At 72.8% G+C, this 51,723-nt stretch carries 53 protein-coding genes and 1 pseudogene; 26 read left to right on the top strand and 28 right to left on the bottom strand.

What is annotated here, in order from left to right:
- A partial coding sequence (locus tag BZL64_RS39710; protein ID WP_086765786.1) for a hypothetical protein occupies positions 1-903 on the top strand: 903 nt, incomplete at its 5' end.
- A 10-nt stretch (positions 904-913) separates the two neighbouring features.
- Here the strand turns inward: BZL64_RS39710 and BZL64_RS02850 are convergent.
- From BZL64_RS02850 to BZL64_RS02840, 3 genes are all read right to left on the bottom strand, one after another.
- Positions 914-1,936 (bottom strand): hypothetical protein, encoded by a 1,023-nt coding sequence (locus BZL64_RS02850; protein ID WP_143662959.1) that lies wholly within the window; start codon positions 1,934-1,936, stop codon positions 914-916.
- A 130-nt stretch (positions 1,937-2,066) separates the two neighbouring features.
- Entirely contained in the window at positions 2,067-2,795 is a 729-nt protein-coding gene (locus tag BZL64_RS02845; protein ID WP_086765783.1) for a lysophospholipid acyltransferase family protein, read from the bottom strand.
- 192 nt (positions 2,796-2,987) lie between these two features.
- A complete protein-coding gene (locus tag BZL64_RS02840) occupies positions 2,988-3,401 on the bottom strand; it encodes a DUF4395 domain-containing protein (protein ID WP_086765781.1) in 414 nt (137 codons plus the stop codon).
- 75 nt (positions 3,402-3,476) lie between these two features.
- On the opposite strand from BZL64_RS02840, the gene BZL64_RS02835 reads away from it, so the two are divergent.
- The 4 genes from BZL64_RS02835 (at position 3,477) to BZL64_RS02820 (ending at position 6,633) form a co-directional block, all read left to right on the top strand.
- Positions 3,477-3,890 carry a TlpA family protein disulfide reductase gene (locus BZL64_RS02835; protein ID WP_086765794.1) on the top strand — a complete coding sequence of 138 codons (414 nt, stop codon included), beginning with the start codon at positions 3,477-3,479 and terminating at the stop codon, positions 3,888-3,890.
- Between the two features lie 213 nt (positions 3,891-4,103).
- Entirely contained in the window at positions 4,104-4,613 is a 510-nt protein-coding gene (locus BZL64_RS02830) for a flavin reductase family protein (RefSeq protein ID WP_086765779.1), read from the top strand.
- Positions 4,614-4,831: 218 nt separating this feature from the next.
- A complete protein-coding gene (locus BZL64_RS02825) occupies positions 4,832-5,620 on the top strand; it encodes an electron transfer flavoprotein subunit beta/FixA family protein (protein WP_086765777.1) in 789 nt (262 codons plus the stop codon).
- Positions 5,621-5,670: 50 nt separating this feature from the next.
- The gene (locus tag BZL64_RS02820; RefSeq protein WP_086765775.1) at positions 5,671-6,633 is read left to right on the top strand and encodes an electron transfer flavoprotein subunit alpha/FixB family protein; all 963 of its coding nucleotides are present in this window, start codon (positions 5,671-5,673) and stop codon (positions 6,631-6,633) included.
- A 73-nt stretch (positions 6,634-6,706) separates the two neighbouring features.
- Here the strand turns inward: BZL64_RS02820 and BZL64_RS02815 are convergent, their stop codons facing one another.
- A complete protein-coding gene (locus BZL64_RS02815; protein ID WP_086765773.1) occupies positions 6,707-7,636 on the bottom strand; it encodes an endonuclease/exonuclease/phosphatase family protein in 930 nt (309 codons plus the stop codon).
- A 205-nt stretch (positions 7,637-7,841) separates the two neighbouring features.
- On the opposite strand from BZL64_RS02815, the gene BZL64_RS02810 reads away from it, so the two are divergent.
- Positions 7,842-9,146 (top strand): DUF6986 family protein, encoded by a 1,305-nt coding sequence (locus BZL64_RS02810; RefSeq protein WP_086765771.1) that lies wholly within the window; start codon positions 7,842-7,844, stop codon positions 9,144-9,146.
- A gap of 67 nt (positions 9,147-9,213) precedes the next feature.
- On the opposite strand, the gene BZL64_RS02805 is transcribed toward BZL64_RS02810, so the two are convergent.
- The 3 genes from BZL64_RS02805 to BZL64_RS02795 all read right to left on the bottom strand — a co-directional run bounded on the left by BZL64_RS02805 (position 9,214) and on the right by BZL64_RS02795 (position 11,484).
- A complete protein-coding gene (locus BZL64_RS02805) occupies positions 9,214-9,603 on the bottom strand; it encodes a VOC family protein (protein WP_086765769.1) in 390 nt (129 codons plus the stop codon).
- An 86-nt stretch (positions 9,604-9,689) separates the two neighbouring features.
- Positions 9,690-10,355 carry a hypothetical protein gene (locus BZL64_RS02800; protein WP_425276009.1) on the bottom strand — a complete coding sequence of 222 codons (666 nt, stop codon included), beginning with the start codon at positions 10,353-10,355 and terminating at the stop codon, positions 9,690-9,692.
- A 79-nt stretch (positions 10,356-10,434) separates the two neighbouring features.
- Positions 10,435-11,484 (bottom strand): LacI family DNA-binding transcriptional regulator, encoded by a 1,050-nt coding sequence (locus BZL64_RS02795; RefSeq protein WP_086765765.1) that lies wholly within the window; start codon positions 11,482-11,484, stop codon positions 10,435-10,437.
- 201 nt (positions 11,485-11,685) lie between these two features.
- Here BZL64_RS02795 and BZL64_RS02790 point away from each other — a divergent pair, with 201 nt between their 5' ends.
- The 3 genes from BZL64_RS02790 (at position 11,686) to BZL64_RS02780 (ending at position 14,151) form a co-directional block, all read left to right on the top strand.
- Complete coding sequence (locus tag BZL64_RS02790) at positions 11,686-12,639, top strand: ROK family protein (protein ID WP_086765763.1); 954 nt, start codon at positions 11,686-11,688, stop codon at positions 12,637-12,639.
- 116 nt (positions 12,640-12,755) lie between these two features.
- Complete coding sequence (locus BZL64_RS02785; protein ID WP_086765761.1) at positions 12,756-12,950, top strand: hypothetical protein; 195 nt, start codon at positions 12,756-12,758, stop codon at positions 12,948-12,950.
- A 157-nt stretch (positions 12,951-13,107) separates the two neighbouring features.
- Positions 13,108-14,151 (top strand): NUDIX hydrolase, encoded by a 1,044-nt coding sequence (locus BZL64_RS02780; protein ID WP_086765759.1) that lies wholly within the window; start codon positions 13,108-13,110, stop codon positions 14,149-14,151.
- A gap of 61 nt (positions 14,152-14,212) precedes the next feature.
- Here BZL64_RS02780 and BZL64_RS02775 read toward each other — a convergent pair.
- Both BZL64_RS02775 and BZL64_RS02770 read right to left on the bottom strand, forming a co-directional pair.
- A pseudogene (locus BZL64_RS02775) lies at positions 14,213-14,928 on the bottom strand (MBL fold metallo-hydrolase).
- 65 nt (positions 14,929-14,993) lie between these two features.
- Positions 14,994-16,349 carry a dipeptidase gene (locus BZL64_RS02770; protein WP_086765757.1) on the bottom strand — a complete coding sequence of 452 codons (1,356 nt, stop codon included), beginning with the start codon at positions 16,347-16,349 and terminating at the stop codon, positions 14,994-14,996.
- 134 nt (positions 16,350-16,483) lie between these two features.
- On the opposite strand from BZL64_RS02770, the gene BZL64_RS02765 reads away from it, so the two are divergent.
- Positions 16,484-17,788 carry a geranylgeranyl reductase family protein gene (locus BZL64_RS02765; protein ID WP_086765755.1) on the top strand — a complete coding sequence of 435 codons (1,305 nt, stop codon included), beginning with the start codon at positions 16,484-16,486 and terminating at the stop codon, positions 17,786-17,788.
- 103 nt (positions 17,789-17,891) lie between these two features.
- On the opposite strand, the gene BZL64_RS02760 is transcribed toward BZL64_RS02765, so the two are convergent.
- A complete protein-coding gene (locus BZL64_RS02760) occupies positions 17,892-18,350 on the bottom strand; it encodes a nitroreductase family deazaflavin-dependent oxidoreductase (protein WP_086765753.1) in 459 nt (152 codons plus the stop codon).
- Between the two features lie 150 nt (positions 18,351-18,500).
- On the opposite strand from BZL64_RS02760, the gene BZL64_RS02755 reads away from it, so the two are divergent.
- From BZL64_RS02755 to BZL64_RS02745, 3 genes are all read left to right on the top strand, one after another.
- A complete protein-coding gene (locus tag BZL64_RS02755) occupies positions 18,501-19,190 on the top strand; it encodes a TetR/AcrR family transcriptional regulator (RefSeq protein WP_086765751.1) in 690 nt (229 codons plus the stop codon).
- A gap of 128 nt (positions 19,191-19,318) precedes the next feature.
- The gene (locus tag BZL64_RS02750) at positions 19,319-20,548 is read left to right on the top strand and encodes a sensor histidine kinase (protein ID WP_086765792.1); all 1,230 of its coding nucleotides are present in this window, start codon (positions 19,319-19,321) and stop codon (positions 20,546-20,548) included.
- Between the two features lie 41 nt (positions 20,549-20,589).
- Positions 20,590-21,255 (top strand): response regulator, encoded by a 666-nt coding sequence (locus tag BZL64_RS02745; RefSeq protein ID WP_086765790.1) that lies wholly within the window; start codon positions 20,590-20,592, stop codon positions 21,253-21,255.
- Here the strand turns inward: BZL64_RS02745 and BZL64_RS02740 are convergent.
- Complete coding sequence (locus tag BZL64_RS02740) at positions 21,216-21,557, bottom strand: DUF6332 family protein (RefSeq protein WP_086765749.1); 342 nt, start codon at positions 21,555-21,557, stop codon at positions 21,216-21,218. The genes BZL64_RS02745 and BZL64_RS02740 overlap by 40 nt on opposite strands.
- Positions 21,558-21,625: 68 nt before the next feature.
- Positions 21,626-23,116, bottom strand: a complete 1,491-nt coding sequence (locus BZL64_RS02735; protein ID WP_086765746.1) for an MFS transporter — start codon at positions 23,114-23,116, stop codon at positions 21,626-21,628.
- Positions 23,117-23,201: 85 nt separating this feature from the next.
- On the opposite strand from BZL64_RS02735, the gene BZL64_RS41880 reads away from it, so the two are divergent.
- Positions 23,202-23,609, top strand: coding sequence for a MarR family winged helix-turn-helix transcriptional regulator (locus BZL64_RS41880; RefSeq protein WP_086765745.1), 408 nt, complete (start codon positions 23,202-23,204; stop codon positions 23,607-23,609).
- A gap of 37 nt (positions 23,610-23,646) precedes the next feature.
- Here the strand turns inward: BZL64_RS41880 and BZL64_RS02725 are convergent, their stop codons facing one another.
- Positions 23,647-24,399: a maleylpyruvate isomerase family mycothiol-dependent enzyme gene (locus BZL64_RS02725; protein WP_086765742.1), complete on the bottom strand. Its 753-nt coding sequence runs from the start codon at positions 24,397-24,399 to the stop codon at positions 23,647-23,649.
- A 296-nt stretch (positions 24,400-24,695) separates the two neighbouring features.
- Between BZL64_RS02725 and BZL64_RS02720 the strand changes: the two genes are divergently transcribed.
- A complete protein-coding gene (locus BZL64_RS02720) occupies positions 24,696-24,980 on the top strand; it encodes a DUF2568 domain-containing protein (RefSeq protein ID WP_244205152.1) in 285 nt (94 codons plus the stop codon).
- Positions 24,981-25,226: 246 nt separating this feature from the next.
- Here the strand turns inward: BZL64_RS02720 and BZL64_RS02715 are convergent, their stop codons facing one another.
- Positions 25,227-26,717: an FAD-binding protein gene (locus BZL64_RS02715; protein WP_086765740.1), complete on the bottom strand. Its 1,491-nt coding sequence runs from the start codon at positions 26,715-26,717 to the stop codon at positions 25,227-25,229.
- 141 nt (positions 26,718-26,858) lie between these two features.
- Entirely contained in the window at positions 26,859-27,638 is a 780-nt protein-coding gene (locus BZL64_RS02710; protein WP_086765738.1) for a DeoR/GlpR family DNA-binding transcription regulator, read from the bottom strand.
- An 80-nt stretch (positions 27,639-27,718) separates the two neighbouring features.
- On the opposite strand from BZL64_RS02710, the gene BZL64_RS02705 reads away from it, so the two are divergent.
- Entirely contained in the window at positions 27,719-28,600 is an 882-nt protein-coding gene (locus BZL64_RS02705; protein WP_086765736.1) for an SIS domain-containing protein, read from the top strand.
- Between the two features lie 35 nt (positions 28,601-28,635).
- Positions 28,636-29,490, top strand: a complete 855-nt coding sequence (locus BZL64_RS02700; RefSeq protein WP_086765735.1) for a class II fructose-bisphosphate aldolase — start codon at positions 28,636-28,638, stop codon at positions 29,488-29,490.
- Here BZL64_RS02700 and BZL64_RS02695 read toward each other — a convergent pair.
- Positions 29,477-30,613, bottom strand: a complete 1,137-nt coding sequence (locus BZL64_RS02695) for a methyltransferase (protein ID WP_086765733.1) — start codon at positions 30,611-30,613, stop codon at positions 29,477-29,479. The two genes, BZL64_RS02700 and BZL64_RS02695, sit on opposite strands and share 14 nt — an antisense overlap.
- Positions 30,614-30,680: 67 nt before the next feature.
- Here BZL64_RS02695 and BZL64_RS02690 point away from each other — a divergent pair, with 67 nt between their 5' ends.
- Together BZL64_RS02690 and BZL64_RS02685 are read left to right on the top strand one after the other, a co-directional pair.
- On the top strand, positions 30,681-31,343 hold the full coding sequence (locus BZL64_RS02690) for an alpha-ketoglutarate-dependent dioxygenase AlkB family protein (protein WP_086765731.1): 663 nt from the start codon (positions 30,681-30,683) through the stop codon (positions 31,341-31,343).
- 67 nt (positions 31,344-31,410) lie between these two features.
- The gene (locus BZL64_RS02685; protein ID WP_086765729.1) at positions 31,411-32,655 is read left to right on the top strand and encodes an ROK family protein; all 1,245 of its coding nucleotides are present in this window, start codon (positions 31,411-31,413) and stop codon (positions 32,653-32,655) included.
- A 21-nt stretch (positions 32,656-32,676) separates the two neighbouring features.
- On the opposite strand, the gene BZL64_RS02680 is transcribed toward BZL64_RS02685, so the two are convergent.
- On the bottom strand, positions 32,677-33,165 hold the full coding sequence (locus tag BZL64_RS02680) for a hypothetical protein (protein ID WP_244205151.1): 489 nt from the start codon (positions 33,163-33,165) through the stop codon (positions 32,677-32,679).
- Between the two features lie 237 nt (positions 33,166-33,402).
- Between BZL64_RS02680 and BZL64_RS02675 the strand changes: the two genes are divergently transcribed.
- The gene (locus BZL64_RS02675; RefSeq protein ID WP_397687035.1) at positions 33,403-34,314 is read left to right on the top strand and encodes an NAD(P)-dependent oxidoreductase; all 912 of its coding nucleotides are present in this window, start codon (positions 33,403-33,405) and stop codon (positions 34,312-34,314) included.
- 106 nt (positions 34,315-34,420) lie between these two features.
- On the opposite strand, the gene BZL64_RS02670 is transcribed toward BZL64_RS02675, so the two are convergent.
- From BZL64_RS02670 to BZL64_RS02660, 3 genes are all read right to left on the bottom strand, one after another.
- Positions 34,421-34,606: a DUF1272 domain-containing protein gene (locus BZL64_RS02670; RefSeq protein ID WP_086765723.1), complete on the bottom strand. Its 186-nt coding sequence runs from the start codon at positions 34,604-34,606 to the stop codon at positions 34,421-34,423.
- A 155-nt stretch (positions 34,607-34,761) separates the two neighbouring features.
- A complete protein-coding gene (locus BZL64_RS02665) occupies positions 34,762-35,346 on the bottom strand; it encodes a DUF4865 family protein (protein ID WP_086765721.1) in 585 nt (194 codons plus the stop codon).
- Positions 35,347-35,355: 9 nt separating this feature from the next.
- On the bottom strand, positions 35,356-35,943 hold the full coding sequence (locus tag BZL64_RS02660) for a TetR/AcrR family transcriptional regulator (RefSeq protein WP_167396080.1): 588 nt from the start codon (positions 35,941-35,943) through the stop codon (positions 35,356-35,358).
- Positions 35,944-36,118: 175 nt separating this feature from the next.
- On the opposite strand from BZL64_RS02660, the gene BZL64_RS02655 reads away from it, so the two are divergent.
- The 3 genes from BZL64_RS02655 to BZL64_RS02645 are packed head-to-tail and all read left to right on the top strand — an operon-like array spanning position 36,119 to position 39,737.
- Entirely contained in the window at positions 36,119-36,394 is a 276-nt protein-coding gene (locus tag BZL64_RS02655) for an SHOCT domain-containing protein (RefSeq protein WP_086765717.1), read from the top strand.
- Complete coding sequence (locus BZL64_RS02650) at positions 36,394-37,143, top strand: ABC transporter ATP-binding protein (protein WP_086765715.1); 750 nt, start codon at positions 36,394-36,396, stop codon at positions 37,141-37,143. The genes BZL64_RS02655 and BZL64_RS02650 overlap by 1 nt, the downstream gene beginning before the upstream one ends.
- The gene (locus BZL64_RS02645; RefSeq protein ID WP_086765713.1) at positions 37,140-39,737 is read left to right on the top strand and encodes an ABC transporter permease; all 2,598 of its coding nucleotides are present in this window, start codon (positions 37,140-37,142) and stop codon (positions 39,735-39,737) included. Before BZL64_RS02650 ends, BZL64_RS02645 begins: the two co-directional genes overlap by 4 nt.
- 110 nt (positions 39,738-39,847) lie before the next feature.
- Here BZL64_RS02645 and BZL64_RS02640 read toward each other — a convergent pair whose 3' ends face one another.
- Together BZL64_RS02640 and BZL64_RS02635 are read right to left on the bottom strand one after the other, a co-directional pair.
- Positions 39,848-40,378, bottom strand: a complete 531-nt coding sequence (locus tag BZL64_RS02640; protein ID WP_086765711.1) for an ATP-binding protein — start codon at positions 40,376-40,378, stop codon at positions 39,848-39,850.
- Positions 40,379-40,681: 303 nt separating this feature from the next.
- Positions 40,682-41,005, bottom strand: a complete 324-nt coding sequence (locus tag BZL64_RS02635; RefSeq protein ID WP_086765709.1) for a hypothetical protein — start codon at positions 41,003-41,005, stop codon at positions 40,682-40,684.
- A gap of 374 nt (positions 41,006-41,379) precedes the next feature.
- On the opposite strand from BZL64_RS02635, the gene cds1 reads away from it, so the two are divergent.
- Positions 41,380-42,504 (top strand): L-cysteine desulfhydrase Cds1, encoded by a 1,125-nt coding sequence (gene cds1, locus BZL64_RS02630; protein ID WP_086765707.1) that lies wholly within the window; start codon positions 41,380-41,382, stop codon positions 42,502-42,504.
- A 34-nt stretch (positions 42,505-42,538) separates the two neighbouring features.
- Here the strand turns inward: cds1 and BZL64_RS02625 are convergent, their stop codons facing one another.
- Positions 42,539-43,015, bottom strand: coding sequence for an SRPBCC family protein (locus tag BZL64_RS02625; RefSeq protein WP_086765705.1), 477 nt, complete (start codon positions 43,013-43,015; stop codon positions 42,539-42,541).
- Positions 43,016-43,081: 66 nt separating this feature from the next.
- Complete coding sequence (locus BZL64_RS02620; RefSeq protein ID WP_086765703.1) at positions 43,082-43,912, bottom strand: DeoR/GlpR family DNA-binding transcription regulator; 831 nt, start codon at positions 43,910-43,912, stop codon at positions 43,082-43,084.
- Positions 43,913-44,215: 303 nt separating this feature from the next.
- Between BZL64_RS02620 and BZL64_RS02615 the strand changes: the two genes are divergently transcribed.
- The gene (locus tag BZL64_RS02615; RefSeq protein ID WP_086765701.1) at positions 44,216-46,543 is read left to right on the top strand and encodes a hypothetical protein; all 2,328 of its coding nucleotides are present in this window, start codon (positions 44,216-44,218) and stop codon (positions 46,541-46,543) included.
- Between the two features lie 20 nt (positions 46,544-46,563).
- Here the strand turns inward: BZL64_RS02615 and BZL64_RS02610 are convergent, their stop codons facing one another.
- The 4 genes from BZL64_RS02610 to BZL64_RS02595 all read right to left on the bottom strand — a co-directional run bounded on the left by BZL64_RS02610 (position 46,564) and on the right by BZL64_RS02595 (position 51,273).
- A complete protein-coding gene (locus tag BZL64_RS02610; RefSeq protein ID WP_086765700.1) occupies positions 46,564-49,005 on the bottom strand; it encodes a right-handed parallel beta-helix repeat-containing protein in 2,442 nt (813 codons plus the stop codon).
- A 169-nt stretch (positions 49,006-49,174) separates the two neighbouring features.
- A complete protein-coding gene (locus BZL64_RS02605; RefSeq protein WP_086765788.1) occupies positions 49,175-49,777 on the bottom strand; it encodes an Rv1733c family protein in 603 nt (200 codons plus the stop codon).
- 203 nt (positions 49,778-49,980) lie between these two features.
- Positions 49,981-50,805, bottom strand: coding sequence for an MOSC domain-containing protein (locus BZL64_RS02600; RefSeq protein WP_086765698.1), 825 nt, complete (start codon positions 50,803-50,805; stop codon positions 49,981-49,983).
- A gap of 42 nt (positions 50,806-50,847) precedes the next feature.
- The gene (locus BZL64_RS02595) at positions 50,848-51,273 is read right to left on the bottom strand and encodes a DUF6643 family protein (protein WP_086765696.1); all 426 of its coding nucleotides are present in this window, start codon (positions 51,271-51,273) and stop codon (positions 50,848-50,850) included.
- A 277-nt stretch (positions 51,274-51,550) separates the two neighbouring features.
- On the opposite strand from BZL64_RS02595, the gene BZL64_RS40790 reads away from it, so the two are divergent.
- The coding region (locus BZL64_RS40790) for a TerD family protein (protein WP_143662957.1) at positions 51,551-51,723 on the top strand (173 nt) is incomplete at its 3' end.

Genomic DNA, 51,723 nt, shown 5'->3' with positions numbered 1-51,723 from the left:
GCACACGAACACCCCTGCCCGGACGGCGGGCAGGCACTCGGCGCGGTCGTGGACGCGGCCACCCGCGCCACCGGCCCGGACACACCGCACACCCTCGCCCAGGCGCGCGCCGCCTTCGGGGTGGTCGCCGCTCTGAACGACGTCGAACTTCCCGACGGCATGGCACCCGGTGTGGCCCGCATGCTCGCGCAGTACGTCGTCGACCAGCACCGGTACCTCGGCTCCGACGACGAGGCCGTCCTTCCCGCCGTTCCCGCCGAGTCGACCCGGCCGAACGAGAAGGGCTGGACGACCTACGGTCGATTCCTCGCCCCCGGCGAGGCGCATGCCGACTTCGAGCACGCCCGGCCCTACACGCGGGACAAGGCCGACCCGAGGGGTCTCATCGCCGAACTCGCCAAGGATCCCCAGGCGTTCGCGATCCTGTACGCCGCCGAGCGCGCATGGTTCGCCTACTACCTGGAACGGCTCGACGGGCAGGGCACCGACCCCGCATACCAACCGAAGCCGACCAAGTACTACCCCTCGCCTCGGACGACCTGGATCCACTACGACCTGGAGCACATGGCGGACCGGATCGGCGTCCTGATGGGCTACCGGTCCCTGTATGCCCGCAACGGCACCATCCCCGACCTCACCGCTTTCGACGCGGCCGTACGCCGTCACACCCCCGGCGTCTACCTGGCGGATGAGCGGCAGCTGACCAGCCGGCCGCCGATGGCCTCCATCGCCGCGCGCAAGCCCTCGGGCCGGGGGGACGAGAACCTCATGGACGCCCGGCACCAGCTCGACACCGTGCTGGACGCCTGGGCGGCGGCCCGTCGGATTCCGGCGGCACGCGCCGCCTCCCTGCGGCAGATCATCGACAACCGCTACGTGTGGGTGCTCCAGACGACCAGATGACGTCGGGCCGTCAGCCGACGGCCTTCACCTCTGTGCAGCCCCGCTGCTCCGCCTGAGCCCGGACGAACGCGTCCAGCAGCGCTCGCTGCTTCGCCGCGTCGACGCCGGGGATGCCGTCGGAGGAGTCGAACGCGAAGTGGGCGGCTTCACCACCGCAGCGGGCACTCGCCGCCAGCGTCGGGGCGAAGGATGCGTTCTCGGTCACGAGGCGATCGCTCCAGTCACCGAACCAGGCGACGAAGTTCATCCTTTTGGTGTCGCCGTCGGTGAGGTCGTCCCCCAGACTGACGTCGCAACGGCCGGTCGGCGCCCCGTCGTTGAGCTGGGCGTCGAGCCTCCAGCGCGTCGGATCCGGCAGCCCGGCGTCGGCCAGCCAGCCACAGGGAGTGTCACGGGCGGCTGAGAGCGGAACCCTCTTCGGCTTGTCCTTCTCGGGGTCGACCGGGCTGACCCCCTTCGGCGCCTTCAGCGGCCGCGCACCGCATCTCAGTTGCTCCGAGGCGGAGTTGACGAAGGCGACGGCCACCTCGTAGGAGGCGGGCCGGCGCCAGGAGGCGCGCTGGCCGATCCGGGCACTGACCAGCATCTTGCGCTGCCGACCGTCCGCGTCCTTCCCCAGAGTGGGGCAGGGCAGCAGGAAATCCAGCTCGCCATAGCGGCCGATGAACCCGGGCAGCCCCTCGGGCATCGCCATCTGCGGGCCGAACCCGCTCTTCGGGAAGAGCCACAGGAACTCGCGGTCCTGGTCGTCTCGCAACGTGTAGGCACGGAGGTTGAGCAGCGGCCAGTCGTTACGGCCGTCCTCCGAGACGGTGACCTCGCACCGGTAGTCGCCCAGCTCCTCCACCCCGCCCGAGGCGGTGTCCGTCACCCCCGCGTCCTCGGGAAGCAGGTCGCGTACGGCGTCGCCGGGCAGCGCCCCGTCGCAGGCCGTGCGGATCGTCCACCATTCGTCGACGTACGGCCGGGCGATCCAGCCGGCCAGGCCGAGTACCAGCACGGCCGTTATCGACACCTTGATCCAGCGCCGCATCCTCGCCCCCGTAGCGCGTCGGCAGACGAAGCCCGGCCGGCGGCCGCACCGGGCCGCGGGCTCCGGGCTTCCGGTTCCTGGCCGGGACCTTATCGGCTGCCGCGCCGGTCCCCGGGGGCGGGGGCGGAGGTCAGCGGGCCTCGGCCGCGCGCACCTGCTCCGGCGTCGGGGCCGTACCGCCGAGATGGGCCGGCATCCACCAGGTGTCGTTCGCGTCCTTGGGGCGGACCGGGTAGGCGCGCTGGGCGGCCTCCAGCAGCTCCTGGACCCGCTCGCGCACCTGACGGGTGATCGCGCCCGCGTACTTGTCGCGGGACGCTTCGAGCGCCTCGCCGACCCGCATGGTGATCGGGGTGTGGCTGCGCTTGAAGTTGCGCGGGTGGCCCTTGGTCCACAGCCGCTGTGTCCCCCACACGGCCATCGGCACGAGCGGCACGCCCGCCTCCTGGGCCAGGCGCGCGGCGCCGGACTTGAAGGTCTTCAGCGTGAACGACTCCGAGATGGTGGCCTCGGGGAAGACGCCGACGATTTCACCGGAGCGCAGCGAGTCCAGGGCGTGGGCGTAGGCGGCCTCGCCCTGCTTGCGGTCCACCGGGATGTGCTTCATGCCGCGCATCAGCGGGCCGGAGACCTTGTGGCGGAAGACGGACTCCTTCGCCATGAAACGAACGAGACGTTTCTGCGGGAGCGCCGCGAGGCCGTTGAAGATGAAGTCGAGGTAGCTGATGTGGTTGCTCACCAGCACGGCTCCACCCGAGCGCGGGATGTTCTCCGACCCCTGGCAGTCGATCTTGAGGTCCCACACCTTGAACAGTGTCTGTGCGAGGCCGACGACGGGGCGGTAGACAAGCTCTGCCATGGGCGAGGCGAACCCTTCCTGATCTCTGCCCGGGAGCGGCTCCCCGGCGGCAAAGTTACGCAGCCGTAGGTTTACGGCATCTCGCAGATCGTGCCCGAAGAACGGCCGGGTAGCCAGTCTTCGCGCCCGTCAACCGCGAGATTCTCGTCACGTCCGCTCCCTTGATCCACCTGGGGCTTTAGCTCGCCTTTACTACGCTCGTACCGTCACCCGTCGTACGAGCAGGTACATCTCGCAGCCCAGGCAGTACCCGAAAGCGGCATTGAGGAACGCCGCCGCGAGCGCCGCCCCGGTCGCCGCCAGCCCCAACCAGTCGGCGCCCAGGGCGAAACCGAGCAGACCCACACCCGCGAAGGCCAGCCCCACCGCCTGCGCGAACCGCGGCGGCTGCGGCGCCTCGAACGCGGTGGGCGGCCCGAGCCTCGGGCGGACGGCCACCCGGAACGCCCAGCCGTAGGGCGAGCGGCCGACCCCGCCGGCCGCGCCGAGCGCGAACGCCAGCGTCTGCCACGCCAGCAGCCACGGGTTCCCGGTGATCAGCACGACCGCCAGTACGACGGTCGTGACGGCCGCCCCGAACCGCGGCCCTCTCGCATCAATGTCCATGAATCAAGCATTCCGTATGGGAGACGCCAGGGGGAGCCGGGAATCTTTGCAGTCTGGTGAATGCTTGTGCGGATGATGAACGGACTCATGGTGTGCGTGGCGGTGCTCGCGATGGCGAGCGCCTACGGAGTGGTGCACCGACGGCGGAGCGGGAGGGTGCGCGTGCGCGGGCGCGACGACGGACAGCGGCTCGGGGCCGACCGGCTGGGTGGTGAACTGGGCGAGCGGGCGACGCTCGTGCAGTTCTCCAGCGCCTTCTGCGCGCCCTGCCGGGCGACCCGCCGGATACTCGGCGAGGTGGCGGACCTGGTCCCCGGTGTCACCCACATCGAGATCGACGCGGAGGCGCGCCTCGACCTCGTCCGGGAACTCGCCGTCCTCAAGACCCCGACCGTGCTGGTCCTGGACGCCGACGGCCACGTCGTGCGCCGGGCCAGCGGACAGCCCCGCAAGGCCGATGTGATCGCGGCCCTGGGTGAGGCGGTGTGAGTCCGTGCCGCCGACGGTGAGCCGGCTCCCGGATACCGGAACGCGCTTGACTGCACGCGCCACCTATCGTCAGCCTGACTGTATGCCTGAGGAACTCCTTCTCCACGGACGGGCGCACGTCGACCTCGTCCGTACCGCGAGCGCGCGCTGTCCGGGCCGTTGAGCAGCCACGCATCCGCTTCTCACCCCCGGCAGAAGGACCAGGACGACCTCATGACGGCCACGCCCGATCTCGGTACCCCTCAGCTCGCCTCCCCCGACCTGCTGCGCTCGGTCTTCCGCCGCCACGCGGCCGGCGTGGCCGTGATCACGGCTCCCGGCGACGGCGGGCCGGTCGGTTTCACCGCCACGTCCCTCACCTCCGTCTCCGCCGAGCCGCCGATGCTGTCCTTCGGCATCGGCACCGGCGCCTCCAGCTGGCCTGCGGTCTCCGCGGCCGGCCATGTCGGCGTGCACATACTCGGCGACCACCAGCGGGAGCTGGCCGCGACCTTCGCGCGCAGCGGCGCCGACCGGTTCGGCGCGCCGACGTCCTGGCGTGCGGGCCCCGAGGGCGTTCCGGTGCTGGACGACGTGCTGGCCTGGCTGGTGTGCCGGGTCGTCGCGCGCGTGCCCGCGGGCGACCATCGGATCGTGCTGGCCGAGGTCGTCCTGGGCGACCCCGCGGGCACCGGCCGGCCGCTGCTCTACCACCAGGGGCGTTTCACCGCTCTGCGGGATTGATCACTGTCCGGCGCTCCTGCGGGGGCCCGCGCATTCCGATTACGCTGCGTTGCGGAGGTCACAGTTCAAAGCGCTTGCTTAGCGGGCAGGAACTGGGTGTACTGACGAGTAATATTTCGTTCGGGGCGCAGGCCGCCCCGATCGGGATCGGCCGCTTGTGGCGCCTATGCTGCCTGAAAGAAGGCAGCCAGAACTGACGATGCAGTAGGAGAGCCGGCGTGAGCTTGAGGATCGTTGTCACTGTGAAGTACGTGCCCGACGCCACTGGCGACCGGCACTTCGCCGATGACCTGACCGTCGACCGGGACGACGTGGACGGTCTGCTCTCCGAGCTCGACGAGTACGCGGTCGAGCAGGCGCTGCAGATCTCCGAGAACTCCGACGACGACGTGGAGATCACCGTCCTGACGGTGGGCCCCGAGGACGCCAAGGACGCGCTCCGCAAGGCCCTGTCCATGGGCGCCGACAAGGCGATCCACGTCGAGGACGACGATCTGCACGGCACCGACGCCATCGGCACCTCGCTGGTGCTGGCCAAGGCGATCGAGAAGGCCGGCTACGACCTGGTCATCTCCGGCATGGCCTCCACCGACGGCACCGCCGGTGTGGTTCCGGCCCTGGTCGCCGAGCGCCTGGGCGTCCCGCAGGTCACCCTGCTCTCCGAGGTCTCCGTCGAGGACGGCACCGTCAAGGGCCGCCGCGACGGCGACGCCGCCTCCGAGCAGCTGGAGGCCTCCCTGCCGGCCGTCGTGTCGGTCACCGACCAGTCGGGCGAGGCGCGTTACCCGTCCTTCAAGGGCATCATGGCCGCCAAGAAGAAGCCGGTTCAGTCCTGGGACCTGTCCGACCTCGACATCGAGGCGGAGGAGGTCGGCCTGGACGGTGCCTGGACCAAGGTCGAGTCCGCGACCGCGCGTCCGGCCCGCACCGCCGGCACGATCGTCAAGGACGAGGGCGAGGGCGGCAAGCAGCTCGCCGAGTTCCTCGCGGGCCAGAAGTTCATCTAAAGGCCCTTCGCCGACCGCCCCTCAACTTCGTTTCGCAGGAGAGCATTCCCATGGCTGAAGTTCTCGTCTACGTCGACCACGTGGACGGTGCCGTCCGCAAGCCCACCCTGGAGCTGCTGACCCTGGCCCGCCGTATCGGCGAGCCCGTCGCCGTGGCCCTGGGCAGCGGCGCCGCCGACACCGCCGCCGTCCTCGCCGAGCACGGTGCGGTCAAGGTCCTCACGCACGACGCCTCCGAGTACGCCGACTACCTCGTCGTACCGAAGGTGGACGCCCTCCAGGCCGCCGTCGAGGCCGTCTCCCCGGCTGCGGTGCTGGTGTCCTCCTCCGCGGAGGGCAAGGAGATCGCCGCCCGCCTCGCGCTGCGCACCGGCTCCGGCATCATCACCGACGCCGTCGACCTCGAGGCCGGTGACGAGGGCCCGGTGGCCACCCAGTCGGTGTTCGCCGCCTCCTTCACCACCACCTCCCGTGTCGTCAAGGGCACCCCGGTCATCACCGTCAAGCCCAACAGTGCCGCCGTCGAGCCCGCTCCGGCCGCCGGCGCGGTCGAGGCCCTCGCGGTGACCTTCTCCGCCCAGGCGACCGGCACCAAGGTCACCGGCCGCACCCCGCGCGAGTCGACCGGGCGTCCGGAGCTGACCGAGGCCGCGATCGTCGTCTCCGGCGGCCGTGGCGTCAACGGCGCGGAGAACTTCGCGATCATCGAGGCCCTCGCCGACTCGCTCGGCGCGGCCGTCGGCGCCTCGCGTGCCGCGGTGGACGCCGGCTGGTACCCGCACACCAACCAGGTCGGCCAGACCGGCAAGTCCGTCTCGCCGCAGCTCTACATCGCCAACGGCATCTCCGGCGCCATCCAGCACCGCGCCGGCATGCAGACCTCGAAGACGATCGTGGCCGTCAACAAGGACGCCGAGGCCCCGATCTTCGACCTCGTCGACTACGGCGTCGTCGGCGACCTCTTCGACGTCGTCCCCCAGCTCACCGAGGAGATCAACACCCGCAAGGGCTGATCCCCGAGCGCCGCTGTACGAGGCCCCCGTGACCGAGCCGGTCACGGGGGCCTCGGCCTGTCCCGTCGTCATCTCATCCCAGGCTCACCGAGGCGCACACCGGCAGATGGTCGCTGGCGTACCGGCCGTCCAGCGAGAAGGTGTCGACCCACGTCCTGCGGACCGTGATCCCCGGCGTCGCCAGGATCCAGTCGATGCGGTCCCCGCCCGGCTGCGGACCCCGGTAGGCGTGGAACGTCCCGTACGCCGGGCCGCGCCGCTCCGCCGTGTCCCAGGTGTCGACGAGGCCGCCGCCGAGCAGGGTGTCGTGGATCGCGCTGCGGTGCGCGGCGGCGTTGAAGTCGCCGGTCACCAGCAGGGGCAGGTCGGGATCGAACGCGGCGAGCCGCTCGACGATCATCGCGGCGGCGCGTTCACGGGCGTACTGGCCGGCGTTGTCGAGGTGGGTGTTGACGAGGCAGAACTGCCGCCCGGCCGCCTTGAGATCGCGGAACCGGACCCAGGTGACCATGCGGGGATGGGCCCCGCCCCACGTGTTGGAGCCGCGTACGGCCGGGGTGTCGGAGAGCCAGAAGTGGGCGTGCTCGGCCGGGGCGAGCCGCCGGGTGTCGTAGAAGACGGCCATCGACTCCTCGTCGCCCCCGCCGCGTCCGGTGCCGATCCAGTCGTAGTGGGGTCCCAGATCGGCCTGGATGTCGCGCAGCTGGGGTGGTTCGCCCTCCTGCGTGCCGATGACGTGGGGTGCCGCCGCGCGCAGCAGGGCGCGCATCACCGGACGGCGGGCCGCCCAGCTGTGGGGTTCCTTCGTGCTGGGGAACCGGAGGTTGTAGGTCATGACGTCCAGGTCCGGGACGACGGCGGCCTCTCTGATCGACTTGCCTTCGGCCGGGGAGACCCGGACGGCCGAAGAGGCCCGGAGGGTGCCGATCAGGGGAACGCCGACGGCGGCGGCCGCCACGGTCCTCAGTCCCGTGCGCCGCGTGAGTCCTGTGCTGTCCGCCAAGTGGCCCCCTTTCACCCTCGTACGCCAGGGTGATTGTACGAACGTGCGAACGGAAGGGGGCCTCGCGGCGGCAGGGGCCGGAGAGAGGGAAGGGAAGGCGCGAGGGCCCAGGGCGTGGACAGGGTGTTGACCCACGAGAAGCCCACGGTTAGCTTCATTCAACGGATTGTTGATTCCGTACAGCGGAAAACAGAAGGGTGTGGGAATGGGTCAGGGTCAGCAGGAGACGGTGTCGACGAGCCTCGCGGGTGCCGTAAGCGAGGAGATCAGCGCCTCCCTCGCCCCGGTCGACGCCGAACTCGAACGCCGCTACCCCGGCGACCCCGGCACCCGCCAGCCCGTCCACACCGTCTACGTCCCCGCTGACGCCTTCGCCGCCGGCACCCTCCGCTCCTGGGGCGACCGGGCCCTCGCCGCCCTCGACGAACACGCCCCGGACGCCGCGTCGTTCGCCGCCGTCCTCGGCCTGTCCGGTGAACTCGCCGAGCCCGTGTACGCGCGCGTGCGCGCCAAGCTGGAACGCGAGCCGGTCGAGGACCTGCGCGTCGACTTCGAGGACGGCTACGGCCCCCGCCCGGACGCCGAGGAGGACGAGGCGGCGGCCCGCGCCGCCCGGCTGATCGCCGAGGCGTACGCCGACGGCACGGCCGCCCCCTACATGGGCATCCGCATGAAGTGCATGGAGGCCGCCGTCCGCGACCGGGGCATCCGCACCCTGGACATCTTCCTCACCGGCCTGATGGAGGCCGGCGGCCTGCCCGACGGGCTGGTGCTCACCCTGCCGAAGGTGACCTACCCCGAGCAGGTCACCGCGATGGTCCGGCTCCTGGAGGCCTTCGAGAAGACGCGCGGACTCGCTCCCGGCCGGCTCGGCTTCGAGATCCAGATCGAGACCAGCCAGGCCATCCTCGCCGCCGACGGCACCGCCACCGTCGCCCGCATGATCCAGGCCGCCGAAGGCCGCGCCACCGGCCTGCACTACGGCACCTTCGACTACAGCGCCTGCCTCGGTGTCTCCGCCGCACACCAGGCCAGTGACCACCCGGCCGCCGACCACGCCAAGGCCGTCATGCAGGTCGCCGCCGCCGGCACCGGCGTACGCGTCTGCGACGGCTCCACGAACGTCCTGCCGGTCGGCCCCACCGGCCAGGTCCACGACGCCTGGCGCCTGCACTACGGCCTCACCCGCCGTGCCCTCGCCCGCGCCTACTACCAGGGCTGGGACATGCACCCCGGCCACATCCCGACCCGCTACGCGGCGGTCTTCGCCTTCTACCGCGAGGGGTTCGCGCAGGCGGCGGAACGGCTCTCCCGGTACGCCAACCGGGCCGGCGGCGACGTGATGGACGAGCCGGCGACCGCCAAGGCCCTCGGCGGCTACCTGCTGCGCGGCCTGGACTGCGGCGCTCTCGACGCGGCCGAGGTGACCGACGCGACCGGGCTCACGCGGGCCGCTCTGGAGGGCTTCGCGGCCCCCCGCCGGGGCGACCTGACGGCCTCCGGGCAGTAACGCCGGAAAGCGCGAGGGCCGGCCGGAGCGTGAGCTGCTCCGGCCGGCCGTCGGCGTTCAGTCCCGGCTACTGCTCGGGAAAGGTGTACGGAGTGGTGATGATCTCCATCCCGTGCCCGGCGGGATCCATGAAGTACAGGCCCCGGCCGCCGTGGTGGTGGTTGATCTCACCCGGCTGCTTCCCGTGCGGATCGGCGAAGTAGGTGATCCCGGCTTCGCTGATCCGCGCGAACGCCGCGTCGAACTCCTCGTCGGAGACGAGGAACGCGTAGTGCTGCATGGTGATGGACTCCGCCGGGACGGTGGCGAAGTCGAGGGTGACGCCGTTGCTGGTGTCGACCGGGATGAACGGGCCCCACTCGGCCCCGACTTCGAGTCCCAGGATGTGGGCGAGGAACTCGGCGGACTCCCGGTTGTCACGGGAGTGGACGATCGTGTGGTTCAGCTCTACAGACATGTGTGGAATGCCTCCGTAAGGCAAACTCACGGGCACCTCCATGCCTCACCCAGTCGGTGACCGACACGCGATGCCGTGTGATGATCCTAACGGACGCGGAGGTGCTCCAGTCCGGAACGCGTCACCATCTTCTCCTTCGCGAACAGCTGGGTACCGCGCGCGCAGAGCCGCGCGTCGGCCCTGGCGCGGACGCAGAACTCCTCCGGCGTCACGCCGAACATCCGCCTCAACTCGGTGGAGACCGTGAGAAGTTCGCTGATCAGGGCGTGCTGTCCCGGATGGCTGCGCGGCACTCCGTCCCCGTTGTGCAGGACCCCGTGACGGTTGACGTACGCGAACACCCCGGAGAGGGTCCCGCCGTCGCCGAGTTCGACGCGTACCGACCGTTCGGGCAGTCGGACCCGGTCGAAGTTCGGCTCGGTGGCGTCGACGACGGCGAGCTGCTCGGCGTCCAGCCAGATGACGAACAACTCCCGTGTGACACCGGGCGCGCGGACGGGGGACGCGGACACGTAACCCAGGATGCTCACATGCGCCGACACGCCCACGTCGATGCCCGTGACCCGGGTCCGGACCATGGGGACCGGCGAGGTGAGGCCGAACTCGGCCATCTTGTGCCGCAGTTGACCGGGGCAGGCGTTGGAGCCGACGGCCAGGAGGGGGGTCCGGTCCGGGAACGTCAGGCGGTCCAGCGGCAACAGCCGGTCCCCGTCCAGCAGTCCGGACTCCGCCGGCCAGACGCCGGGGTACATCAGCGGGTGGTCGCGCGGGGCGTCGGCCAGGCCCAGCGCCTCCAGCGTGCGGTCCTCCTCGGGCTGTTCCACGCCGGGCTCAGTCCGCCGGGGGCAGCTCGCCCGAGCCGCGGGTGATGAGCCGGGTGGGCAGTTCGATGCGCTCGGGCGCGATCTGAGTGCCGTCCAGCTGCCGGAACAGCCGGTCAGCGGCGGTACGGCCGATGGCGGCGGCGTCCTGTGCGACCACCGTGACGCCCGGCTGGAGGAGGTCGGCCAGCTCCAGGTCGTCGAAGGCCACGAGGGCGACAGCGCGGCTCTGCTCCGCGAGCACCCGGATCACGGTGACCGTCACCCGGTTGTTGCCGGAGAAGACGGCGGTGACCGGCGAGGGCCCGGACAGCATCTGCTCGGCGGCCCGGCGGACCCGCCAGGGATCGGTGGCGCCCAGGGACGTCCAGGCGTCCTCGACGGCTATCCCCGCGTCCTCCATCGCCGCCCGGTAGCCCCGCAGCCGCTCGGCCGCGGTGTGGATGCGGGGCATGTCCCCGATGAAGCCGATCCTGCGGTGCCCGTGCGCCACGAGGTGGGCGACGCCCGCCCTGGCCCCGCCGAAGTTGTCCGACAGCACGCAGTCGGCGTCGATCCGCCCGGCGGGCCGGTCCACGAACACCGTCGCCACGCCCGCCCTGATCTCCGGTTCCAGATAGCGGTGGTCGTCACCGGCCGGGATGACGACGAGGCCGTCCACCCGGCGCGCGCACAGGGCCAGCGCCAGCTCCTGTTCCCGGTCGGGGTCCTCGGCGCTGGAGCCGTTGATGAGCAGCGCGCCGTGTGCCCGCGCCACCTCCTCCACGGCCCGGCTGAGGGGGCCGTAGAACGGGTCGGCGAGGTCTTCGAGGACCAGGCCGACCGTGGCGGTGCGGCCCTTGCGCAGGACGCGCGCGCTGTCGTTGCGGCGGAAGCCGAGCGCGTCGATGGCCTCCTGGACGCGCCGCTCCGTCTCCGGCGTGACCCCCGGCTCGCCGTTCACCACGCGGGAGACGGTCTTCAGCCCGACCCCGGCGCGGGCCGCCACATCCTTCATGGTGGGACGATTGCCGTAGCGGTTCGCGGCGATGCCGACTGCGCGGCGGGGCGTCTCGGGCACGGTGCGGGTCCTGTCCTGTGGTCCATGGCGACGCCGGCGGTGCTTGCGTCCGTGGAGGCGGGTGAGGATGTGCCGACGAGCATAGGGCCTGGACAACGTTGTCAGATGCGGGAGAGACTGTCCACCGCAATCCCGGCCCACGTCCCCACCGCTGGACCGGCCAGCCCTTTTCTCGATGGTTGACGGGGAGAACCGAGACTGATGCACACCGACCTCGTGGCCGCACTGGACATCGGCGGCACCAAGATCGCCGGCGCGCTCGTGGACGGCGACGGCGCGATCCTGGTCCGCGCCCAGCGGCCCACGCCCGCCCAGCAGGACGGCGGCACCGTGATGCGGGCCGTCGAGGAGGTGCTCGGGGACCTGGCGGCCTCGCCGCTGTGGGGGCGTGCCCGCGCCCTCGGCATCGGCAGTGCAGGCCCGGTGGACGCCTCCGCCGGCACGGTGAGCCCCGTCAACGTGCCAGGCTGGCGGGACTATCCGCTGGTCGAGCGGGTACGGGCGGCCACCGGGAACCTCCCCGTCGAGCTGATCGGCGACGGTGTGGCGATCACCGCCGCCGAGCACTGGCAGGGCGCTGCCCGCGGCCATGACAACGCCCTGTGCATGGTGGTGTCCACCGGCGTCGGCGGCGGTCTGGTCCTGGGCGGCCGGCTGCACCCCGGCCCCACCGGCAACGCCGGGCACATCGGCCACATCAGCGTCGATCTCGACGGCGACCCGTGCCCGTGCGGGGCGCGCGGCTGCGTGGAACGCATCGCCAGCGGGCCGAACATCGCCCGGCGCGCCCTGGAGAAGGGCTGGCTGCCCGGCCCGGACGGCGACACCTCCGCCGCCGCCGTGGCCGCCGCGGCCCGTGCGGGTCACCCCGTCGCGGTGGCCTCCTTCGAGCGGGCGGCGCAGGCCCTGGCCGCCGGTATCGCCGCCACCGCGACCCTCGTCGAGATCGACATCGCGGTGATCGGCGGCGGTGTGGGCAAGGCGGGCGACGTCCTGTTCACGCCCCTGCGGCGGTCCCTCGCCGACTACGCCACCCTGTCCTTCGTGCGGAACCTGGCCGTGGTGCCCGCGCAGATGAGTACCGACGCCGGCCTGGTGGGGGCGGCCGCCGCGGCGCTGGCGAGCGGGCCGGAGGTGACGGCGGCCGGGGTCTGAGCGGAGCCTGGGACGGCCTGTCCGCAGGAACGTTCCCTCGCCAGGGAGTGCGGTCCGCTCCGCGGTGTGTCGCGGCCGGTGCGTGACCTCACGCGGGCTGCGCAGTTGATCCGGGCATGAAGAAGCGCAGCATGCTCGCCATCGCCTCCCTCGCCACCGGTTTCGTCGTCGCGGCGATCACCCCCTCGCACGGTCACGGCGGTGAGGACCTCGACGGACTGAACGTGGGGGACACCCTCAGCACCCTCGACCACACGATCGCCAGCGAGAGCCTCGCGGTCGACGAGAACGCCCTGGGCCAGAACGACTGACGGATTCCGCCCGACCGACGGTTTCCCCACCCGGCCGCGGCGCCGGTCCCCACCCGCCGGGACCGGCGCCGCGGCGTTCGCGCGCCCTCAACGGGAGCCGGTTTCCGTGGCAGGGTGGAGCGGGCAGGCCACAGGGGCCGGCAGCAGAGGGGGAAACGTGACCGTCGTCTGGATCAACGGCGCGTTCGGTGCGGGAAAGACGACCACCGCACGGGAACTGATCGACCTGATCCCGAACAGCACGCTCTTCGACCCCGAAGTCGTCGGGGCGGCGCTCCCGCAGCTGCTGCCGCCGAAACGACTCGCCGAGGTCGGCGACTTCCAGGACCTGCCGATCTGGCGCCGGCTCGTGATCGACACCGCGGCGGCGCTCCTCGGGGAGCTGGGCGGCACCCTCGTCGTCCCCATGACCCTGCTGCGCCAGGAGTACCGCGACGAGATCTTCGGTGGCCTCGCCGCCCGCCGGATCGCCGTCCAGCATGTGCTGCTGGCCCCGGCGGAAACGATCCTGCGCCAGCGAATAGCCGAGCGGGAACTCCCGCCCGACCTCCCCGACGCCGAGATACGGGTGCGGCAGTGGTCGTACGACCACATCGAGCCGTACCGCGCCGCCCTCGCCGGCTGGCTCACCGCGGACGCCCACCCGGTCGACTCGAGCGACCTCACGCCGTACCAGACCGCCGTGCGCATCGCGGAGGCCGTCGGCAGCGGGTCGGTGGGCGCCTGCGACATCGTGCAGACCCCCGAGCCGACCGCCGAGACGGTGGCCGCCGGGGTGCTGCTCTTCGACGAGCGGGACCGCGTCCTGCTCGTCGACCCGACCTACAAGCCCGGCTGGGAGTTCCCCGGCGGGGTCGTGGAGCGGGGCGAGGCGCCCGCGCGCGCGGGCATGCGCGAGGTCGAGGAGGAGACCGGCGTCCGGCTGGACGACGTACCCCGGCTGCTCGTCGTCGACTGGGAGCGGCCGATGCCTCCCGGATACGGCGGCCTGCGCCTGCTCTTCGACGGTGGCCGGCTCGACTCCGCGGCGGCCAAGGGCCTGCTCCTGCCCGGCCCCGAACTGCGCGGCTGGCGCTTCGTCACCGAGGAGGAGGCCGCCGCCCTGCTGCCCCCGGTCCGCTACGAGCGGCTGCGCTGGGCACTGCGGGCGCGTGAGCGGGGCGCCGCGCTCTATCTGGAGGCCGGGGTTCCCCTCGGCTGAGGCGGTGAGGCGGTGAGGCGGTGAGGCGGTGAGGCGCGGGGCCGGGGCATGATCCTCACCCTCAGGGCGTGGGGCGGTGGCTGTCAGCCGCTTCGCGCAGTGCGGCGGACGCCCGCCGGGTCAGTGGGGCGCCGTGGCCGAAGCAGGCCACGTCCGCGTCGAGTGCGGCGAGCCGGTGGAGCGCGGTGACGGTCAGGTTCCGGTCCAGGTTGAACACGCCCGGCATCACCGACCCGTCGACGGGGGAGGCGGCCACGGTGTCCCCCGTGAACAGCACGCCGGGGCCGGCAGATGGAGGGCGATGCTGCCGTCCGTATGACCGGGGACGTGGACCACGCGCGCTCCGCCGCCGAAGGCGAGGACATCGCCGTCGGCCAACCCCCTGATCCGTGCGGGAGGTTCGACCTCACGCACGGGCAGGTGCCGTAACGCGGCGGCGTGCAACGGGCGCTCCCACTCCTCCAACACCGGTTCCGGAGCCGGGACCTCGCGGCGCAGTACCGCCGCGTCCGCGGCGTGCGCCAGCACCTGCGCCCCGGTCAGGGCCGCCAGTTCGGCCGCCCCGCCCGCGTGGTCCTCGTGGAAGTGGGTGAGCACCACCCGCCTTACGGCCGCCGGATCGTGCCCCAGGGCGGTGACCGCGTCGGCGATCGCGTGGCCGGAGCCGGGTGGCCCGGCGTCGACGAGCGTCAACTCGTCGGCGTCGTGCCAGAGATAGGCCTGGCCGACCGGGAAACGCAGCAGGTGCAGCCGGGGGAGGAGCGCGATGACGTCCATGGGACGACCGTAGAGAGGGCCCCGCCCGCCGGGCGAGGCCCTCTGCCGAGAGCAGAGCGCGCGGCTCAGCTCGCCGCGTACGTGCGCAGGAACAGCGCCTCCGCCACCGAAAGGCGCTCCAGTTCCTCCGGGGAGACGCTCTCGTTGACCGCGTGGATCTGGGCCTCCGGCTCGCTCAGGCCGATCAGGAGGATCTCGGCGCGCGGGTAGAGCGCCGCGAGGGTGTTGCACAGCGGGATGGAGCCGCCCTGGCCGGCGTACTGCATCTCCTGGCCGGGATAGGCCACCGCCATCGCCTCGGCCATCGCCGCGTACGCCGGGCTGGTGGTGTCGGCGCTGAACGGCTGGCCCTGACCGATCTGCTCGGTCTGGACCCGCGCCCCCCAGGGCGTGTGCGCCTCCAGGTGAGCTTCGAGCAGCTTCGTCGCCTCCGCCGCGTCCACACCCGGCGGCACCCGCAGGCTGATCAGCGCACGGGCACTCGACTGCACCGACGGGGTCGCGCCCACGACCGGCGGGCAGTCGATGCCGAGGACGGTGACCGCGGGACGGGCCCAGATCCGGTCGGCGACCGTGCCGGAACCGATCAGGGTGACGCCGTCGAGGACCTTGGCGTCCTTGCGGAACTGCTCCTCGTCGTACTGGAGCCCCTCCCACGCCGGGGCGTCGGTCAGGCCGTCCACCGTCGTCGAGCCGTCCTCCGCGCGCAGCGAGTCCAGTACGCGGATCAGCGCACCCAGCGCGTCGGGGGCGGCGCCGCCGAACTGGCCGGAGTGCAGATTGCCCGCCAGGGTGTCGATCCGCACCCGCATCATGGTCATGCCGCGCAGCGTGGAGGTGACGGTGGGCAGACCGACCCGGAAGTTGCCCGCGTCGCCGATCACGATGGTGTCGGCGGCGAGCAGTTCCGGGTGTTCCTCGGCGTACCGCTCCAAACCGCCCGTGCCCTGCTCCTCCGAGCCCTCGACGATCACCTTCACATGGACCGGCACCCCGCCGTTCGCCTTCAGGGCGCGCAGGGCCAGCAGGTGCATGATGAAGCCGCCCTTGCAGTCGGCGGTGCCCCGCCCGAACCAGCGGCCGTCGCGCTCGGTCAGCTCGAAGGGCGGCGTGACCCAGCCGGCCTCGTCCAGCGGCGGCTGCACGTCGTAGTGCGCGTACAGCAGAACCGTTTTCGCGCCCTCGGGCCCCGGCAGGAAGCCGTACACCGACTGCGTGCCGTCCGGCGTGTCGAGGAGGGCCACGTCCTCGAAGCCCTCGGTGCGCAGGGCGGCGACTATCCAGTTCGCCGCGGCCTCGCTCTCGGTGCGTGGGAACTGGTCGAAGTCCGCCACCGACTTGAACGCCACCAGTTCGGTGAGCTCCGCCTTCGCCGTGGGCATCAGCGAGGCGACGGTCTCGGCGACCGGATTCGACGACATGGGCACGCTCCTTGTGGGTGCGACGTTGTACTGATGGGTGTTGCCGATCCTCCCACAGCCGACCGTGGCGATCTCGGTCGTAGGATGCGGGGGACAGGTGCGGCAGGCGGCTTGATCGGGAGCAGTAGACCATCGTGAGCAGCGAGAACTCTTCGGCGGACGACGTGCAGCAGGTGTGGGACGTCGTCGTGGTGGGCGCGGGACCCGCGGGGGCTTCGGCCGCCTATGCGGCGGCGGTCGCGGGGCGGCGCGTCCTGTTGCTGGAGAAGGCGGAGCTGCCCCGCTACAAAACGTGCGGCGGCGGCATCATCGGTCCCTCCCGTGACTCCCTCCCACCGGGCTTCGAGCTGCCCTTCCAGGACCGGGTGCACGCGGTGACGTTCTCCAACAACGGACGTTTCACCCGCACCCGCCGTTCACGGCAGATGCTGTTCGGGCTGATCAACCGGCCCGAGTTCGACCAGCAGCTCGTCGAGCACGCCCAGAAGGCCGGCGCCGAACTGCGCACCGGCGCCACGGTCACGCGGGTCGAACAGCACGGCTCGGCCGTGCCCGACCGGCGCACGGTCGCGGTCGTCCTCCAGGGCGGCGAGGCCGTGCTGGCGCGGGCGGTCATCGGCGCCGACGGCAGCGCGAGCCGCATAGGGGCGCACGTCGGCGTGAAGCTCGACCAGGTCGATCTCGGCCTGGAGGCGGAGATCCCGGTGCCCGAGACGGTCGCCGAGGACTGGAAGGGCAGGGTTCTCATCGACTGGGGCCCGATGCCCGGCAGTTACGGCTGGGTGTTCCCCAAGGGGGACACGCTGACGGTCGGGGTGATCTCCGCGCGCGGCGAGGGCGCCGCCACCAAGCGGTACCTGGAGGACTTCATCGGCCGGCTGGGCCTCGCCGGCTTCGAACCGAGCATCTCCTCCGGCCACCTGACCCGCTGCCGCGCCGACGACTCGCCGCTCTCGCGCGGGCGGGTGCTGGTGTGCGGGGACGCCGCGGGCCTGTTGGAGCCGTGGACCCGCGAGGGGATCTCCTTCGCGCTGCGCTCGGGCCGGCTCGCCGGCGAGTGGGCGGTCCGCATCGCGGAGGCGCACGACGCGGTGGACGCCCGCCGGCAGGCCCTCAACTACGCCTTCGCGATCAAGGCGGGCCTCGGCGTGGAGATGAGCGTGGGCAAGCGGATGCTGGCCCTCTTCGAGCGGCGTCCGGGCCTGTTCCACGCGGCTCTCACCGGCGTGCGCCCGGCCTGGCGTGCGTTCACGGACATCACCCGCGGCCGGACCACCCTCGGCGAACTCGTGCGCTCGCACCCGCTCGCCCAGCGTGCCCTCAACGCGGTGGACCGGCGGCAGGCAGCCGCGGCGGCGAGCACGGACACCGGTGCAGGTGCAGGCGCAGGCACGAGCGTCGGTGCGGACAAGGACGGGGCCGAGGAGGCCGGTTCCTGAGGCGCCGCTTCTTGAGCCGCCGCCCGCCCGGCTCCCGTGACGGACGACGGGGCCGGTCACCGGCGTGTCCGGCCGCCATGGTGAGCGGGCCGGACGGCACGGATCACCGGCTCTGGGTGACGGTGATCCGGAACACCGGGTGGTCCGGGGCGATGCGGCGCAGGTCCGCGTCCGGGGAGTCGGGGCCGACTCCGTTGAAGAAGACGCCGACCTCCGCCTTCCAGCGCTTGAGGTAGGCGCGCAGCAGCGGCACCTTCTCGTCGTCGCCGACCTCGGCCGCGGTGAACTCGTCGACCTTTCTGCCGAGGCGCAGTTCGCCGCCGCCGACCGCGCGCATGTTGTGCGTCCACTGGACGTGTCCGCGCGGCGCCACGAGGTACTGTCCGCCGTCGACCGTCAGCAGGTTCACGGGCGTGGTCCGCCACTGACCGCTCTTGCGGCCGCGCACCGCCAGGACCCTGGAGCCCCACACGCTCAGCCCGCGGCGGGTCAGCCAGGCCACGGCCCGGTTGAAGACATTGACGGTGAACCAGCCGGGCTTCTTGACGTGGGCGGCGGACATGGATGCCTCCTGGGCGGTAAGTGTGAGCACTGCTCTCGCTCTGGGAAGAAGTCTGCACGCATCGACGTCCCAAAGCAAGAGCACCGATCTCGTTTTAGTTCGCCGCTCTTGATTGTGTGCACTGCTCCCGTCTCGTGGGACACTGGGGCCATGAGCAGCACCACCCAAGGGGCCCGCGCCCGCGCCCGGATCGAAATCACCGCCGCCATCAAGGAGGAGGCCCGCCGGCAGCTCGCCGCCGAGGGGGCCGCCAAGCTCTCCCTGCGGGGTGTCGCCCGCCGACTGGGCATGGTCTCCTCCGCGTTGTACCGCTACTTCCCGAGCCGCGACGACCTGCTCACCGCCCTCATCATCGACGCTTACGACTCCCTCGGCGAGAGCGCGGAGGCCGCGCACTCCGCCGTCGCGGACGCCGAGCCCGTCCGGCGCTGGGTCGCGGTCTGCGAGGCCGTACGCGGCTGGGCGCTGGCGCATCCGCACGAGTACGCCCTGATCTACGGCACGCCGGTGCCCGGCTACAACGCGCCGCGGACGACCGTCCCCGCCGCCTCCCGCGTCGGACTCCTGCTGATCGGCATCGCACGGGACGCGGGCCGCGCCGCCCCGCCGGCCGCGCCGCCCCTCCCCGCCGAACTGCGTGCCGAGGCCGAGCGACTGACGGCCGATGTCGCCCCCGACCTCTCCCCGGAGACCGCCACCGCGCTGGTCGCGGCCTGGGCCCAGCTGTACGGGCTGGTCGGCTTCGAGGTGTTCGGCCAGTTCAACCGCATGGTCGAGGACCGCGAGCCGTTCTTCCGCCATGCGGCGACGGGGCTGGCCAGGGGAGTGGGGCTCGTGTAGAGGAACCAGGCGGTCCCGGAGCGGGGCCACCGCTGCCCCGCGGGTCCGGTCGTACTTCACCGGGAGTACCCGCGATCACCTCGTCCGGCTGACGTCCGTGCCGGCCCGAGGCGTCTAGCGTGGCGGACATGGACGAGCAGCGGGTGCGCGAGCGTGGCGGGCCGGTGCGGTGGTGGCGGCACGGGCCGCCGTGGCCGGGACACCGCGAGGACGAGGCACCGGGCAGCCACTGGCCCTGGCGGTCCACCGTCCTGCTCACGGCGTTCGTGCTCATCGGCTCGAACTTCGCCGCCCACGAGCAGCAGGCCGAACGTGCCGCGCTCGACCCCTTCGCGCGCGTGCTGCTGACCGTCGCCGCGGGCCTGCTGCTGTGGCGGCACCGGCATCCGGTGCCCGTCGTGTTCGGTACGGCCGCCGTCACCGCCGTCTACCTGGGCGCCGGCTACCCGTACGGGCCGGTCCTCCTGACCGTCGCGGTGGCCTGCTTCGCCGCCGTGGTCGCGGGTCACCGCCGGGCCGCCTGGACGGCCCTGGGCGTGCTGTGGGCCGTACATCTGCTGGTCGCGCACTGGCTGTACCGGTGGCTGCCGCCGTCCGGGGACCGGCCCGCCTCCTTCGCCCAGGAGATCGTCGTCGCCACCTGGGTCGTGGTCATCGTCGCCGTCTCGGAGCTGGCCAGGACCCGGCGCGAGCAGTGGGCCCGGGAGCGTGCCGAGCGCGCGCAGGCCGCGCGGCGGCGCGCCGACGAGGAGCGGCTGCGGATCGCCCGCGAGCTGCACGACGTCCTCGCCCACAGCCTCTCCGTCATCAACGTGCAGGCGGGGGTGGGTCTCGCGCTCCTCGACTCCGATCCGGAACAGGCGCGCACCGCGCTCACCACGATCAAGGCGGCCAGCAAGGAGGCGCTCGGCGACGTGCGCCAGGTGCTCGACACCCTGCGCACCCCCGGTGACGCCCCGCGCGCCCCCGCACCCGGCCTGGACCGGCTGCCCGAACTGGTGGAGCAGGCGGCGCGGGCCGGGCTCACCGTCGACGTCACGGGGAAGCCGCCCCCGCTGCCGCCCGGCACCGACCTCGCCGCGTTCCGCATCGTCCAGGAGGCTCTGACCAACGTCGTACGGCACTCGGGTTCCCGCCACGCGCGCGTGCACCTCGATCAGGCGGGCGGGGCGTTGCGGCTGAGGATCGACGACGACGGGCCGGCCGTCGGCACGGACGCGGGAGGCAGCGGCAACGGCCTGGCCGGAATGCGGGAGCGGGCCGCGGCGCTGGGTGGCACGATCGAGGCGGGCCCGAGGGACGACGGCGGGTTCCGCGTGCTCGCCGTCCTGCCGACGGCGTCCGGGCCGCAGCGGTGAGCCGCCCGGTGCCGTCCCCCACCGACACCGAGGAGGTCCCGGTGATCCGCGTACTGCTGGCCGACGACCAGTCACTGGTCCGCGCCGGGTTCCGGGCGCTGCTCGACGCCCAGCCGGACATCGAGGTGGCCGGAGAGGCCGCCGACGGCGAGGAGGCGGTGCGGCTCGTGCGCGAACTGCGGCCGCACGTCGTCCTGATGGACATCCGGATGCCGCGCCTCGACGGGCTGGCCGCGACCCGCCGGGTCACCGGCGACCCCGCCCTCGACGACGTGAGGGTGGTCATGCTCACCACCTTCGAGCTGGACGAGTACGTCTTCGAGGCGATCCGCTCCGGCGCCTCGGGCTTCCTGGTCAAGGACACGGAACCGGAGGAACTCCTGCGCGCGGTACGGGCGGTGGTGGCCGGGGACGCCCTGCTGTCGCCCGGGGTCACGCGACGGCTCATCGCGGAGTTCGCCGCCCGTTCCAAGGAACCCGCGGCCGACTCCCAGCTGGCCCGGCTCACCGAGCGGGAACGGGAGGTGATGGCGCTCGTCGGGATCGGTCTGACCAACGAGGAGATCGCCCGCCGTCTGGTCGTCAGCCCCCTCACCGCGAAGACCCACGTCAGCCGCACCATGGTGAAGCTGGGCGTCCGCGACCGGGCCCAACTGGTCGTGCTCGCCTACGAGTCGGGGCTGGTACGGCCCGGCTGGCTGGGCTGACCGCCGGGGCGCCCGGTTTCGCCGTCGGTGTGGCCGACCCCGCGTCGCTCGGGGAACCGTCGCTCGGGGAACCGGATGAGAACGCTCACCACTCGGGCCAGGAACAGCACCGGCGCGGCGAGGAGTCCCACCCGCAGGAGCACCATCTCGACGGTGTCCGGGAGTTGGAACAGCAGCGCCGGCCCGGCGACCGCGCCGAACAGCACCGCCGCCGCGAAGGCCGCGCTGAGCAGCGCGTACCCGATCTCGACGGTGATCGCGTCCCGTTGCGCCTGAGTGCGGCGTCCCCCGTAACCGGTCATGCGGGGAGTCTCACAGGAGGGCGCCCGGCGGGGCAACAGCCCGCCGGGCGCCCTTCGGAGGCGTCCCCCTAGTCGCGGACGGGAACCCGTTCCGCGCTCGCCTCCTCCACGGTGGAACCGGCGACCAGGACCGAGCCGCGCGTGCGGCGGGTGCGCAGGCCGGGAAGGGTGATCAGGAGGCCGAGGGCGGCGACACCCGTGACCACCATCAGACCGGGACGGTAACTGTCCAGTACGGCCTGTGGAGTGGGGTCGGCCGGGGCACCCGCGGTCACCACCGCGGTGACCACGGCCAGGAAGATCGCGCCGCCCACCTGGACGGACGTGTTGAGCAGGCCGGACACCATGCCCTGCTCGTGGTCCGCCACGCCGTTCGTGGCCTGGATGTTGAGCGAGGGGAAGACCAGCGCGCAGGCCGCGCCGATCAGCAGCATGCTGGGCAGGATGACCGCCGCGTACACCGGGTCGAGGTCGACGCGCAGGAACAGTGCGTAGCCGACGACCATGAACGCGAAGCCCGTCACGATCAGCCGCGGGGTGCCGAAGCGGTCCACGACCGAGCCGACCTTCGTCGAGGACAGCGCCACCAGCGCACCCGCCGGCAGGAACGCGAGCGCGGTGTGCAGCGCAGACCAGCCCAGCAGGTTCTGCATGTACATCGTGGCCAGGAACTGGAAGCCCACGTAGGAGCCGAAGAACGCCATCGCCCCGAGCTGGGCGCGGATCTGGCTGCCCGAGCGCAGTACGCCGAGCCGGATCAGCGGGCCGGGCGAGCGCCGTTCGACCCGGACGAACACGGTCAGCAGGACGGCGACGGCCAGGAAGGACAGCAGCGTGCGGACCGAGGTCCAGCCGGCCTCGGGCGCCTGGACGACGGTGAAGACCAGCAGCAGCATCGACGCGGTGCCGAGGACGGCGCCGGGGATGTCGTACCCGCTGTGGCCCTGCTCGCGCTCACTGCGCGGCAGCAGCCTCAGGCCGACCACGAGGGCGACCAGGGCTATCGGTGCGGGGAGCAGCATGGTGAGGCGCCAACTGGCCTCGGTGAGGAGGCCGGAGAGGACCAGGCCCATCGAGAAGCCGGTGGCGGCGCAGGTGGTGTAGATGGAGAGCGCGCGGTTGCGCAGGGGGCCTTCCGGGAACGTCGTCGTGATGATCGACAGGCCCGCCGGGGCGGTGAAGGCCGCGCTCAGGCCCTTGATGAACCGGCTGGCGATCAGCAGCGGACCCGAGTCGACGAGGCCGCCGAGCAGGGAGGCGAGCGCGAAGACACCGAGGGCGACGAGGAAGACCTGGCGTCGGCCGAGCAGGTCGGCCGTGCGTCCGCCGAGGAGCAACAGGCCGCCGTAGCCGAGGATGTAACCGCTGACGATCCATTGCAGGGTCGAGGTGCTGAGGCCGAGGTCGGAGGCGATGGACGGCAGAGCGACGCCGACCATCGACACGTCCAGGGCGTCGAGGAACATCGCGGCGCAGAGCACCAGCAGTGTGCCCCACAGCCGGGGAGTCCAGCGAACCGCCGGGGACGGGATCGCGGGGGAGGGGAGCGGAGAGGTCATGCCGAAGACACTACATGCGCATGCATTCAATGCAAGGCCATTTAATTCTGATGCAATCAATTGGTTTCTCTGCTAACGTGCCGCCATGGCGGCGGACAAGGGCGAACAAGCGGTCGAACAGGCGCTCGTGGAACAGTGGCGGGAGATGCTCGCCCTGCACGCTCGCACCCAGTGCGAACTCGACCGCGCGCTGCACGGACACGGCCTGTGCGCCAGTGACTTCGAGGTGCTCGACGTCCTCTCCGGAACCGCCCCGGCCGGCGCCTGCGACTTCCGCGTCCAGGAGATCGCCGAGCGGGTCCACCTGAGCCAGAGCGCCTTGTCACGCCTGATCGCCCGGCTGGAGAAGGACGGTCTCGTCGGGCGCGCGATGTGTCCCGAGGACCGCCGGGGAGTCCGGGTGGCGCTCACCGAAAGGGGGCGCGAGTTGCACGGCGAGGTGCTCCCCGTGCAACGCTCGGTGCTCTCGCGCATGCTGACGGACTCGGACTGACCGCACTTCGGCGTCAGTGTCGGAGTCGGAGTCGGCGTCAGATCACGGCGGACTTCTCCCGCCACAGCTGCGCCAGCGAGGCGTCGCCGCTGACGGCCGGATACGGCAACCGGTTCCACAACGACAGGTAGAGCAGCGACGCGGGCCCGGACAGCTCACAGTCCGCGTCCCCCTCGCTGCCGCGCTCCGTCACCGGAGGCCCCGCGGACAGACGTACGGTCCACACCGCGTCGTCCGCGTCCGCGTCCGTCGCCCGGACCCGCAGGACGCGGGGCTCCTCGGTGCGCACCTTGCTCTTCGCGCGGGCGTGGAAGCCGCACAGCAACTCGTCGATGCCGTCAGCCGCGAAGGCGCGGGGAAACGCGGCGGCGATCTCCTCGGGCGCCACCCCGCGCGCCGACTCCGCGTCCACGCGGTGGACGGCCGTCTCGTGCGCCTGCCGCCTGGCCCAGAACGCCAACGGCGAGGGCGCGGGCAGGAAGTGCCAGCAGTCCACGTCCGCGCGTGCGGAGGCGAGCACGTCGACCAGCCGCCGATGGCCCGTACGGAACCAGTCCAGCAGCTCGCCGCCGTCGAGATCCGGGAGACCGTCCCCGGAGTGCGGCACGGTACGCCCCTCGGCGACGAACGACGTCGCCCACCGGTGCACCATGCCCGTGTGCCGCAACAGATCCTGAACCTGCCAGTCCGGACAGGTCGGCACCTTGGCCCCGGGCCCCGCCTCCCCTGCGGCGGCGGCGAGGGAGCGGCCCTGATGATCGAGGATGCGGATGAACTCGACGGTCTCCATGGGGGTGAGTGTGCCGGATGAAGTGCGGTCGAGGGGACGGGAGATGCCGGTTCGACGCCGGTGGGAAGCCCGTGCGCCGTGGCGGCGGCGGAAGGCGGCGCCCGTGCGGCGCTGCTTTCTGGCAGGTCCTCCTTCTTCTCCGGTTCTTGAGCCGGCTGTACCGCGATCTGTGATCATGGCGGGGCTTCGGCGGAAGGCGTTGCGCGTATGTCGTCCGGGTACGGCTTTCACCCATTGGCTCTCGGTGTGAGGTTCGCGTTGGAGCCGGCGGCTCTTGTCTGCTTCGGGATCTGGTCGTGGGTCACGCCGTCCGCCCCCTGCGGTACGTCGCCGTCGTCGCCGTTCCCGTGGCCGTGCTGTGGGGAGTGTTCGCCACCCCCGCAGACGCCTCCCGGTCCGGAGGGACGGTGATCGCGACGCCTGGCCCACTGAGGCTCCTGCTGGAGCTGGCAGTGTTCTTCGGCGGTGCGACGGCGTTGTACGCGGCGGGATCTCGCACACAGGGCGTGCTGCTCGCCGGTGTGCTGGTCGTGTACCACCTGGTGTCGTGGGACCGGGTGTTGTGGCTGCTCAGGCACTGAGTCCGTGCGGGCCCGGCCGTCGCCTTCTCGGACCCGGCAGCGGGCCGCACGCGGTCATCGCCACCCCGGCTGCCCGTCGCGCGCCGCCGGGATCAGGGTCTCCGGCTGGCGACATCCACGGCCGCGGCCTCGAACTGGCCCACCCGGCGCCCTGGTCGGTGCGGTGGACCAGTTCTCGCCGCCGGCCGGCACACGCTGCCGGCCGGCCCGCCCCGCCGACCGCTTCACCGGCCGCGCGGACACGTGTCAGAAGATGCCCTGGCCCGGGACCAGGATCCCCCGCGGGTCGTACGTCTGCTTCGCCGCCTTCAGTGCGGGCCAGGCCGGACCGAAGTGGGTTCGCCAGTCCGCTGGGGTGAAGGGGATGCTGCCGACGGGGTACTGGGTGCCGCCTGCCGCGGCGGCGGCCTCGTAGGCGGAACGGTTGGCGGCCAGGCGGCCGTCGACGGCCGCGGTGTCGTCGGGCGGGGTCGCGCCCAGGATGTCGAAGAGATACGACACCGGCTCGTCCGAGGTGCGCAGCAGCGGGGTGGTGAGACGCTCGCGCAGCAGGGGGTAGAAAAGGATGACGCCGGGGCCCACGTCGGCCGGGGTGAGCGCGTCCAGGAGCGGTGCGCTCACGCCCGCGGCGGACGTGCCGGGCACCATGAGGTTCAGCCACGGGTGCGCGTACCTCCAGAAGCCGGCCTCCTTCAGCATGGCGACGAGGGGGGCCAGCCGGTCCAGGAAGTCGAAGTACGACCGGTCCTCGTACCGCACGCCGGAGGGCGTGTGGCGCAGGCCGCGCAGCAGCGTCGCGTCGTCCGGGGCGGGGCCGGCCGGCGGGCCGTAGGCCACCGCCTCCAGCGTGTAGACGCGGAAGGCGCCGGCGGCGTCCGCGGTGACCTGGCCCTCGACGTAGTCGAAGCGGCCGTCCTGGACGAGGAGGCGCTGGTCGTCGAGGAAGGTCGCCAGGTCGTCGTAGGTCAGGTGGTAGTGGCGTACGTTCGCCGGCGCGGGGACCAGGCGCAGGGTGGCCTCGACGATGATCCCGCACTGGCCGAGGCCGGCCAGGACGGCGTGGAAGAGGTCGGGGCGACGGGTCGGTGAGCAGCGGACCAGCTCGCCCGCCCCGGTGACGACCCGCAGTTCGGTGACGTTGTCGACCTGGGCGCCGTGTCGGTGGGTCTGGCCGCCGAGGCCGCCCACGGACAGCGTGCCGCCGACGGAGAGTTCGATGTAGTCGGTGAAGACGGGCGGGGTGAGGCCGTGGGCGAGGGTGGCCCTGGCCACCTCGCTCCACCGGGCGCCCGCGCCGACGGTGACGGTGGTGCTGTCCGGTCCCACCGGACCGATGGCCGCGAGGGGCGTGGTCTCGATGACCAGGCCGCCCGGCACCTGGGCCTGGCCGAACGGGGCGTGCCCCTGGCCGCGCGGAGCGACCGGCACGCAGTGCTCGTTGCAGAACCGGACCATGGCGACGACGTCGCGGACCGAGCCCGGCCTCAGGACGGCCGCGGGGCGCTGGTGCACGATGTGCCCGTAGTCGTCCGAGGCGGCGCTGAGCGAGGCGTCGTCCCTGAGGAGCGTGCCGTCCAGGCGCGGGATGCCGGCCAGTCGCGCGTCGGTCTCCGCGGCCTCCGCGGCGGCGTCGGCGTCCGAGGCCCAGGCACGTGCGGCCGGGTCGAAGCCGATCACGGCCGCTCCGGTGACCGTGAGTCCACGCAGAACGGTACGTCTTGACGGTGTGCGGGGCATGCGCACTTCCACCTCTCCATCTTCACGGAATCTTCAAAATCGTCAGATCTTGAAATCTTCGACAGGTTAGGGCAGTTCGGACCGTCACGTGCGGTGTTTCGCCGGTGATCCGGTGCGTTGCGCCACGCACGTCCGATGTGGTCACACCGCGAGCACCCGGATCCCGGCCTCCTCGAACCGCCGTACCGTCCGTGCGTCGGCCGCCGAGTCCGTGACCAGCGTGTCCACCGCGTCGGCCGCGCAGATCCGGGCGAACGCGCGGCGGCCCAGCTTGCCGGAGTCGGCCGCGACGACGACCCGTACGGCGCGCTCGCACAGCAGCCGGTCGACCGCCGCCTCGGCCTCGTCGTGGGCGGCGGCGCCGTGCGTCGCGTCGAAGGCGACGACGCCCAGCACCGCCACATCCAGCGTGATCTGCCCCAGCACGCCGTCCGCGAGCGGCCCCACCAGCTCGTAGGACTGCGCCCGCGCCACCCCGCCGGTGACCACGATCTTGAACTGGGGCCGTACCGCCAACTCGGCGGCGATGTTCAGCGCGTTGGTGACCACCGTCAACGCAGGCGAGCCGGCGGCCAGATCTTCGCGCACGGCGAGGGCGCGGGCCACCTCCGTGGTCGTCGTGCCGCCGGTCAGCCCCACCGCCTCGCCGGGCGCCACCAGTTCCGCGACCGCCCGCGCGATGCGCTGCTTCTCCGAGGCCCGGCGCGCGGTCTTGTACCGCAACGGCAGTTCGTACGACACCCCGTGCACGACCGCGCCGCCCCGCGTACGCACCAGCAGCTGCTGCTCGGCGAGTTGGTCGAGGTCCCGGCGGATAGTGGCCGCCGACACCCCCAGCTCCGCCGCCGCCTCCTCGACGTTCAGCCGGCCGCGCTCCACGAGGAGGTCCAGCAGTGTCTTCCACCGGGTGTCGCGGGACATGAAGACTCCGTTCGCATGCTTGAAGTTGTTCGAAAGGTGGCTCTATCTTGCAGGAAACATCACCGTCGGGAGGGTGGGACATGACCCACGTCGAGGACGAGCTGACCGGCCAGCCCGAGTGCTGGACCCGCGCCGCGAGCGAAGTCGCCCGATTCCGCGGCGAGTTGCCGAGCGCGGGCGAACGCGTCGCGTTCGTCGGATGCGGCACCTCCTTCTTCATGGCCCGGTCCGCCGCCGCCCTGCGCGAAGCAGCGGGCCACGGGGAGAGCGACGCCCACGCCGCCTCCGAGTTCCCGTACCACCGGGCCTACGACCGGGTCGTCGCCCTCACCCGCTCCGGCACCACCACCGAGGTTGTCGACCTGCTCACCCGCCTGCGCGGACGCACCCGCACCACCGCGATCACCGCCGACCCCGCGACGCCCGTCAGGACCGCGGCCGACCACACCGTGGTCCTCGGCCACGCCGACGAACGCTCGGTCGTGCAGACCCGGTTCGCCACCACCGCGCTCACCCTGCTCCGCGCCCACCTCGGCCTGCACACCGACGCCGTCGTCGCCGACGCCCGCACCGCCCTGGCCGAACCGCTGCCCGAAGGGCTCGTGGAATGCGGTCAGTTCACCTTCCTGGGCCGCGGCTGGACGGTCGGGCTGGCCGACGAGGCCGCCCTGAAGATGCGTGAGGCGGCCCTCGCCTGGAGCGAGGCATACCCCGCGATGGAGTACCGCCACGGTCCGATCAGCGTCTCCACCGAAGGCACGGCGACCTGGATGTTCGGCGAGGCTCCGGACGGGCTTGCCGAACAGGTCCGCGCCACCGGTGCCCTGTGGGTCCAGAGCACCCTGGACCCCCTCGCCGAACTCGTGCGCGCCCAACGCCTCGCCGTGACGCTCGCCCGGGCCCGCGGCCTCGACCCGGACCGGCCGCGCCACCTCACCCGGTCGGTGATCCTCACGCCCTGAAGTGCCTGAAGTGCCCCCTGAAACGAGGAGACCCCGTGCCCCTCACCACCACCGGTGACCTGGTCAGCCGGGCCCGCGCGGCCCGCACCGCCGTCGTCGCCTTCAACATCATCACCCTCGAACACATCGAGGCGGTCATCACCGGCGCCGAGAGCGCGGGTGTGCCCGTCGTCCTCCAAGTCAGCGAGAACGCCGTCAAGTTCCGCCACGGCCGCCTCCTCCCGCTCGCCCGCGCGGCCGTCGCCGCCGCCGAACGGGCCGCCGTACCCGTCGCGTTGCACCTCGACCACGTACGCTCCCACGCCCTGCTCCAGGAGGCGGCGGACGCCGGTTTCAGTTCCGTGATGTACGACGCCTCGCACCTTCCCTACGCCGACAACCTGGCCTCGACCCGCGCGGCGGCCGACCGTGCCCACTCCCAAGGGCTCTGGATCGAAGCCGAGTTGGGGGAGATCGGCGGCAAGGATGGGGAAGCGCCGCGTGACGCCCACACGCCCGGTGCCCGCACCGACCCCACCGAGGCCCGCGCCTTCGTGACCGACTCGCGGGTGGACGCCCTCGCCGTGGCCGTCGGCAGCGCGCACGCGATGACCACCCGGACCGCCGCCCTCGACCACGGACTCCTCCGGCGGCTGCGGGCCTCCGTGGACGTGCCGCTCGTCCTGCACGGTTCCTCCGGTGTGCCGGACGGCGAGTTGAGGGCGGCCGTCGCCGGCGGCATCGCCAAGGTCAACATCGGCACGGCCCTCAACCAGGCCATGACCGGCGCGATCCGCGACTACCTCGCCGCGCATCCCGACGCGGTCGACTCTCGCGGCTACCTCGCCGTCGGACGGGAGGCGATGGCGTACGCCGTCGAGCGGATCAGCAGCGGGCTCATCCCTGCTTGACGGCCCTCAGCACCACGAACTTCGGGTCACCGGCGACCAGGTGACTGTTGCCGAACAGGCGCCGCAGCTTCACGTGGTACCCGAGGTGCCGGTTGCCGACCACCCACAGCTCGCCACCCGGCCGCAGCACGCGCCGCGCCCCGGTGAACATCCGCAGGGCCGTGGCGTCCGTCGTGGCCTGGTGGGAGTGGAAGGGCGGGTTGTTGAGCACGAAGTCCACGCTGTCGTCGGCCACGCCCGCGAGCCCGTCCCCGACCCGGAACTCACCGTGCCCCGGCACCCCGTTGGCCCGGTACGTCGCCTCCGCCGAGGCCACCGCCTGGAACGACTCGTCAGTGAACAGCACCTCGGCCTGCGGGTTGGCCAGCGCCACGGCCGTCCCCACGACACCGTTGCCGCAGCCCAGGTCGACGACGCGCTGGGCGCCCTGCGTCGGCGGCAGATGCGCGAGGAGGAAGCGGGTGCCGAGGTCGAGCCGGTCGGCGCAGAACACCCCCGCGTGATTGACGACCGGCCGCCCGGCCAGCGGACCGACGTCGGCGGGGAGGTCGTATCCGTACGGCCACGGGTTGGCGGGACGTTTCAGCGCGGGGTCGGGGTCGCAGAGGATCAGCCGGGCCTTCTGCTGGGCGAGGGAGGTGCGGGTGGGACCGAGGAGCCGCTCGAACAGCCGGAGGGTCGAGGTGTGGATCTCCTTGACCATGCCGGTGCCGATCACGACCGTCCCCGCGTGCACCGACGGCGCCAGCCGCAGCAACTGGTCCTCCAGCAACGCGAGGCTCTTCGGTACCCGCACCAGCAGCACGTCGACGCGCTCGGGGGGCGGGTCCTGCGTGGTCAGCAGGCGTACGGAGCCGGGCTCGACACCGTTGCGGGCGAGGTTCGCCCGGGTCGCCTCCTGCCCCAGCCAGGAGTCGGTGATCTGCGTGGGCCGGTGCGCGGCCAGTGCCGTCACCAGCGCGCCCCAGCGGTCGCCGAGCACGACGACCGTGCCGGACAGCGGAACGTCCTGCCCGGCCAGGTGGCGCAGCAGGTACGCGTCGGAGGCGTCCCAGGCGCGCAGCCTGTCACGAGGGTCCTCGGGGTGGCGGGCCAGTGCGACCTCGCCCCACGGCGTCGTCATACGGTCGTTCATCGTGGGTCAAGGCTAGCCCAGCCGCAGCTCAGACCCGGTGGGGCAGGATGGTGACATGGACACCGAGCTGTTTCCCCGGGAACGCGCGGAGGTCGCGCCGGGCGCCGTGCACCTGCCGGACTGGCTGGACGCCACCGCTCAGCGGGAGCTGCTGGCGGCCTGCCGGGACTGGGCCCGCCCGCCCGCCGGACTGCGCACCGTCCGCACGCCCGGCGGCGGCACCATGACCGCCCGCCAGGTCTGCCTCGGCCTGCACTGGCACCCGTACGCCTACGCCCGCACCGTCGTCGACGGCGACGGCGCCCCCGTGAAACCCTTCCCGGCCTGGCTGGGCGAGCTGGGCCGGCGTGCGGTGACCGACACGCTCGGCCCGGAGGCGGCCGAAGGGGCCACGTACGACATCGCGCTGATCAACTTCTACGACGGCGACGCCCGCATGGGCATGCACCGCGACGCCGACGAGGCGTCGGACGCGCCCGTGGTGTCCCTCAGCCTCGGCGACACCTGCGTGTTCCGCTTCGGCAACACCGAGACCCGTACCCGCCCCTACGCCGACGTCGAGCTGCGCAGCGGCGACCTGTTCGTGTTCGGCGGGCCCTCCCGGCTCGCCCACCACGGGGTGCCGCGGGTGTGTCCCCGGACGGCCCCGGCGGGGCTGGGCCTGACCGGCAGACTGAACGTGACCCTGCGCGTCGGCGGCTTCCCGGAAGCCCCCTGACACCCCAGGACCGGGACCGGGCCGATCCGAAACGGACGCCCCGGCGGATCATGGGAGACTCGCCCTCATGAGCGGCAAGGCGGACCCCCGGCCGGCGGGGGAAGGGACCACCTCGAGAGCGCGGTTGGACAGGGGGCGCGGTGCGCTCGGCCCCGCGCTGGAGCTCGTGCACACCGGGCGGGCGCCGACCCGCGCGGTGCTCACCGCGGAACTCGGCGTCACTCGTGCCACGGCCGGCGCGGTCGCCGCCGAACTGGAGGCCCTGGGGCTGATCCGGGTCGACGCGCGGCCCGGCGCCGCCGCCGGCTCACAGGGCCGGCCCTCCCACCGGCTCACGGTCGACGAGGACGGTCCCGTCGTGCTGGCCGCCCAGGTGCACGCCGACGGCTTCCGGGCCGCGCTGGTCGGCCTCGGCGGGCGGATCGTCGCCACGACGCCCAGCTGCGAGGCCGTCGACGCCGACCCGGCCAAGGTCCTCGGTGCCGCCGTGGAGGCCGGGGCCGACCTGCTGCGCCGGACCGGCCGGCGCTGCGTGGGCGCCGGACTCGCCGTGCCGTCCGCGGTGACAGCGCCCGAGGGCCTGGCGCTGAACCCGCTCCACCTCGCCTGGCCGGTGGGGGCGCCGGTCCGGGAGATCTTCGCCGAGCGGGTCCGCGCGGCCGGCCTCGACGGCCCCGCGTTCGCCGCCAACGACGTCAACGCCGCCGCCCTCGCCGAGCACCGGCACGGCGCCGGTCGCGGCGCCCGTGATCTGCTGTGCGTGGCCACCGGGCACCGCGGGGTCGGTGGCGCGCTCGTCCTCGACGGGCGCCTGCACACGGGCAGTTCGGGCCTCGCCCTGGAAGTCGGGCACCTCACCGTCAACCCGGAGGGCCGCCCCTGCCACTGCGGCAGTCGCGGCTGCCTCGACGTCGAGGCCGACCCGCTGGCCCTGCTCACCACCGCCGGCCGCGAGCCCGGCCCCGAGGGCTCCCTGCTCCAGCAGGCCAACGAACTGATCCGCGACGAGTACGCCGACCCTGTCGTCCGCACGGCCGCGGAGGCCCTGATCGACCGCCTCGGCCTGGGCCTGGCGGGCCTGGTCAACATCCTCAACCCCGACCGCATCATCCTCGGCGGCCTGCACCGCACCCTCCTGGACACCGACCCCGAGCGGCTCCGCGCGGTCGTCACCGACCGCAGCCTGTGGGGCCGCAGCGGAGGCGTCCCCATCCTCGCCTGCTCGCTCGACCACAACAGCCTGGTCGGAGCGGCGGAGCTGGCCTGGCAGCCCGTCCTGGACGACCCGCTGGCGGCGCTCAGCGGCGGATAGCCGCGGCCGGGGCGGTCGCCGCTACGGGCACGCGTCCGTGCGGAACTCCTCCATCGACGCCGTCCGCCGGCCGTCACGGTCGGCGCCCGGCGCGTCGTCACCGGCGAAGTAGCGCACCCGGCCCGGTCGGAGCCCGGCCAGGTCGGCGAGCGTGAAGGTCACGTGGGCCGTCGACCAGGAGTTGTCCGAAGTCCAGCCGTAGAGGCTGTACGTGCGGCCCTTCTCCAGCGCCGCGGGCATCGGGTCGTCGACGCTCCAGCCTCCGCCTCCGGTGGTCAGCGGCCAGGTGACGAGCCCCTCGGCGGGCGGTGTCCGGCTCCACTCCGCCACCGTGTCGGTACGGTCCTGCGCGCCGTCTTCGTACAACGTGGCGCCATCGACGCGGTCGTGACACACCATCAGCACACCGACCAGCCGCCCGTCCTCGGTCACCGTGACGCCGGTGATGCCGGCCACGGGTACGGTGCAGCCGGCCGACGAGGCCAGCGCCACGACCCCGACGCAGGTCACCACGGCGCGTCGTACGCGCCCGCGTACTCGTCCTCGCACAGGATCCCCTCGACCGCAGGAGCCTCACATCCTGGTGTCCGACGGGCGGCGGATCAAGCCCTGCGCGCCCGCCGTCGCCCTGGCGCAGGAGCGTGCCGCCCCGATGCTCAGCGATCACCAGGCACGGTGGACGGGCTGGTGCGTGCCGCGTCGAGGTGACGCCGCCTCCTCCCGTACCGTCCGAAGTACCCCCGCTCGATGGATCAGGAAGGTGACGTCATGACGGACAAGTTGACCGTGAGTGTGCTGGGCACCGGCATCATGGGTGCCGCGATGGCCCGCAACCTCGCCCGCGCCGGACACACCGTCCACGCCTGGAACCGCACCCGTGCCAAGGCCGAGCCGCTGGCCGCCGACGGCATCACCGTCGCCGACAGCCCGGCCGACGCCGTCCGTGACGCCGACGTCGTGCTGACCATGGTCCACGACGGGCCTGCCGCCCTGGAGGCCATGCGGGCGGCGGCCCCCGGACTGCGGACCGGCACCGCCTGGGTGCAGTCGACGACCGCCGGTGTCGACGCGGTCGAGGACCTGGCCGCCTTCGCCCGCGATCACGGCCTCGTCTTCTTCGACGCGCCCGTGCTGGGCACGCGCCAGCCCGCCGAGGCCGGTCAGCTGACCGTGCTGGCCGCCGGACCGGACGCCCACCGCGGGGCCGTGCGTCCCGTCCTGGACGCCGTGGGCGTCCGTACGGTGTGGACCGGAGAGGACGGCGCGGCCGGCACCGCCACCCGCCTGAAGCTGGTCGCCAACAGCTGGGTCATCGCGGCCACCGCCGCGGCCGGCGAGGTCCTGGCCCTGTCCAAGGCCCTCGACGTCGACCCGGACGACTTCTTCGGGCTGATCGCCGGCGGCCCCCTGGACATGGGCTATCTGCGCGCCAAGTCCGCCCTGGTCCTCGAGAACCGGCTGACCCCGCCCCAGTTCGGCGTGGCGACCGCGGCCAAGGACGCCCGGCTGATCGTCGAGGCGGGCGCCAAGCGCGGTGTCCGGCTGGACGTGGCCGCCGCGAGCGCCGACCGCCTGGAGCGCGCCGTCGTCCAGGGGCACGCCGACGAGGACATGGTCGCCGCCTACTTCGCCAGCTTCGAGGACCAGCCCCCCGCCTGACCGGCGGACGGAGCCGCGTACCGCCCCGGCTCACCGAGGAGGAGTCGGCCCTGGTCGGCCTCGGCGAGGGCCTCGCCGACATCGACGCATGGGCCGGGCCGCCCCGTCAGGCCGGTACGGCGCGGCGCGGCCGGACCGTCAACTCGCCCCCGCAGTTGGGGCAGACGGCCTGCATGGCCTCGGCACAGGGCACGCAGAAGGTGCACTCGTAGGAACAGATCCGGGCGGGCGCGTCGTACGGCAGGGCCGCCGTCGTGCAGCGCTCGCAGGTCTCGCGCATCTCCAGGGCCATGCCGGGCGCTCCTCGTGGACGGTGTGTCGTGTCACGGCCCATCCTCGGCACACGCGCCGTCCACGGCAGTCGCCCGGCGGGCCAGAGACCGACACGATCGGGCCACGGCCTGGGAGGACCGTGCGTACGGTGCGCGGACGGCATGCGGGCGGAGTTCACCAGTGGCGGCCGCCCGGCAGGGCCGAGCGCCCCGGCGCCGACAGGTGCAGCACCTGGAACAGGTCCCCGTCCGCCTTCGGCGTGCCGTGCTCCCACAGCGAGAAGTGCACGGTCTCCCATCGGCTGGTGTCGACGGCCGCCGCCGCGAGCACCGCCCCGTCCTGCCGCGCCAGCCGTCCGGCCTTCTCCACCGCCTCGGCCGCCACCTCGGCGTACACCGCCCCGTCCGCCACCGGCGCACGGTGTCGTACGGCGAACAGGGCCGGGGAACCCGCGGCCACGCCCTCCTCGTACACGAGCCCCGTCCACTGCCGTACCGCCGGACGCCCGAAGTCGTCGCTCAGCCCCTGGAAGGGGCCGCCCCACAGGAAGGCGTTCATGCCCTCCGTGCTGTTCCACAGGTAGAGCGGCGCATACTGGCTGACCGGCGATCCGTGGACCCCGCGCTCGCGCAGCAGGTACGCCTTGACGCCCAGGCCCGCCCAGTCGTCCAGGAGGTGTCCGACGCGGGCCACCCGCGCGCGGACGATCCCGGTGTCGTAGTCGGCGGGCAGTGTCACCTCGTACTGCATGGCGTGCATCGGGGCTCCTCAGACAGTCGGGTGGTCGTGGGGGCGGAGCAGGGAGAGCAGGCCGCGTACCCCCGCGTCGAAGGCGGCGGGCGAGCCGGACGCGCGCGCGAGGACATAGCCGCCCTGCACCGTCGCCAGGACGGTCGCAGCGATCGCCTCGCCGTCCACCTCCGGTCCGAACTGGCCCTGCTCCTTGCCCTCCTCGACGATCCCGGCGAGGCGCTCGCGGATCGCGTCGAGGGTCTCGTCGAGCGGCGCGCGCAGGGCGTAGTCGGCCACGACGTCCGGGTCCATCGTCAGCCGGCCGACGGGGCAGCCGCGCAGCACGTCCCGCTCACGGAGCAGGTAGGCCTCGATGCGTTCGTACGGGGTTCCGGGTCCGTCGAGTACTCCCTCGGCGGTAGCCCGCAGCTCCCCGGCGGTCCGCCGGATCGCGGCCAGGGCGAGGTCCGGCTTCCCGGTGAAGTGGTGGTACATGCTGCCCTGTCCGGCGCCGGCGCGCTCCAGGATCGCCTTGGGGCTGGTGCCCACGTATCCGCGCTCCCAGAGCAGTTCCCGGGTGGACTCGATCAGTCGTTCCGCAGTGCTCACAGACCCACTGTACATACTAGTAGTTACAGAAGTCGAGGAGGTGGATCGTGCATGCCGGGAGCAGCCCGCACGCACGCGCCTACTCCCCAGGAGGTAGCCACACTGCCGCTGCCCGGACGACGACCCGGCCCACCTCCCGGCGGGAGTCTCGGAACATCACCGTCGAGACCTACCTGGGAGATGACCAGAGATGCAGACCCTGGCGAACTGGGACGGCGGCCCCGGCCCGTGGATCCTGTTCTTCCCGCTGATCTGGGCCGCCGTCGTGATCGGCGTCGTGACCCTCCTGCGCCGCACGGTGTGGCGAGGCCGCCGCGGCCCCTGGGCCGCCGACTCCAGCCCGAGCGGCGACTCGCCCCTCGTGGTCCTCGGCCGCCGCTTCGCCTCCGGCGAGATCGACGAGGACGAGTACTGGCGCCGGCTGTCCGTCCTGGACGAGCAGTTCGGCCGAAAGGGCGGTGCGTGATGACGACGGCCACCACCACCCGCACCGCCGCCCGGGTCACCGACGCCGTGAAGGTGTACGGCGCCGGCGACACCGCCGTACGGGCCCTGGACGGGGTGACCGTGGCCTTCCCGGCCGGACGGTTCACCGCGATCATGGGCCCGTCCGGCTCCGGCAAGTCCACCCTGATGCACTGCGCGGCCGGACTGGACACCCTCACCTCGGGAGCCGCGTACATCGGCGACACCGAACTGGGCGCCCTCGACGACCGGCGCCTGACCCTGCTGCGCCGCGACCGGGTCGGTTTCGTCTTCCAGGCGTTCAACCTGGTGCCCACCCTCACCGTCGCCGAGAACATCCGGCTGCCGCTGGACCTGGCGGGCACGCGGGGCGACCCGGAGTGGATCGACGCCCTCGTCGACGTGGTCGGCCTGCGCGACCGGCTGCACCACCGGCCCTCGGAGCTGTCCGGCGGCCAGCAGCAACGCGTCGCCGTGGCAAGGGCGTTCGCCGGACGGCCCGACGTCGTGTTCGCCGACGAACCGACCGGCAACCTCGACTCGCGCTCCGGCGGCGAGGTGCTCGGCCTGCTCGCCCGCGCAGCCGGAGAGACGGACCGCACCGTCGTCATGGTCACCCACGACCCCATGGCCGCCGCCCACGCCGACGAGGTGGTCTTCCTCGCGGACGGCCGGCTCGTCGACCGGATGGAGTCCCCGACCGCGGACCGCGTCCTGGACCGCATGAAGGCCTTCGAGGTGCCGTCATGAACACCCCTGGGAAACAAGGGGGAACGTCCTCGGCGCGGGCCTCCCTCCGTCTGAGCGCCTCCTCCCTGCGCGCCCACAAGCGGCGCTTCGCCGGCACCTTCCTCGCCGTCCTCCTCGGCGTGGCCTTCCTGGCGGGAACGCTCGTCATGGGCGACACCCTGCGCGCAAGCTTCGACTCCCTGTTCGGCAACGCCACCGCCGGGACCGCCGCCGTCGTACGCGGTGCCGACACCATCACCACACCCGGCGAGAGCCAGGGCGTGCGCAAGCCGGTCGGCACCGCGCTGGTGGGCACGGTCGAGGCCGTCCCCGGCGTCGCGGCGGCCGTCCCCGACATCAAGGGCGCCGGCCAGCTCGTCGGCCGCGACGGCGAGCCGATCGGCGGGCAGGGCCCGCCCACCCTCGCCGGCAACTGGATCGACGACCCCGACCTCAACCCGTACCGGCTGGCCGAGGGCCGTGCCCCGGCCCGTTCCGGCGAGGTCGTCGTCAACCGGGGCGCCGCCGAGAAGGGCGGCCTGCGCCTCGGTGACACCACCGTCCTGCGCACGCCCGACCCGGTCCGTGTGACCGTCGTCGGCCTCGCGACCTTCGGCGGCGAGGACGGCATGGCCCAGGTGACCTTCACGGGCATGACCCGCGCCGACGCCGAGAAGTACCTCACCGCCCGGCCCGGCCAGGCCGCGAGCATCGTCGTGCGCGCCGACCCCGGAGTGGGCGAACGGGAACTCGTCGACCGGCTGACTCCCGCCCTGCCCACGGGAGTCGAGGCCATCACCGGCCAGGAGTCGGCGCGCGAGAACACCGATATGATCGCCAGCCAGTTCCTGACGGTCTTCACCACGTTCCTGCTGGTGTTCTCCGGAGTCGCCCTGCTCGTCGCGACGTTCTCCATCCACAACACCTTCGCCATCGTCGTCGCCCAACGCACCCGCGAGAACGCCCTGTTGCGCGCCCTGGGCGCGTCCCGACGCCAGATCACCGCCGTCACCCTCATCGAGGCGGCCGTCGTCGCCGTCACCGCCTCGGCGGTGGGACTCGCCGGCGGTGTCGGCATCGCGGCCGGCCTCCAGGCACTGTTCCCAGCCATCGGTTTCCCCTTCCCCGAGGGCGACCTGGTGATCACCGGACCGTCCCTCGCCCTGCCGCTCGCCGTCGGCGTCCTGGTCTGCCTGGGCTCCGCGCTGCTGCCCGCCGTACGCGCCGGACGCACCGCGCCGCTGGCCGCGCTGCGCGAGACCGCCGTCGACACCTCGGGCGCCTCCCGGTCGCGCGCGGTCACGGGCGCCGGCCTGCTCGCCCTGGCCGTCGCGGTCACCCTGACCGGCGTCCTGGTCGCGCCGTCCGTGTGGCTGGCGGGCTCCGGCGCGGCCCTGGCCCTGGCGGCCTTCGTCGTCCTCGGCCCGGTCGCCTCCACCACCGCCGTAAGCGTCTTCGGCAGCCCGCTCGGCCGGCTGCGCGGCGTCACCGGCGCCCTCGCCCGGCGCAACGCCCTGCGCAGCCCGAAGAGGACCGCCGCCACCGCGAGCGCCCTGATGATCGGCGTGGCCGTGGTGGCACTGTTCACCGTGTTCGGGGCCTCGTTGAAGGCCACCATGGACCAGACCGTCTCGCGGTCCTTCGCCGGGGACGTCGCCGTCAGCACACCGTCCTTCGGCGCGGGCGGCAGCGGTCTCAGCCCGAGGCTCGCCCCGGCCGTCGCCGCACTGCCCGAGGTCGACACCGCCGTCGGACTCGGCCGGGGCGTCGCCGAGGTCGACGGCAGGGGACGGGCGCTGACCGTCACCGACCCGGCCGCCCTGGAACGCTCCTTCGATCTCGGCGCCGTCGAGGGGAACCTGCGCGCTCTCGGCGCCGACGGCATCGCGATCACCCGTGAGGAGGCCGACCGCCAGGGACTCGCCCCCGGTGACACGGCCCGCCTCACCTTCACCGACGGCCGCACCACACCGTTCACCGTCCGCGCGGTCTACGGACAGTCCGAACTCGTCGGCGACTACGTCATCACCCGAGCCGCCTGGGCCCCGCACCGCACGCAGGACGCCGACACCCTCGTCGCCGTCACCTTCGCCGACGGGGTGGGCGCGGACACCGGCAAGGCCGCCGTCGAGCAGGTCGCCGAGCGGTTCGGGAACCCCGACGTCCAGACCCGAGACGAGTACGCGCGGTCCTCGGCCGGCGGCATCGACATGATGCTCACCCTGGTCTACGCCCTGCTCGCCCTCGCGGTGCTCATCGCCCTGCTCGGCATCGCCAACACCCTCACCCTCGCCGTCCACGAGCGCACCCGTGAACTGGGTCTGCTGCGGGCCGTCGGCCAGACCCGGTCCCAGCTGCGGGCCATGGTCCGCTGGGAGTCGGTCCTGGTCGCCGCGTTCGGCACCGCCGGCGGCCTGCTGCTCGGCACCTTCCTCGGCTGGGTCCTCGTCCGGGCCTCCGACGGGGCGAGCGACAGCGCGTTCGCCTTCGCGCTCCCGCCCGCACAGCTCGCCGTCGTGGCGCTGGTGGGCCTCGCCGCCGGAGCCCTGGCGGGCCTGCGACCGGCCCGGCGCGCGGCACGCCTGGACGTCCTGCGGGCCATCGCGACAGAGTGAACCCGGCGGCCGGGGGCGGCGCCGGGTGCCCTGCCCCGTACATGACCCCGCCGCACGCGCGGATCACCCCTGCGGTGACTCCGCCGTACGGCAGAGGGATCACCGCCCGGTCAGCCGACGACGGCCGACCGGGCGGGAGCATGTGCGGGACTCAGGTCGCCGACCGTCACGACCTCCGGGAACAGCCGGTCCGCGGCCAGCCGGCGCGGAGGCCGTGCCGCCCGCTCGGGTGCCGCGATCGCCGCCGGAAGCGTGAACCAGACGACCTTGCCGGACTCGCCGTCCGGCCGGGCGCCCCAGTCCTCGCTGACCGCGGCCACCATGGCGAGCCCCCGCCCGCAGGTGGCGAACGAGTCGACCGCCTCGATGTCGTCGACCTCCGGAAGCCGGGGGTCGTGGTCGCGCACCGAGACCGTGAGCCGGTCGAGGAGCAGTTCCAGCTCCACGGTGCACGTCTTGTCGGGCTGCGCGTGCAGATGGACGTTGGTCAACAACTCGGTCACGCCGAGCGCCGCCCGGTCTATGAGGGGATCGAGATGCCAGTAGCGCAGTTGCGCCGATACGATTCTGCGGACCTGGCCGATCCGCGACGGCAGGGCTTGAAGCTCTACCGTGCAATGTCTGCTTGGGTTACTGATCACGGCTGCGACTCCCCGACTTGAGGTCCGGAAGAACACGGAGTTCGGATCGATCGGCGTCTGCACCGGCGCCTGTCGTTCGGATCGAGAAGACCCTAGGACGGCCGCCTGCTGTCATGGCCGGCGGGCTGGTTCGCAGCGTTATCGCCGGTAAACCCAGAGTGACGTGAGACCAGCGTGGCGCAAGGGGCCCAAGTGCGCAACTCGCGGTGGCCGTGCGGCCACTCCGGGTCCGCGGCGCTTCTCGGCCACGCGAGGCCTGTGGGGCCTGTGGGGCCCATGAGGCCTCGGCGCCCAGGCCGCTCCTCAGTCCTTGCGCCCCGCGGCCCTGCGTACGGCCTCGATGAACCGGCGAGCCGCGGGTGGCCCCGGCTCACCCGGCGCCGGGTCGTGGTCGCCCAGGGTCAGCAGGTACCGGTTGCCGTTGAGATCGGCCAGCGCCCGGTCGTCCGGGGCGAACCAGGGCCGCGAGGCCCGTACCGCCTGCACCGGCGCGCTGTCGATCTCGCTGCCGTAGCTGGTGAGCAACTCCAGCCTGCCGTCGTTGATCCGGACCTGCCCGGCCCGGGTGAGCGAGCGCAGTCGCTTCCCGATCCGTACGCCCGTCGCCGTGAACTCCGGCTCCGCCATCCCCGCCCCCTTGCGCGTGGGTGTGCCGGCCCGTGCTCCTGAGCGGGCCGGAAACCAGCTCGTGTCGAGATCCAGTGTGCGTCCCCGTGCGGGGTGTCGTGATCCCAGTGTCGGTCGTCCGTGCGCGGAACCTCCGTCCCGCCGGGTGCAGTCTGCCCCCGCAGGGCGTCGAGCACCAGTACGCACGACGCGCCGTCCGGGGTCGCCCGGAGCACTCGCGCGAATGCGCCCCCGTCGGCCGCCCCTCGCCCCCAGGGCCTCCTTTGAGACCCTCAAAGATGCGTTTATGCAGGTGAGAAGCGTGTGGAAGGTGCCTATGATCGAGGCGTCGGCCGCGTGAGGCGCCGCCGGCGCCCCGCACGAAGGAGCCCGCCGTGACCAACCCCCAGCAGACCCGGACCGGCGTGACTCTCGACGTCGACCGCAGCGATTCCGCGTACCGCCGCTGGCTGAAAGAAGCCGTCCGCAAGGTCCAGGCCGACGCCAACCGCTCCGCGGACACCCACCTGCTGCGCTTCCCGCTGCCGGAGCGGTGGGGCATCGACCTCTACCTGAAGGACGAGTCGACCCACCCCACCGGCAGCCTCAAGCACCGGCTCGCCCGCTCCCTCTTCCTGTACGCCCTGTGCAATGGCTGGATCAGGCCGGACCGCCCGGTGATCGAGGCGTCCAGCGGCTCGACGGCCGTCTCCGAGGCCTACTTCGCCAAGCTGATCGGCGTGCCCTTCATCGCCGTCATGCCCCGCACGACGAGCCCCGAGAAGATCCGCCTGATCCAGTTCCACGGCGGACGGTGCCACTTCGTGGACGACTCACGGAAGATGTACGAGGAGTCCGCCCGCCTGGCGACCGACACCGGCGGCCACTACATGGACCAGTTCACCTACGCCGAGCGGGCCACGGACTGGCGCGGCAACAACAACATCGCCGAATCCATCTTCCGTCAGCTGGAGCTGGAGCGGTTCCCGGAGCCCGCGTGGATCGTCGCCACGGCCGGCACCGGCGGTACCTCCGCGACCCTCGCCCGGTACGTCCACTACACGCAGCGTGACACCCGCATCTGCGTCGCGGATCCCGAGAACTCCTGTTTCTTCGAGGGCTGGACCACCGGCGATCCGGACGTCACCTGCGACTGCGGCTCACGCATCGAGGGCATCGGGCGGCCCCGTATGGAGCCCAGCTTCGTGCCCGGCGCCGTCGACCGGATGATGAAGGTCCCGGACGCCGCCAGCGTCGCCGCCGTCCGTGCCCTGGAGGGCGCCATCGGCCGCAAGGCGGGCGGCTCGACGGGCACCGGCCTGTGGAGCGCGCTGAAGATCGTCGCCGAGATGGTGGCCGAGGGACGGCAGGGCAGTGTGGTCACCTTGTTGTGCGACCCGGGCGACCGCTACCTCGACAAGTACTACTCCGACGCCTGGCTCGCCGAACAGGGCCTGGACATCGGCCCCTACAGCGCCGCGATCGACTCCCTGCTGGCCACGGGCGTGTGGAGGGACTGAGCGGGCACGCGGGCCTCGGCCGCCCGGCCGCTCCTCACACCCGCCCGGCGATCCGCCGGTCCAGCCGCGTCACCGCGCCCCGAAAGCTCCGCCCCATGCCCGGCCGGGCCAGCCGCAGCAGCCCCCGGAAGGCCACCGTGCCGTCCGCGGCGAACGTCCACCGCACCCGCGTCCCCGAACCGGAGGGCGTCAGCCGCCACTCCTCGATCAGGGCCCGCGCTCCCGGCGCGTTGGTGACGTCGACCCGGTAGGCGTACACCTCGGGTTCCTTCGCCAGCAGGACGGATTCACGGAACCGCGTCCCGCCCCTGAGCCGCACGTCGCGCCCCGCACCGTCGTCGACCGGCCGCGCCGACGTCACCGCGGGGAACCATGCGGCCCATCCGGCCACGTCCTCGGCCAGCGCGCGGAAGACCTGCTCCGGCGCCGCGGAGACCTCCTCCGTGAAGACGAGCCGTACCGGCGCGGTCGTGAGGAAGCCGAGTCCCTCGGGACGCAGACGGTGAGCCATGCGGGCAACTCCTCAGGGCCGAGGAAACGGGTGCGTCACGGGTGCGTCACCCTAACCGGCGTCCCCTCAGATGTCTGCACCGTCGGCGGGCTCACCGGCGACGACCAGCCGCCGCAGATGCTCGGAGATCTCCGCGCGGGCCGCGCCCGGCAGCCCGGCGTCCGTCACCAGCGTGTCGACCTGCTCCAGCGCCGCGAAGGAACTCAGCCCCACCACACCCCACTTGGTGTGGTCGGCGACCACCACGACCCGGCGCGCCGACTGCACCAGCCGCCGGTTGGTCTCGGCCTCCGCCAGGTTCGGCGTCGACAGACCGGCCTCGGCCGATATGCCGTGCACGCCGAGGAACAGCAGGTCGAAGTGGAGCGCCGCGATGGCCTGGTCGGCGACCGGCCCCACCAGTGCATCGGACGGCGTGCGCACCCCGCCGGTCAGCACGACCGTGGCCGCCCCCTGGCGGGGACCCGAGGTGCGCTGCGCCACGTGGAAGACGTCGGCCACCCGCACCGAGTTGGTCACCACGGTCAGATCCGCCACGTCCACCAGCTGATGGGCCAGCGCGTACGTCGTCGTACCGCCCGAGAGCGCGATCGCGCTGCCCGGCGCGACCAGCTCGGCCGCCGCCCGCGCGATGTCCTCCTTGGCACTCAGCTCCAGGCCGGACTTGGCCTCGAAACCGGGCTCATGAGTGCTCGCCTCCACGATCGGCACCGCACCGCCGTGCACCTTCTCCAGGACGCCCTGACGGGACAGCGCGTCGAGGTCGCGGCGCACCGTCATGTCCGACACGCCGAGCTTGCGCGTCAGCTCGTTGACCCGGACACCACCCCGGCGCCGGACCTCGTCCAGGATCAGTGCGCGCCGCTGCTCCGCGAGGAGGTTCTGATTCTCACTCACGAACGCTCCGGTCCTCTCGACTCAAGCCGATCCACTCCGTCCGACACGCCCGCGCACCTGCCCCGACAAGGGCATTCTGCCGGTCGGCGGCGGCGCGGGCGTCCCATCCTCGCACGGACCACCACCGGCCGTACCACCACCCACCCGTCGCGCGCATGTCACGCCGACGACACCTGAGGGTCCCGTTCCCCGCACGGAACGGGGGAGATTCGGTGACAACGGGTGTGCACACACCGCTCAGCGGCGATCCTTGTGCCGCACGCACACAGAGCGACAGCGCGTCACGGGGGAAGTGCCAGAACAGTGGAACGTGCGCAGGAACGAACCCAGACCGACCCGGCGGCCGGAGCCGCCCTGGAACTCCTGGTCCACGGCGTGGGCGGAGCCACGCCCGAGAAGATGCTGAACGATCCGCGCACGGTACGGATCACCGGCGACGACACGGCCGCCATGTACCGGCGCGAGGACGACGTGCACGCCGAGGCGGTGGACGCGGCGGCCGGCGGCCCGGCGGACAGGCCGGTCCCCGAGGCCTACGTCTGGTCCAACCTCACCTCGGGCAACGGCACCCGCGCCCTGTGGCTCCTGCTGCTGCCGTTCATGGTCGTCAACCTCGCCCACTGGATGCGCCCCGCCACCCAGGAACGCACCCGCACGGTCCGCCTGTACGGACTGCTCGTGCGGCTCACCGGCCTGACCCTGACGGTCCTGCTGGTCGCCGCCGCCTGCGAGGTCGCCCTCGACCTGACCGCCTGGCAGTGCGCGGGCACGCGCGCGTGCGCCGAACGGCACTCCTGGCTGGGCTTCCTCTCACCGGCGGTGTCCGACAACGGCTGGTGGAGCCTGCCCGGCCGCCGCCTCGCCCTCGCGGCCGTCGTCCCGACGGCTCTCACCGTCCTGCTCTGGTACCTGTCCCACCGCACCTGGCGGGCCTACGAGTCCCAGGAGCCGCCGAGCGGCAGGACGGAACCGCAGGACGCCCCCGGCCACACCGCCCTGGGCCGCCCCGGCTTCTGGTACGGGCGCCGCCTGGTGGCCCGGCTGCGCGCGGCCCACACCGCGGCCGGCCTGCTCACCGTGGCCGCCGCCGTCGGCACCGCCGCCGCACGCGAGGACCGGGGCCCCGGCGGTCCCGCCCTCCTGGACATCCTCGGCCGGCTCCTGGAGGCCGGCCTCGCCGCCGGCGCGCTCGCCACGGTCTGGGTGGTGTGCCGCCGGGGTCGCAGCGAACACCGCCTGGACCGCCGCCTCGACGCCCACCTCGTACGACGCCTGCCGCTGGCCGCGCTCACCCTGCTCGCCCTCACCTTCGTGTACGCCGGGTGGGAGCGCCCCGCGTGGCGGTCGGCCGGCCGGCTCCCGGGCGATGTCACCTTCGGCGGGATCGCCCTCCTCCAGGGCGTGCTGGTCATCGCCCTCGCCGTCGTCGCCTCGACCCTCTACCGCGGGTCCCCGAGCGATCCGGAAGGGCGTGCCGCCCTGCGCGGCCTGGGCGGGCCCGCCGTCGCCATGCTCGCCTGCGCCCTCGGCGGCCTGATGTCCGGCGGAGTGTCCCAGCGCGTCTCGGACTGGCTGGACGGCACCGGGACCTACCTCGCCGGACCACCGGTCCTGCTGACCTGGCAGGCGTCCGTGATCCCGGCGCTGCTGATCGTGCTGCTCGCCCTGTGCGCGCTGCTCGCCCGCGAAGCCCTGCGACTGGCCCGCACCGAGCGGGTCGCGGTGGCCCACGAGTACGGCGCCGACCCGGGCGACCCCGCCCGCACCCAGCGCATCGCCCGCGCCCGCGCCATGGCCACGCTCACCGACCGGGCCCCGCTCCTCGTCGCCGTCACCTCCACCACGACCCTGCTACTCGGCGCCGGCGCGCTCGTCGGCGCCTTCGCCACCGGCAGGACCCCCGACCGGGCCGCCGAGGCCGCCCACCCCTTCGTCCACGGTGCCGCCCAGACCGGCCAGGCACTCGGCTCCTGGCTGATCGGGCTGGGCTTCATACTCTTCGTCACCTGGGGCAGGCGCGCCTACAAGGACGCCTCCGCGCGGCGCACCATCGGCATCCTCTGGGACGTCGGCACCTTCTGGCCGCGCGCCGCGCACCCCTTCTCCCCGCCCTGCTACGCCGAGCGCGCGGTGCCCGACCTGACCTGGCGCATGGCCACCTGGACCCGCGCCACCGGCGGACGCCTGGTGATCTCCGGCCACTCCCAGGGCAGCGTCCTCGCCGCCGCGGCGGCCTGGCAGCTCAGCCCCGCCGACCGCAGCCGCGTCGCCCTCCTCACCTACGGCTCACCGATCGAGCGCCTCTACGGCCGCTGGTTCCCGGCCCACTTCGGTCCGGCCGCGCTGAACGCCCTGCACGAGGACATCGACTGCTGGCGCAACCTCCACCGCCCCACCGACCCCATCGGCGGCCCGGTCCGGCTGTCCGGCGACGACTGCGGCCCCGAGGTCGACCGCGCGGCCCTCGCCGACCCACTGGCGTACGGCCGCACCGAGGCGCACCCCCTGCCCTCACCGATCCTCGGCCACTCCGACTACCAGGCCGACCCGGCCTTCGCGCAGGAACGCGAACGCCTGCTGTCCCGCCTGCACAAGGAGGTCCCGGCGCAGCGCGCGAAGGCCGACGATTAGCGGCGAGCGAAGGCCGAGGATCAGGCGGGCAGCTCCGGCAGATCCTCCCCGTACAGGAGGGTCAGGTCGTCCCTGTCCGGGTCGGGGACGTGGGCGACGCGGCTCGCGTGACGTTCCACCATCGCCTCGAAGGTCTGGCGGGCGGTACGGCCGTTGCCGAAGGCGGCGCCCTTGGGGATCTCCGTGAAGTACTTCAGGAGAGCCTCCGCGGTGCCCGGCGCCAGCCGGTACTCGTGCTCCTCGGCCTGCTGCTCGACGATCCGCAGCAGTTCGTCCGGGCCGTAGTCGCCGAAGGTGATGGTCCGGGAGAAACGGGACGCCACACCGGGGTTGACCGACAGGAACCGCTCCATCTCGGCCGTGTACCCGGCGACGATCACCACGACGGCGTCCCGGTGGTCCTCCATCAGCTTCACGAGCGTGTCGATGGCCTCCTTGCCGAAGTCACGCCCCGCGTCCTCCGGGGAGAGCGCGTACGCCTCGTCGATGAACAGCACACCGCCGCGCGCCCGTTCGAACGCCTCCTGGGTGCGGATCGCGGTGGACCCGATGTGCTCGCCGACCAGGTCGACGCGCGACACCTCGACGAGATGACCCTGCTCCAGCACGTGCAGGGCGGCGAGGATCTCGCCGTAGAGACGGGCCACCGTCGTCTTGCCGGTACCGGGGGAGCCGGTGAAGACCAGGTGCCGCTTGACCGACGCGGCCTTGAGGCCGGCCTGCTGCCGGCGCCGGCCCACCTCGATCATGTCGGTCAGCGCCCGCACCTCGCGCTTGACGCTCTCCAGGCCCACCAGGGCGTCGAGTTCACCCATGACGTCCGTGGAGCTACGCGCCTCCCGCTCGGGTCCGGCCGCGGCCGGCCGCTCCTCCGGCACGGCGGCACGCTGCTGGGGGAGTGCGCCGAGCAGCCCCGGCGAGGGAGACGCCGCTTCCACGGCCGTCTCCGGCGCGCCCGGCACCGGTACGCCGGCGCTCTCGTCGCTCGTGCAGTCCTCGACCACCGGACCGGAACCGGCCGCGGCGTCCGCGCCGGCGTCCGCGAACTCGTACCCCCGGCGCGCGCAACGTTCGGTGCGGCACTTGCGCAGCGTCGTACGGCTGCCGTCTATGACATGGAAGCCGTAGCCGCCGCTGTTGGTGACCCGGCAGTTCAGGAAGCTGCCGCGGCCACCGGCCGACACGTAGAAGCCCGCCTCGGCGGGGGAGTCGACGGTGCAGCGCTCCACGGTGGGGTCGGCGCCCTTGGTGACGATCACGCCGGTCTGGGTGGCGTCCACCGTGCAGTTGCTGAGGGTGCCGCCGCTGCCGTGGTCGCGGAACCAGGCGCCGGTCGCGGCGTCTCTGATCCGGCAGTCGTCGAGCTGGGCGGTCGCGCCGTCGCTCACCGACACGGCGGTGTTGCGCACCTGGAAGAGGTCGCTGTCGACGACGTCCGCGCGCGAGCCGCGGTCGAGGACGAACAGGGCGTCCGGCACGTCGTGCACCCGGCAGGAGTCGAGGACCACGGTGGCGCCGTCGCTGACCCAGACGGCCGGGTAGTCGCCGGTGCTGTCGAAGATCTCGCACTGGTTGGCGTCGACCCGGGTGCCCGGGTCCCACACCGACAGGCCGTTGCGCCCGAACTGACGCACCGTCGTCCGGGTCAGCGTGAGGACGGAACGGGAGCGCAGATCGACCGCGTTCTCCGGGATGTCGTGGATACGGCAGTCGGCCAGCGTCAGGACGGCGTCCGTGTCGAGCGTGACCCCGTCGGCAGTGGTGCGGTGCACATCGCAGTCGGTGAGGTGCGCGGTGGCGCGTGCGGTGATCTGCACGCCGCTGCCCCGGACCTCGTAGACCTCGCAACCCACCGCCTCCAGGGCGGAGTTGTCGCCGGTCGCGCTCAGGCCGGCCCCGGAGGCGTGGTGCACCCGGCAGCGCTCCAGCCGCGGATGGCCGCCTCCGCGCACGGCGACCCCGGCCTGCCCGGCCGCGACGACCTCGCACTCCTCGAAGACCCCGCCGCCGCCGTCGACCACGGCGATGCCGATGCCCGCCGGGTTGTCGACGGTGCACCGGCGGACCGTCGGACGCGCGCCGCCGCGCACCTCGATACCGGCCGCGGACCGCGTGACGATGCGCAGGTCCAGCAGTTCCGGCGTGCCCTCCTCGACGAGCACCGCGGGCGCCGCCGCGTCCTGGCCCTCCACATGCAGGTCCTGCACCACGGCCGAGGCCCGCACGGTCAACGGCACGCCGTCCAGGGGCGCGATGCGCACGGAACCGGGGGAGCCCTCGGGACCGCGCAGGGTCACCGCACGCTGCACGACGAGGTTCTCCCGGTAGGTGCCCGGGGCGATGGTGAGGACGTCGCCCTCGGCCGCGGCCTCCAGGGCGGCGGCGAGCGACGCGTACTCACCTGTGCGGCGCCGCCACCTCGATGTACCGGTGTGCGTCACCTGGACCGTGCCCTGTGCCATGGCGTTGCTGTGCCCCCACCTCGGTCTGTGCTGATCACTCGGTCGTCTGCGGGGCGCTCCAGCCGTGTCGCACCCCGACGGCTCCCTCGCGCGCGGGTCGATGCCGAATGCTCGGCCGGTCCACCGTAGCGTGCGCGCGGGCGGTGGGTTGACCAGAGACGGAAGGCTGTCAGCTGCCGGTGCCGGTGCGGCCCCAGTCCGGGCCCGCGCGGTCCCACGCCTGGTCCCAACGGGCGTACCGGCGGCGGACCATGCTCCGCACGACGAGTCTTCGGACACTCTCGACGAGGCCCGCGGTGAGCAGTGCCGCGCCGAATCCGGCGATGACGGCGTGGGTGGTCGCGGTAGCGGCGTCCAGGGGGCGGGCCACCAGACGGCCGTGCGTGTCCGTCCACAGCGGGAAGTGGTCGCCGCGGCGGGGGGCCTTGAGGCTCGCGAGGACCGTGCCGTGGTGCGGGGTGCCGTCAGGGGCGGTCCAGTCGGCGAGGACGCGGGTACGGCTCTCGCGTCCGGCGGCCTCGGGGTCCGCCTCCAGCACAGAACCCTCCAACTCGCGCACCACGGTCGCCGTGACCTGGTGGCGGGAGTGCCGCTGCTCGCGGACGGCCTGCTGCAACGTGTCCTGCGCGAGAGTGCCGACGACAGACCCGAGGACGGGTGCCACCAGCAGGATCAGGAGCAGGGCCGTCAGCGCCACCCAGGCCTCGACCAGATCCGTCGTACGGCGCAGCGGATTGTGCCGCCAGCGCCAGAGTCCACCGATCGCTCGCACCACCCGCACCCCCTTCCCGCTCCGTGATAACGCCCCGCGGAGCCGTTCACCCACGGGTCCGGGCGAAGAGAGAGCCACATCACCTGCGGCCGGGTCCTCTCATGAACAGCTCACGAAAGGCACAACGGGCAAAGGGCGGACGCGGGTTCCCACGGCGGCGCGGGCCGGGTGCCCCGTCCGGGAACCATGGCGGGACCTGCGGACTAGCCGATGATCCCGACCGGGTCACCGATCCGGACGGTGCCGCCGGAGAGGGGCACCAGGTTCTGTCCGAAGACCAGCTTGCCGCCGAGCCTGCGGTGCCGGCCCAGTGTGTGGAGGGGCTCCCTGCCGCGTTCCGCGGTGCTCTGGTCGGTCGTGGTGACGACGCATCGGCCGCACGTCTTGGCGACGCGGAAGGCGACCTCGCCGATCGTGAGGCGCGACCAGCCGTCCTCGGCCCACGCCTGGGTGCCGCCCACGACCAGGTTGGGCCGGAAGCGGTTCATCGGCAGCGGCCCCTCCGCGGCGTGCTCGCCCCGCGCGATCAGTGCGTTGAGGGCGTCGAGCGAGGCGGCGGAGGTGACGAGCAGTGGGTACCCGTCGGCGAACGTGACGGTCTCGCCGGGCCGTGCGTACTCCGGGTCGACGGGGCGGCGGGTGGCGGGGTCGTCCATGTGCAGCAGACGTACGTCCGCGCCGAGATAGGTGCTGCACCAGGCGTGCGCGGCGTCGTCGGCGAGGATGCCCTCCACCTTGTCGCGGAACATCTGCAGCGACACCGTCCCCACCGGCTGCGGCACGGAGACGGTGAGAGGCTCCATTCCGGGTGCGGACAGACGGACGCCGCCGCCGGGCAGAAGCTCGGCGGCGGCGCACGCGAGGCGCGGCTGCTGACGTTGCGTGACGACCTTTCCCCCGTCGTCGATCAACGCCCAGCGTCGGTCTCCGGCCAGACCCCAGGGCTCCACCAGGGCCTGCCGGGGCGACTGACCCCGGAACGCCTTGACCGGATGAACGTGAATCGACAGCAGTTCCGCATTCCCCATGGCCTCATCCTGCCAGGTGGCAGCGACTGTCCCCGGGTCGGCTCAGTAGCCGCGGTACTGCTGGTTGTTGTACGGGTCCTGGTACTGGGGCGCGGCCGGCCGGGGAGCGGCGGGGCGCATCGCGTCGTAGCCCGTGCCCGGAGCCGGGCGCGGCTGCTGCATCTGCGGGCCGGGGTATCCGCGCGGCGCGTTGGCCTGCGGCGGGATGTACGCGGCCGGCGCCTGCTGCAGCGGGGCCGGCTGCTGCGCCTGCGGATAGCCGTAGGCGTACGGGGACGGGGCCGCCGGGAGGGCGGGCAGTGCCGACGGCAACGCGGGCAGGTTGCCGCCCGTGTCGTAGGCGGCGGGGACCCGGATCGGGGCGATCTGCGGGGTGCCCCGCTCGGCCACGAGGGAGTCGTAGATCGGGGTGTCCGGGAAGGAGGCGGAGTAGTAGCCGCCGCCATAGGTGGAGCGGGGGGAGGTCATGGCACATAAGTTAAGCCCACGATGTGCTGGTTGGGGAGACCGATAAGAGGGTTGTTTTCCGTGTCGGCGGTGACTCCGGATACCCAATGCGAGCGAACTTGGCAAAAAGGGGCGGCAATCATGGTTCGGATCATGTAAAGGACGAGTTCCCGGCGGGTTACCGGCGGTTGGACAGGGATCTTCCGACGCCGTGGATGGGAGTTCGCGCCCCGGGCGAATAGGTTGACGAGTAGACAACCTGAAGGGCGCCGGAACGCGGTCCGGCCGGTCACACGCGATGGGGGCGGACATGTCCATGCCGAAGGGGTCCAATGTTCCGGTTCCGACGACGGCACTGCGGGTCGAGGTGGGCCGCAGGTCGGGACCCGGCGTCCCCGACGCGGATGCCTCGGCCCTCCTGCTGATCGGCGGAAAAGTCCGTTCGGACGCCGACTTCGTGTTCTACAACCA

The organism is Streptomyces bobili, assembly GCF_002154575.1.
Classification (GTDB): domain Bacteria; phylum Actinomycetota; class Actinomycetes; order Streptomycetales; family Streptomycetaceae; genus Streptomyces; species Streptomyces bobili.
This window is presented reverse-complemented; position numbering and strand designations above follow the sequence as displayed.

What these genes read in the sequence shown, in the direction of transcription:
- BZL64_RS02850 (WP_143662959.1), bottom strand. Translation starts at nt 1,936, where the DNA reads ATGCGGCGCTGGATCAAGGTGTCGATAACGGCCGTGCTGGTACTCGGC.
- BZL64_RS02845 (WP_086765783.1), bottom strand. Translation starts at nt 2,795, where the DNA reads ATGGCAGAGCTTGTCTACCGCCCCGTCGTCGGCCTCGCACAGACACTG.
- BZL64_RS02840 (WP_086765781.1), bottom strand. Translation starts at nt 3,401, where the DNA reads ATGGACATTGATGCGAGAGGGCCGCGGTTCGGGGCGGCCGTCACGACC.
- BZL64_RS02835 (WP_086765794.1), top strand. Translation starts at nt 3,477, where the DNA reads ATGAACGGACTCATGGTGTGCGTGGCGGTGCTCGCGATGGCGAGCGCC.
- BZL64_RS02830 (WP_086765779.1), top strand. Translation starts at nt 4,104, where the DNA reads ATGACGGCCACGCCCGATCTCGGTACCCCTCAGCTCGCCTCCCCCGAC.
- BZL64_RS02820 (WP_086765775.1), top strand. Translation starts at nt 5,671, where the DNA reads ATGGCTGAAGTTCTCGTCTACGTCGACCACGTGGACGGTGCCGTCCGC.
- BZL64_RS02810 (WP_086765771.1), top strand. Translation starts at nt 7,842, where the DNA reads ATGGGTCAGGGTCAGCAGGAGACGGTGTCGACGAGCCTCGCGGGTGCC.
- BZL64_RS02805 (WP_086765769.1), bottom strand. Translation starts at nt 9,603, where the DNA reads ATGTCTGTAGAGCTGAACCACACGATCGTCCACTCCCGTGACAACCGG.
- BZL64_RS02800 (WP_425276009.1), bottom strand. Translation starts at nt 10,355, where the DNA reads ATGTACCCCGGCGTCTGGCCGGCGGAGTCCGGACTGCTGGACGGGGAC.
- BZL64_RS02790 (WP_086765763.1), top strand. Translation starts at nt 11,686, where the DNA reads ATGCACACCGACCTCGTGGCCGCACTGGACATCGGCGGCACCAAGATC.
- BZL64_RS02785 (WP_086765761.1), top strand. Translation starts at nt 12,756, where the DNA reads ATGAAGAAGCGCAGCATGCTCGCCATCGCCTCCCTCGCCACCGGTTTC.
- BZL64_RS02770 (WP_086765757.1), bottom strand. Translation starts at nt 16,349, where the DNA reads ATGTCGTCGAATCCGGTCGCCGAGACCGTCGCCTCGCTGATGCCCACG.
- BZL64_RS02760 (WP_086765753.1), bottom strand. Translation starts at nt 18,350, where the DNA reads ATGTCCGCCGCCCACGTCAAGAAGCCCGGCTGGTTCACCGTCAATGTC.
- BZL64_RS02755 (WP_086765751.1), top strand. Translation starts at nt 18,501, where the DNA reads ATGAGCAGCACCACCCAAGGGGCCCGCGCCCGCGCCCGGATCGAAATC.
- BZL64_RS02750 (WP_086765792.1), top strand. Translation starts at nt 19,319, where the DNA reads ATGGACGAGCAGCGGGTGCGCGAGCGTGGCGGGCCGGTGCGGTGGTGG.
- BZL64_RS02740 (WP_086765749.1), bottom strand. Translation starts at nt 21,557, where the DNA reads ATGACCGGTTACGGGGGACGCCGCACTCAGGCGCAACGGGACGCGATC.
- BZL64_RS02735 (WP_086765746.1), bottom strand. Translation starts at nt 23,116, where the DNA reads ATGACCTCTCCGCTCCCCTCCCCCGCGATCCCGTCCCCGGCGGTTCGC.
- BZL64_RS41880 (WP_086765745.1), top strand. Translation starts at nt 23,202, where the DNA reads ATGGCGGCGGACAAGGGCGAACAAGCGGTCGAACAGGCGCTCGTGGAA.
- BZL64_RS02725 (WP_086765742.1), bottom strand. Translation starts at nt 24,399, where the DNA reads ATGGAGACCGTCGAGTTCATCCGCATCCTCGATCATCAGGGCCGCTCC.
- BZL64_RS02715 (WP_086765740.1), bottom strand. Translation starts at nt 26,717, where the DNA reads ATGCCCCGCACACCGTCAAGACGTACCGTTCTGCGTGGACTCACGGTC.
- BZL64_RS02710 (WP_086765738.1), bottom strand. Translation starts at nt 27,638, where the DNA reads ATGTCCCGCGACACCCGGTGGAAGACACTGCTGGACCTCCTCGTGGAG.
- BZL64_RS02705 (WP_086765736.1), top strand. Translation starts at nt 27,719, where the DNA reads ATGACCCACGTCGAGGACGAGCTGACCGGCCAGCCCGAGTGCTGGACC.
- BZL64_RS02695 (WP_086765733.1), bottom strand. Translation starts at nt 30,613, where the DNA reads ATGACGACGCCGTGGGGCGAGGTCGCACTGGCCCGCCACCCCGAGGAC.
- BZL64_RS02690 (WP_086765731.1), top strand. Translation starts at nt 30,681, where the DNA reads ATGGACACCGAGCTGTTTCCCCGGGAACGCGCGGAGGTCGCGCCGGGC.
- BZL64_RS02685 (WP_086765729.1), top strand. Translation starts at nt 31,411, where the DNA reads ATGAGCGGCAAGGCGGACCCCCGGCCGGCGGGGGAAGGGACCACCTCG.
- BZL64_RS02675 (WP_397687035.1), top strand. Translation starts at nt 33,403, where the DNA reads ATGGATCAGGAAGGTGACGTCATGACGGACAAGTTGACCGTGAGTGTG.
- BZL64_RS02670 (WP_086765723.1), bottom strand. Translation starts at nt 34,606, where the DNA reads ATGGCCCTGGAGATGCGCGAGACCTGCGAGCGCTGCACGACGGCGGCC.
- BZL64_RS02665 (WP_086765721.1), bottom strand. Translation starts at nt 35,346, where the DNA reads ATGCACGCCATGCAGTACGAGGTGACACTGCCCGCCGACTACGACACC.
- BZL64_RS02660 (WP_167396080.1), bottom strand. Translation starts at nt 35,943, where the DNA reads ATGTACAGTGGGTCTGTGAGCACTGCGGAACGACTGATCGAGTCCACC.
- BZL64_RS02655 (WP_086765717.1), top strand. Translation starts at nt 36,119, where the DNA reads ATGCAGACCCTGGCGAACTGGGACGGCGGCCCCGGCCCGTGGATCCTG.
- BZL64_RS02650 (WP_086765715.1), top strand. Translation starts at nt 36,394, where the DNA reads ATGACGACGGCCACCACCACCCGCACCGCCGCCCGGGTCACCGACGCC.
- BZL64_RS02645 (WP_086765713.1), top strand. Translation starts at nt 37,140, where the DNA reads ATGAACACCCCTGGGAAACAAGGGGGAACGTCCTCGGCGCGGGCCTCC.
- BZL64_RS02635 (WP_086765709.1), bottom strand. Translation starts at nt 41,005, where the DNA reads ATGGCGGAGCCGGAGTTCACGGCGACGGGCGTACGGATCGGGAAGCGA.
- BZL64_RS02625 (WP_086765705.1), bottom strand. Translation starts at nt 43,015, where the DNA reads ATGGCTCACCGTCTGCGTCCCGAGGGACTCGGCTTCCTCACGACCGCG.
- BZL64_RS02610 (WP_086765700.1), bottom strand. Translation starts at nt 49,005, where the DNA reads ATGGCACAGGGCACGGTCCAGGTGACGCACACCGGTACATCGAGGTGG.
- BZL64_RS02600 (WP_086765698.1), bottom strand. Translation starts at nt 50,805, where the DNA reads ATGGGGAATGCGGAACTGCTGTCGATTCACGTTCATCCGGTCAAGGCG.
- BZL64_RS02595 (WP_086765696.1), bottom strand. Translation starts at nt 51,273, where the DNA reads ATGACCTCCCCCCGCTCCACCTATGGCGGCGGCTACTACTCCGCCTCC.